Source organism: Streptomyces cinereospinus, from assembly GCF_042430725.1.
In the GTDB taxonomy this organism is placed as follows: Bacteria; Actinomycetota; Actinomycetes; order Streptomycetales; family Streptomycetaceae; genus Streptomyces; species Streptomyces cinereospinus.
Window position 1 is genome coordinate 4,541 of the sequence record NZ_JBHMCY010000001.1, and the last position, 50,486, is coordinate 55,026.

The 50,486-nt window shown below is 71.9% G+C and carries 40 protein-coding genes and 2 pseudogenes; 20 read left to right on the top strand and 22 right to left on the bottom strand.

The window, feature by feature from the left end:
- Positions 1-260: 260 nt before the first annotated feature.
- Entirely contained in the window at positions 261-1,580 is a 1,320-nt protein-coding gene (locus tag ACFF45_RS00030) for an aminotransferase-like domain-containing protein (protein ID WP_381340080.1), read from the bottom strand.
- Between the two features lie 85 nt (positions 1,581-1,665).
- Between ACFF45_RS00030 and ACFF45_RS00035 the strand changes: the two genes are divergently transcribed.
- Positions 1,666-2,448, top strand: a complete 783-nt coding sequence (locus tag ACFF45_RS00035; RefSeq protein WP_381340082.1) for an alpha/beta fold hydrolase — start codon at positions 1,666-1,668, stop codon at positions 2,446-2,448.
- Between the two features lie 83 nt (positions 2,449-2,531).
- On the top strand, positions 2,532-4,478 hold the full coding sequence (locus ACFF45_RS00040; protein ID WP_381340085.1) for an FUSC family protein: 1,947 nt from the start codon (positions 2,532-2,534) through the stop codon (positions 4,476-4,478).
- Positions 4,479-4,540: 62 nt separating this feature from the next.
- On the opposite strand, the gene ACFF45_RS00045 is transcribed toward ACFF45_RS00040, so the two are convergent.
- Positions 4,541-6,607, bottom strand: a complete 2,067-nt coding sequence (locus tag ACFF45_RS00045; protein WP_381340088.1) for a PhoX family protein — start codon at positions 6,605-6,607, stop codon at positions 4,541-4,543.
- Between the two features lie 248 nt (positions 6,608-6,855).
- On the opposite strand from ACFF45_RS00045, the gene ACFF45_RS00050 reads away from it, so the two are divergent.
- The 3 genes from ACFF45_RS00050 (at position 6,856) to ACFF45_RS00060 (ending at position 11,837) form a co-directional block, all read left to right on the top strand.
- Positions 6,856-9,546, top strand: a complete 2,691-nt coding sequence (locus tag ACFF45_RS00050) for a VWA domain-containing protein (RefSeq protein ID WP_381340091.1) — start codon at positions 6,856-6,858, stop codon at positions 9,544-9,546.
- A gap of 115 nt (positions 9,547-9,661) precedes the next feature.
- The gene (gene metG / locus ACFF45_RS00055; protein ID WP_381340094.1) at positions 9,662-11,380 is read left to right on the top strand and encodes a methionine--tRNA ligase; all 1,719 of its coding nucleotides are present in this window, start codon (positions 9,662-9,664) and stop codon (positions 11,378-11,380) included.
- A gap of 91 nt (positions 11,381-11,471) precedes the next feature.
- Entirely contained in the window at positions 11,472-11,837 is a 366-nt protein-coding gene (locus ACFF45_RS00060; RefSeq protein ID WP_381340097.1) for a PH domain-containing protein, read from the top strand.
- Between the two features lie 94 nt (positions 11,838-11,931).
- Here ACFF45_RS00060 and ACFF45_RS00065 read toward each other — a convergent pair whose 3' ends face one another.
- The 6 genes and pseudogenes from ACFF45_RS00065 to ACFF45_RS00085 form a co-directional block, all read right to left on the bottom strand.
- Positions 11,932-12,144, bottom strand: a complete 213-nt coding sequence (locus ACFF45_RS00065) for a DUF397 domain-containing protein (protein WP_381340100.1) — start codon at positions 12,142-12,144, stop codon at positions 11,932-11,934.
- A pseudogene (locus ACFF45_RS35600) lies at positions 12,141-12,270 on the bottom strand (transcriptional regulator); the annotation flags it as partial. The pseudogene ACFF45_RS35600 and the gene ACFF45_RS00065, both read right to left, overlap by 4 nt.
- Positions 12,271-12,347: 77 nt before the next feature.
- Positions 12,348-12,560: a DUF397 domain-containing protein gene (locus ACFF45_RS00070; RefSeq protein WP_381340103.1), complete on the bottom strand. Its 213-nt coding sequence runs from the start codon at positions 12,558-12,560 to the stop codon at positions 12,348-12,350.
- A pseudogene (locus ACFF45_RS00075) lies at positions 12,557-12,686 on the bottom strand (transcriptional regulator); the annotation flags it as partial. The gene ACFF45_RS00070 and the pseudogene ACFF45_RS00075, both read right to left, overlap by 4 nt.
- Before the next feature lie 78 nt (positions 12,687-12,764).
- Positions 12,765-12,977 (bottom strand): DUF397 domain-containing protein, encoded by a 213-nt coding sequence (locus tag ACFF45_RS00080; protein WP_381340105.1) that lies wholly within the window; start codon positions 12,975-12,977, stop codon positions 12,765-12,767.
- Complete coding sequence (locus ACFF45_RS00085; RefSeq protein WP_381340107.1) at positions 12,974-13,849, bottom strand: helix-turn-helix domain-containing protein; 876 nt, start codon at positions 13,847-13,849, stop codon at positions 12,974-12,976. Before ACFF45_RS00085 ends, ACFF45_RS00080 begins: the two co-directional genes overlap by 4 nt.
- A gap of 158 nt (positions 13,850-14,007) precedes the next feature.
- Here ACFF45_RS00085 and ACFF45_RS00090 point away from each other — a divergent pair, with 158 nt between their 5' ends.
- Both ACFF45_RS00090 and ACFF45_RS00095 read left to right on the top strand, forming a co-directional pair.
- Positions 14,008-14,553 carry an ATP-binding protein gene (locus tag ACFF45_RS00090; RefSeq protein ID WP_381340110.1) on the top strand — a complete coding sequence of 182 codons (546 nt, stop codon included), beginning with the start codon at positions 14,008-14,010 and terminating at the stop codon, positions 14,551-14,553.
- A 149-nt stretch (positions 14,554-14,702) separates the two neighbouring features.
- Positions 14,703-15,638 (top strand): helix-turn-helix domain-containing protein, encoded by a 936-nt coding sequence (locus ACFF45_RS00095; protein ID WP_381340113.1) that lies wholly within the window; start codon positions 14,703-14,705, stop codon positions 15,636-15,638.
- Between the two features lie 310 nt (positions 15,639-15,948).
- Here the strand turns inward: ACFF45_RS00095 and aspS are convergent, their stop codons facing one another.
- Positions 15,949-17,712 carry an aspartate--tRNA ligase gene (gene aspS / locus ACFF45_RS00100; protein ID WP_381340115.1) on the bottom strand — a complete coding sequence of 588 codons (1,764 nt, stop codon included), beginning with the start codon at positions 17,710-17,712 and terminating at the stop codon, positions 15,949-15,951.
- Between the two features lie 142 nt (positions 17,713-17,854).
- On the opposite strand from aspS, the gene ACFF45_RS00105 reads away from it, so the two are divergent.
- The gene (locus tag ACFF45_RS00105) at positions 17,855-20,035 is read left to right on the top strand and encodes a SpoIIE family protein phosphatase (protein WP_381340118.1); all 2,181 of its coding nucleotides are present in this window, start codon (positions 17,855-17,857) and stop codon (positions 20,033-20,035) included.
- A 154-nt stretch (positions 20,036-20,189) separates the two neighbouring features.
- Here ACFF45_RS00105 and ACFF45_RS00110 read toward each other — a convergent pair whose 3' ends face one another.
- Positions 20,190-21,239 carry an AI-2E family transporter gene (locus ACFF45_RS00110; RefSeq protein ID WP_381340120.1) on the bottom strand — a complete coding sequence of 350 codons (1,050 nt, stop codon included), beginning with the start codon at positions 21,237-21,239 and terminating at the stop codon, positions 20,190-20,192.
- Between the two features lie 585 nt (positions 21,240-21,824).
- On the opposite strand from ACFF45_RS00110, the gene ACFF45_RS00115 reads away from it, so the two are divergent.
- Positions 21,825-23,933, top strand: a complete 2,109-nt coding sequence (locus ACFF45_RS00115; RefSeq protein WP_381340123.1) for a bacteriocin-associated integral membrane family protein — start codon at positions 21,825-21,827, stop codon at positions 23,931-23,933.
- A 47-nt stretch (positions 23,934-23,980) separates the two neighbouring features.
- The gene (locus tag ACFF45_RS00120) at positions 23,981-24,643 is read left to right on the top strand and encodes an ATP-binding cassette domain-containing protein (RefSeq protein ID WP_381340125.1); all 663 of its coding nucleotides are present in this window, start codon (positions 23,981-23,983) and stop codon (positions 24,641-24,643) included.
- A gap of 317 nt (positions 24,644-24,960) precedes the next feature.
- Here the strand turns inward: ACFF45_RS00120 and ACFF45_RS00125 are convergent, their stop codons facing one another.
- Both ACFF45_RS00125 and ACFF45_RS00130 read right to left on the bottom strand, forming a co-directional pair.
- Entirely contained in the window at positions 24,961-25,932 is a 972-nt protein-coding gene (locus tag ACFF45_RS00125) for a pirin family protein (protein ID WP_381340127.1), read from the bottom strand.
- A gap of 844 nt (positions 25,933-26,776) precedes the next feature.
- Positions 26,777-27,247, bottom strand: a complete 471-nt coding sequence (locus ACFF45_RS00130; RefSeq protein WP_381340129.1) for an SseB family protein — start codon at positions 27,245-27,247, stop codon at positions 26,777-26,779.
- 164 nt (positions 27,248-27,411) lie between these two features.
- On the opposite strand from ACFF45_RS00130, the gene ACFF45_RS00135 reads away from it, so the two are divergent.
- The 3 genes from ACFF45_RS00135 to ACFF45_RS00145 all read left to right on the top strand — a co-directional run bounded on the left by ACFF45_RS00135 (position 27,412) and on the right by ACFF45_RS00145 (position 31,059).
- Positions 27,412-29,238 (top strand): acyl-CoA dehydrogenase, encoded by a 1,827-nt coding sequence (locus ACFF45_RS00135; protein WP_381340132.1) that lies wholly within the window; start codon positions 27,412-27,414, stop codon positions 29,236-29,238.
- A gap of 121 nt (positions 29,239-29,359) precedes the next feature.
- The gene (locus tag ACFF45_RS00140; protein ID WP_381340134.1) at positions 29,360-30,658 is read left to right on the top strand and encodes a M18 family aminopeptidase; all 1,299 of its coding nucleotides are present in this window, start codon (positions 29,360-29,362) and stop codon (positions 30,656-30,658) included.
- A gap of 152 nt (positions 30,659-30,810) precedes the next feature.
- Positions 30,811-31,059, top strand: a complete 249-nt coding sequence (locus tag ACFF45_RS00145) for a DUF6458 family protein (protein WP_381340137.1) — start codon at positions 30,811-30,813, stop codon at positions 31,057-31,059.
- A gap of 12 nt (positions 31,060-31,071) precedes the next feature.
- On the opposite strand, the gene ACFF45_RS00150 is transcribed toward ACFF45_RS00145, so the two are convergent.
- Both ACFF45_RS00150 and ACFF45_RS00155 read right to left on the bottom strand, forming a co-directional pair.
- Entirely contained in the window at positions 31,072-32,889 is a 1,818-nt protein-coding gene (locus ACFF45_RS00150) for an NHL domain-containing thioredoxin family protein (RefSeq protein WP_381340139.1), read from the bottom strand.
- Positions 32,886-33,311: a cupin domain-containing protein gene (locus ACFF45_RS00155; RefSeq protein WP_381340142.1), complete on the bottom strand. Its 426-nt coding sequence runs from the start codon at positions 33,309-33,311 to the stop codon at positions 32,886-32,888. Before ACFF45_RS00155 ends, ACFF45_RS00150 begins: the two co-directional genes overlap by 4 nt.
- Before the next feature lie 51 nt (positions 33,312-33,362).
- Here ACFF45_RS00155 and ACFF45_RS00160 point away from each other — a divergent pair, with 51 nt between their 5' ends.
- On the top strand, positions 33,363-34,358 hold the full coding sequence (locus ACFF45_RS00160) for a helix-turn-helix domain-containing protein (RefSeq protein ID WP_381340145.1): 996 nt from the start codon (positions 33,363-33,365) through the stop codon (positions 34,356-34,358).
- On the top strand, positions 34,355-34,849 hold the full coding sequence (locus ACFF45_RS00165) for an LURP-one-related/scramblase family protein (RefSeq protein WP_381340148.1): 495 nt from the start codon (positions 34,355-34,357) through the stop codon (positions 34,847-34,849). Before ACFF45_RS00160 ends, ACFF45_RS00165 begins: the two co-directional genes overlap by 4 nt.
- A gap of 33 nt (positions 34,850-34,882) precedes the next feature.
- Here ACFF45_RS00165 and ACFF45_RS00170 read toward each other — a convergent pair whose 3' ends face one another.
- Entirely contained in the window at positions 34,883-35,713 is an 831-nt protein-coding gene (locus ACFF45_RS00170) for a carbon-nitrogen family hydrolase (protein WP_381340151.1), read from the bottom strand.
- Positions 35,714-35,932: 219 nt separating this feature from the next.
- Between ACFF45_RS00170 and ACFF45_RS00175 the strand changes: the two genes are divergently transcribed.
- Positions 35,933-36,757 carry a maleylpyruvate isomerase family mycothiol-dependent enzyme gene (locus tag ACFF45_RS00175; protein WP_381340154.1) on the top strand — a complete coding sequence of 275 codons (825 nt, stop codon included), beginning with the start codon at positions 35,933-35,935 and terminating at the stop codon, positions 36,755-36,757.
- 288 nt (positions 36,758-37,045) lie between these two features.
- Here the strand turns inward: ACFF45_RS00175 and ACFF45_RS00180 are convergent, their stop codons facing one another.
- Together ACFF45_RS00180 and ACFF45_RS00185 are read right to left on the bottom strand one after the other, a co-directional pair.
- Complete coding sequence (locus ACFF45_RS00180) at positions 37,046-38,347, bottom strand: MFS transporter (protein WP_381340157.1); 1,302 nt, start codon at positions 38,345-38,347, stop codon at positions 37,046-37,048.
- A complete protein-coding gene (locus ACFF45_RS00185; protein WP_381340160.1) occupies positions 38,344-38,997 on the bottom strand; it encodes a GntR family transcriptional regulator in 654 nt (217 codons plus the stop codon). The genes ACFF45_RS00180 and ACFF45_RS00185 overlap by 4 nt, the downstream gene beginning before the upstream one ends.
- Positions 38,998-39,224: 227 nt before the next feature.
- Between ACFF45_RS00185 and ACFF45_RS00190 the strand changes: the two genes are divergently transcribed.
- Complete coding sequence (locus ACFF45_RS00190) at positions 39,225-40,124, top strand: D-alanyl-D-alanine carboxypeptidase family protein (protein WP_381340162.1); 900 nt, start codon at positions 39,225-39,227, stop codon at positions 40,122-40,124.
- Positions 40,125-40,218: 94 nt separating this feature from the next.
- On the opposite strand, the gene ACFF45_RS00195 is transcribed toward ACFF45_RS00190, so the two are convergent.
- From ACFF45_RS00195 to pdhA, 3 genes are read right to left on the bottom strand one after another with little or no spacing between them, the layout of a single operon-like run.
- On the bottom strand, positions 40,219-41,649 hold the full coding sequence (locus ACFF45_RS00195) for a dihydrolipoamide acetyltransferase family protein (RefSeq protein ID WP_381340165.1): 1,431 nt from the start codon (positions 41,647-41,649) through the stop codon (positions 40,219-40,221).
- A gap of 10 nt (positions 41,650-41,659) precedes the next feature.
- Positions 41,660-42,640 carry an alpha-ketoacid dehydrogenase subunit beta gene (locus ACFF45_RS00200; protein ID WP_381340168.1) on the bottom strand — a complete coding sequence of 327 codons (981 nt, stop codon included), beginning with the start codon at positions 42,638-42,640 and terminating at the stop codon, positions 41,660-41,662.
- A gap of 2 nt (positions 42,641-42,642) precedes the next feature.
- Positions 42,643-43,818, bottom strand: coding sequence for a pyruvate dehydrogenase (acetyl-transferring) E1 component subunit alpha (gene pdhA / locus ACFF45_RS00205; RefSeq protein ID WP_381340170.1), 1,176 nt, complete (start codon positions 43,816-43,818; stop codon positions 42,643-42,645).
- Positions 43,819-44,374: 556 nt separating this feature from the next.
- On the opposite strand from pdhA, the gene ACFF45_RS00210 reads away from it, so the two are divergent.
- On the top strand, positions 44,375-45,391 hold the full coding sequence (locus tag ACFF45_RS00210) for a phosphotransferase (RefSeq protein WP_381340172.1): 1,017 nt from the start codon (positions 44,375-44,377) through the stop codon (positions 45,389-45,391).
- Positions 45,392-45,409: 18 nt separating this feature from the next.
- Here ACFF45_RS00210 and ACFF45_RS00215 read toward each other — a convergent pair whose 3' ends face one another.
- Positions 45,410-47,086, bottom strand: a complete 1,677-nt coding sequence (locus ACFF45_RS00215; RefSeq protein WP_381340175.1) for a protein kinase domain-containing protein — start codon at positions 47,084-47,086, stop codon at positions 45,410-45,412.
- Positions 47,087-47,423: 337 nt separating this feature from the next.
- On the opposite strand from ACFF45_RS00215, the gene ACFF45_RS00220 reads away from it, so the two are divergent.
- Entirely contained in the window at positions 47,424-49,082 is a 1,659-nt protein-coding gene (locus ACFF45_RS00220; RefSeq protein ID WP_381340177.1) for a protein kinase domain-containing protein, read from the top strand.
- 80 nt (positions 49,083-49,162) lie between these two features.
- Here the strand turns inward: ACFF45_RS00220 and ACFF45_RS00225 are convergent, their stop codons facing one another.
- Positions 49,163-49,699: a bacterial proteasome activator family protein gene (locus tag ACFF45_RS00225; RefSeq protein ID WP_381340180.1), complete on the bottom strand. Its 537-nt coding sequence runs from the start codon at positions 49,697-49,699 to the stop codon at positions 49,163-49,165.
- A gap of 167 nt (positions 49,700-49,866) precedes the next feature.
- Between ACFF45_RS00225 and ACFF45_RS00230 the strand changes: the two genes are divergently transcribed.
- Complete coding sequence (locus ACFF45_RS00230) at positions 49,867-50,331, top strand: hypothetical protein (RefSeq protein WP_381340182.1); 465 nt, start codon at positions 49,867-49,869, stop codon at positions 50,329-50,331.
- Positions 50,332-50,486: the final 155 nt, after the last annotated feature.

Consider the following 50,486-nt stretch of genomic DNA (forward strand, 5'->3'; position numbering starts at 1 on the left):
AACAACAGAGCCCACCCGCAACCAGCGGCGACCACGGCCACCCAGCTCACCGGCCGACTCCACCCCACCCCGCGACAACCGCCCACACCCGCACCGCCCGCTCCAACCCCACCGCACCAACCAACCCGAGCCCAAACCCGACCGCCTCCGACACCCGGAACACCCCGACCACAAAAACGACCCCGGGCATCACGACGACACCGTGCACAACCGCAACAACAGAGCCCGCCCGCAACCAGCGGCGACCACGGCCACCCAGCTCACCGGCCGGCTCGACCCCGCCCCGCGACATCCGCCAACACCCGCACCGCCCGCTCCAGCTCCACCTCGGCAACCGACCCGAGCCCGAGCCTGACCGCGTCCGGCGTCCGGTACGCCCCGACGCCGAAGGCGGTCCCGGGCGTCACGGCGATGCCGTGCGCGGCGGCGGCCGCGGTGAAGGTGTCCGCCCGCCACGGCGCCGGCAGCTGCCACCAGGCGTAGTAGGCCCGTGGATCGCCGCGTACGGCGAACGCGCCCAGCCACCGCCCGACGATCCGCTGCCGGCGCGCCGCGTCCGCCCGCTTGGCGGCCACCAGCCGCCGGACGGTGCCGTCCCCGATCCACCCCGCCGCCGCCTCCAGCGCGAACCGCCCCGCGCTCCAGCCGCCGGACCGGATCGCCTCCGCGACCGCGTCCACCCGCCGCGGCGGCACGACGAGGAAGCCGACGGTGAGTCCGGGCGCGACCCGCTTGGACAGACCGTCCACGACGTGGGTGAGGTGCGGCGCGTGCACGGCGAGCGGCGGCTCCGGCCGCAGGAAGGACCAGATGCGGTCCTCGACGACGGGGAGTCCCAGGCCGGTGACCGCGCGCGCCACCTCGGCGCGGCGCCGCTCGCTCATCGTCACCGACGTCGGGTTGTGCAGCGTCGGCTGGACGTAGAGGGCGGACAGGGGTGCGCCGCGGTGGGCGTCCAGCAGCGACTCGGGGCGCAGTCCGTCCTCGTCCGTGGCGAGCGGGACCAGCGTGATGCCGAGCCGCGCGGCGATCTCCTTCACCAGCGGGTACGTCAGCTCCTCGACGCCGACCCGGCCGCCGGGCCGGACCAGGGAGGCGAGGGCGGCGGCGATCGCCTGGCGGGCGTTGCCGGTGAACAGCACCCGCCCGGGGTCGGGGCAGCCGAGGAGCGCGGCGGCGGCCTCGCGGGCCGGGCCGGTGCCGGTGGCGGCGGCCGGGCGGAGGGCGTCGCCGAGGGCGTCCGGGCGCAGCAGGGGCGCGAGGGCGGGGGCGAGGAGGCCGGACTGGCCGGGGGCGGTGGGGTAGTTGAGTTCGAGGTTGACCGGGGCGGTGGTCGCCGGCTCGGCGAGCGCCCGCGCCCCCGGCTCCCGGGGCGCGGCCCGGACGAACGTCCCGCGCCCGACCTCGCCCACCACCAGTCCGCGGCGCACGAGTTCGCCGTAGACCCGCCCGGCGGTGGACGCGGCGATGCCGCGCCGCCGGGCGAACGCCCGCTGCGGGGGCAGCCGTTGGCCGGGCGCGAGCCGCCCGGCGGCGATGTCGGCCGCGACGGCGTCGGCCAGCGCCCGATAGTCGTCCACGCCGCCCGCCTCCACCGGATCGCGATTGCACCGAGGGCAAAGATCTTATTGCACTGAGGAGTTGGGCGGCCCTAGGGTCGATCACATGACTCCTTTCCTCGTATACGAGGACAAAGGCGCCGATACGTCGTCCCGGCTGCCCCTCGTCCTCGTCCACGGCCACCCCTTCGACCACACGATGTGGGCGCCGCAGATCGAGGCGTTCGCCCGCGGCCGCCGGGTCGTCGCCCCCGACCTGCGGGGCTACGGCGCCTCCCCGGTCACGCCCGGCAGCACCCCGCTGGCCCGCTTCGCGCAGGACCTCGGGGACCTGCTGGACGAGCTGCGGGTGGAGTCGTACGTGCTGGCCGGCCTGTCCATGGGCGGCCAGATCGCGATGGAGTGCTACGCCCGCTTCGGCGACCGCGTGCGCGGACTGGTCCTGGCCGACACCTTCCCGGAGGCCGACACGGCCCGGGGCCGGCGCGAGCGCAACGCGGCGGCGGACCGCCTGCTGCGGGAGGGCATGGCGGGGTACGCCGACGAGGTGCTGGAGAAGATGGTCGCCCCGACCGCGTCCGCCGAGGTCAAGGCGCACGTTCACCGCATGATGACCGGCACCCCGCCCGAGGGCGCCGCCGCCGCCCTGCGCGGCCGTGCCGAACGCCCCGACTACCGCGAGCTGCTGACCCGCGTCACGGTCCCGGCGCTGGTGGTGGTCGGCGCGGACGACACGTACACACCGGTGTCCGACGCCCGGGCCATGCACGCGCTGCTGCCCGGCTCCGCCCTCCACGTGATCGAGGGCGCGGCCCACCTGCCGAACCTGGAACGCCCCGAGGACTTCAACGCGGCGCTGGAGGCGTTCCTGGCCCGGGTGGACCCGTGAGCCCGGCCCGCGCCCCGGCCGCCCGGAACAGCGGGACCGGCCGGTCCTGACCGGACGTGATCAAACCGGTGATAATGGGGTCCATGTCCCGCGAGTTCCCCGTCAGTCTCACACCGCCCGACTGGCTGGTGAGGAACCTCCGGGCGCAGCAGGCGCCGGTCAACCGGCCCGCCGCCGCCCGGGCGGCCCTCGCCCTGGCCCTGCCGCTGGCCCTGGGGCTGGCCTTCGGCCGGCCCGACTACGGTGCCCTGGCCGCCATGGGCGCCCTCAACGGAGTCATCAGCGACACGGCCGCCGCCTACTGGCTGCGGGTGCTGAACATCGCCGTGCCGCAGCTCTTCGGCGCCGTCGGCGTCACCCTCGGCACCCTGGTGTACGGCCACGGCTGGGTCGCCGTGGCCGCCGTCACCGGCGTCGCGCTGGTCTCCGGGATGATCTCGACGATCGGCGCGGTCGCCTCGGTGTCCGGCCTGCTCCTGCTGCTCAACGCCGTCGTCGGGGCGGGACTGCCGCTGCCGGGCGCGTGGTGGCTGCCGGCGCTGCTGACCGGCGGCGGCGGACTGCTCGTCCTCGTCCTCGCGCTGCTCGCCTGGCCGCTGCGCGCCGGGGTCCCCGAGCGGCTCGCGGTCGCGGACACCTACCGGGCCGTCGCCGACCTGCTCGCCGGCTGCGCGGGCGGCTCGGAGGCGGCCTACGACGACGCCCGGCACACCGTGACCGGCGCCCTGGACAACGCCTACGACCTGGTCCTGTCCCACCGCGCCCGCCACCACGGCCGCAGTCCGGAACTGACCCGGCTGATCGCCCAGTTGAACGCCGTCACCCCGATCGTGGAGGCCGCCCCCGCCGTCCACCTGGCCGGCCGCCCGCTGTCCGACCGGATCCCGGCGGCCGTGCGCGCCATCGCCGCCGCCGTCGAGACCGGCCGCACCGCACCGCTGCCGCTCCGGCTGCCGGCGCCCACCACCGGGACCGCCCGCGCGGTGGACCACGCCCTGCGGCACGCCGCCGACGTCGTCACCGCGCCGGACGTCGACCCGCGCGGCGTCGACGACCGCCTCGGCGGCCCCGCCGCGCTGCGCGTCCGCACCGCCCGGGCCGCCCGGAACGCCGTCCTGTCGGCCAACTCCTGGCGCTACGGCCTGCGCCTCGCCCTGTGCATCGGCATCGCCCAGGCCCTGGTCTCCCTCGTCCCCGTCCCGCGCTCCTACTGGGTCGCCCTGACCATCACCTTCGTCCTCAAGCCGGACTTCGGCTCGGTCTTCTCCCGGGCCCTGCTGCGGGCGCTCGGCACGGTCGCCGGGCTGGTGGTGGCGGCGGGGGTGCTCGCGGAGGTGCCGCGCGGCTGGTGGGACGTGCTGGTCCTGCTGCTGCTCGCCCCGCTGATCCCGGCGCTCACGCCCCGCGGGTACGGCTACCAGACCGCCGCGATCACCCCGGTGATCCTGCTGCTGTCCGACATCCTCAACCAGCAGGGCACCGACCTGCTGCTGCCCCGCCTGGTCGACTCCCTCATGGGCTGCGCGATCGCCCTGACCGCCGGGTACCTGCTGTGGCCGGAGAGCTGGCACACCCGGGTCGGCGCCCGCCTCGCCGACGCGGTGGCGGACACCGCCCGCTACGTCGAGACGGCCTTCGCCGACACCACCGACCCCGCGGCCCGCGCCCGGATGCGCCGCCGCCTCTACCGCGACCTGTCCGGCATCCGCACGGAGTTCCAGCGGGCCCTGACCGAGCCGCCGCCCACCGGCCGCCGCGCCGCCGCGTGGTGGCCGCTGGTGGTCGCCGTGGAACGCATCGTGGACGCGACGACGGCGGCACGGGTCCGCGTGAAACACGGATCCGCGCCGCCGTCGAAGGCGGAGATCGACCAGGTGGCCCGGCAGCTGAGGGACCTCTCCGCGGGCCTGCGCCGGGCGGTGACCCTCGTCCCCGTCCGCGCCGACCTCACCGGCCCGGCGGGCAGCGTGCTGGAGCCCCTGCGGCAGGAGGTGGCGACGGCGCGGGCGATCACGTCACCGCACGCCTAGTGCCGCGGCACCAGCGGTGTCCTACCCCCGGCCACCCCCGGGCCCACCCGGCCGGCCGCCGCTCAGACGCCGATGTCGCCGCCGTCCTTGCGCCACACGGCCACGACCGCCGGCCGGTTGATCTTGCCGGGTCCGTCGGGCCAGGCGCTCAGCGGCTTCTCGGCGGTCGCCCCGTCGAGCTCGCCCGGGTGCTGCACCGCGACCAGGACCCGGCGGTCCTGGACGAGCGGACCGCAGGTCTCCGCGCCCTTCGGCACCGTCAGGAACTGCTTCAGCTCACCGCGCCGGTCACCGCGCGTGGCGACGCCGAACAGACCGTCGTGCGAGCCGAGCTGCGCGCCGTCGGTGGAGATCCACAGGTTGCCGTGGTCGTCGAAGGCCACGTTGTCCGGGCAGGAGATCGGGCTGACGTCGTCCTTGGGGAACCCGGCGAAGTAGGTGGCCGGGTCGTTCGGGTCGCCGGCGACCAGGAACAGCGTCCAGGCGAACATCGTGCTGTCGGCCCGGTTCCAGCGCTCGGTCAGCTCCAGGACGTGGCCGTGCTTGTTGGCGTTGCGCGGGTTGGCCTCGTCCGCCTTGGCGTTCGTGCCGACACCGCGGTTGGAGTTGTTGGTGAGGGCGACGTACACCTTGCCGGTGTGCGGGTTGGGCTCGATGTCCTCGGGCCGGTCCATCTTCGTGGCGCCGACCCTGTCGCCGGCGAGCCGGGTGAAGACGAACACCTCCTCGGCGGTCATGCCCTCGACGTGCGAGACGGCACCGTCCGCGGTCGCCGTGGCCAGCGGGATCCACTCGCCGCTGCCGTCGAACTCGCCGTCGCCCGGGAGCTTGCCGGTGCCGTCGATCTCGATCGCCGGGGAGTCGCCGGTGAGCTTGGCGACGTACAGGGTGCCCTCGTCCAGCAGCGAGAGGTTGTGCTCCCGCACGGAGCGCGAGTGGCCCTTCTTCATCCGCTTGCTGCCGACGAACTTGTAGAAGTAGTCGAACCGCTCGTCGTCACCGGAGTAGACGACCGGCCGGCCGTCCTCGGTCAGCCGTACGGTCGCGCCCTCGTGCTTGAAGCGGCCGAGCGCGGTGTGCTTGCGCGGCGTGGAGTGGGGGTCGTACGGGTCGAGCTCGACGACGTACCCGAAGCGGTGCACCTCGTTCGGCTCCTGCGCGACGTCGAAGCGCTTGTCGAAACGCTCCCACTTGCGCTCGGTGGCGCCGGTGCCGATGCCGTACCGCCTGTCGGTGGCGCGGCTGCTGTTGGCGAAGTACTGGTTGAAGTTCTCCTCGCCGTGCAGCGTGGTGCCCCAGGGGGTGACGCCGCCGGCGCAGTTGTTGAGGGTGCCGAAAGCCTTGGTGCCGGTCGGGTCGGCGGAGGTCTTCAGCAGGTCCGAACCGGCGGCGGGGCCGGTGATCCGGAACTCGGTGGTGGCGGTGACACGCCGGTTGAGCGGGTGCCGGGACACGGGCGTGAGCCTGCCGGTGCGGCGCTCGCCCTCGACCACGACGGCGGACAGCCCGTGGGCGGCCCAGGCGATCTCGACCTGCTCCCGGGTCGGGTTGGCGGCGTCGTAGCCGCGGAACATCAGGATCTCGTCGGTGTACTCGTGGTTGGCGACGAGGACCTGCCGGCCCGGCTCGCCGGGCAGCGGCAGCAGCGCGAGGAAGTCGCAGTTGTAGCCGAACTGGCCGGCCTGGGCCTCGGCGGTCTGCTTCTCCGGGTCGAAGGCGGGGGCGCCGCGCAGGATGGGCTCGCCCCAGCGGATGACGACGTTCTGGCCGTAGCCCTCGGGGACGGTCACGGCGTCGTCGGTGTTCGGCGCGACCGGCGTGAAGCGCAGGCCGCGGGCGCCCTTCGTGCCGGGCTTGGTCCAGTGGCCGGCAGGCGCGGCCTGCGCCTCGGGCGCGGCGGCGACGGTCACGGCGGTACCGGCGGCGGCGGCCGCGGTGACGACGGCGGCGGCGCGCATCACGCTGCGGCGGCTCAGGGCGCCGGCGATCACGTCACCGACGTACGGGTTGGCGGTGGTATTGGGCACCTCGTGGAAACAGGCGTCACCACAGCGGAACCGGCAGGTCAGAGCGGACCGTCCGCCCGCATGCGAGTCATTGGTCCGGATGATAGGCAGCAGATTGCGCACCTTGTACTCCCCTTGCTTCCCCTTGTATCCAGCGTGACGGACGGTAGGAGCACGTTTGTGCGGGAGTGGGGCGATCGAGTGAACTCAGCGTGAATCGGAAGTATCTGTAAGGAAGTTGAGCTTGGCCCGCAGAGCGTCTTGGACCGACCCTTGACGCGAACGCCGTCGGTTCCTTCCGGACCGCTAACCTTACGTGTCCGTCCTGGCCAGGGATTGACAGGCATCACCTCAGACGAAGGGTTGCGCACATGGGCATTCTCACTCTCCTGCGGAACGCATTCGGCCGCTCCCGAAAGGGCCGCACGCCCGAGGGAGAGGGTGTCCCCACGCAGCCGGAACCGACCCCGGCGGCCGCCTCCGGCCTCTCCGAGCCGCGCGAGGAGCAGCGGCCGCGCGAGGAGCACGAACTGGTCGCGGCGGCCTTCGACAAGGTGGCGACCTCCCGCCCCACCCACCCCGTTCCAGCCGCCCCCGAAACCCCGGACAGCGACGACAAATCCCCCGAACCCACCTCCCAGGACCACCCCCCGACCACCCCGGAGCAGCCCACTCCGACGGAAACGCAGGGTGACACCGGGCCGGGGGAGGACGAGACGCGGGGTGCCGTTGAGGCCGGGACCGAGACGCCGGGTGACGTTGAGACCGGGACCGAGACGCCGGGTGACGTTGAGACCGGGACCAAGACGCCGGGTGCCATTGAGACCGGGACCAAGACGCCGGGTGCCATTGAGACCGGGACCGAGACGCCGGGTGACGTTGAGACCGGGACCAAGACGCCGGGTGCCATTGAGACCGGGACCAAGACGCCGGGTGCCATTGAGACCGGGGCTGACGCCGAGGCGGAGACCGAGACGCGGGAGGACAGCGCGACTCGGGATGCCGCCGAGGCCAACGCGGAGACCGAGGCTCAGGGTGATGTCGAGCCCCGGGACGAGATCGCGGCGGAGACCGGGACCGAGACGCGGGACGACACCGAGACCGAGACGCGGGGTGACGCCGAGACGCGGGAGGACAGCGCGACTCGGGATGACGCCGAGGCCGAGGCGGAGACCGAGACGCGGGAGGTCAGCGGAGCTCGGGACGACGCGGAGGCCGAGGCCGAGTCGCAGAGCGTGACCGAGGCACAGGCCGAGGCGCAGAGCGTGACCGAGGCACAGGCCGAGGCGGAGCCGGAGACTGACAAGGCTGACACCGAGGCGGAGCCTGAGGCTGACACCGAGGCACAGGATGACGTGCGGCCCGCTCCCGAGCCGGAGACTGACACGCAGCCCGAGCCCGAGCCTCAGCCCGAAACGAAGGACGAGGCCGAGGACGAGGACGAGGCGGAGGCGGAGCCCGCACCGGGAGCCGAAGCAGTCACCGCACCCACCCCGGAAGCGACGACCGACCCGGAGACCGAAGCGAAGGCCCCGGCGGAGCCGCAGACCACCACCGAAACCGACCCGCAGCCCGAAGCCGACGTTCAGCCCCCCTCCGAGCCGCAGACCGACGCACAGGCCGACACCCCGACTGACACTGACACCGAAGCCGACGTGCGGCCCACCCCCGAGCCGGACGCCGACGCACATGCCGAGCCCGAGCCTCAGCCCGAAACGAAGGCCGAGGCGGAGGCGGAGGCCGAGGCGGAGGTCGAGGCGGAGCCCGCACCGGAAGCCGAAGCAGTCACCGCACCCACCCCGGAAGCGACGACCGACCCGGAGACCGAAGCGAAGGTCCCAGCGGAGCCGCAGACCACCACCGAAACCGACCCGCAGCCCGAAGCCGACGTTCAGCACCCTTCCGGGCCGGACGCCGACGCACAGGCCGACACCGCGACTGACGCCGACGTACAGCCTGCCCCCGAGCAGGAGGCCGAGATCCAGGCCGAGACCGAGGCGAAGGACGAGGCCGAAACCAAGCCGGAGCCCGCGCCGCAGGCCGAAGCAGAAACCAAGCCGGAGCCCGCACCGCAGGCCGAAGCAGAAACCGCACCCGTGACCGAGCCGGAGCCGGAGCCGACGCCGGAGCCCGAAGCCACGGTCGCCCCCCAGCCGCAGCCCGAGCCCACCACAGACGAGGCCCCCACCCCGCAGCCGGCGGCCGAGCCGCAGCCCGAGGCCGACCTCGCCGAGTCGTCGCATCCGGCACCCGAGACCCCCGCCCCCGCTGACTCAGCCGAGCCCGCGGCAGCGGCCGCCGCACCCGCCGACGGCGAGAACGCCCCACAGGCGCCACCCGCACCCGGCGACGAAACCGGCACGGATGGTGCGGGTGGTGCGGGTGGGAAGAACGAGCCCTCCGTACCCCAAACCCTCCGCACGGCGTACACCGCCGCCGCCACCACCCTCGCCGCCCACGGCCTCACCCCCACCTCCACCAGCCCCACCACCCCCACCAAGGTCTACCTCGTCCTGGACCGCTCCGCCTCCATGCGCCCGTACTACAAGGACGGCTCCGCCCAGGCCCTCGCGGAGCAGACCCTCGCCCTCGCCGCGCACCTCGACCCCGAGGCCACCGTCCGCGTCACCTTCTTCTCCACCGAACTCGACGGCACCGGCGAGCTGACCCTCACCGACCACGAGGACAGGATCGACGAGCTGCACGCCGGCCTCGGCCGGATGGGCCGCACCAGTTACCACGTCGCCGTCGAGGACGTCCTCACCCACCACGACGCCACCACGCCCCCCGGCACCACGCCCGTCCCCGCCCTGGTGATCTTCCAGACCGACGGCGCCCCCGACGCCAAGACCCCCGCCACCCAGGCCCTGGCCGGCGCGGCGAAGACCCACCCCCACGTGCACTTCGCCTTCGTCGCCTTCGGTGAACACGACAACAAGGCCTTCGACTACCTCCGCAAGCTGAAGACCGGCAACACGTCCTTCTTCCACGCGGGCCCCACCCCGAAGGAGCTCACCGACACCGAGTTCTACGAGGGCGTCCTCGCGACCTGGCGCCCGTAGGGAAAGCACCACCCGGCCGCCCGCCTCCCACCCCGCGAAACGGGAGCCGGGCGGCCCACCCGTGTCGGCTACGATTTCAAGGTTCGTAGACGCAGCGACCTGGGAGCAGCCCCCGATGGCTCGACACCTCATCACCAGCGCCCTTCCGTACATCAACGGGATCAAGCACCTGGGCAACATGGTGGGGTCCATGCTCCCGGCGGACGTCTACTCCCGTTACCTGCGCCAGCGCGGCCACGACGTGCTGTACATCTGCGCGACGGACGAGCACGGCACCCCGGCGGAGCTGGCGGCCAAGGAGCAGGGCCTGCCGGTCGCGGACTTCTGCGCCCAGGCGCACGACGCCCAGAAGGCGGTCTACGACGGCTTCGCACTCGCGTTCGACTACTTCGGCCGCAGCTCCTCCGCGCAGAACGTCGAGATCACCCAGCACTTCGCCCGCAAGCTCAACGAGAACGGCTTCATCGAAGAGCGCGCCATCCGCCAGGTCTACAGCCCCACCGACGGCCGCTTCCTGCCGGACCGCTACGTCGAGGGAACCTGCCCCCACTGCGGCTACGACAAGGCCCGCGGCGACCAGTGCGAGAACTGCACCCGCGTGCTCGACCCCACCGACCTGATCGACCCCCGCTCGGCGATCTCCGGCTCCACGGACCTGGAGGTGAGGGAGACCAAGCACCTCTTCCTGCTCCAGTCCAAGCTCCAGCACGAGGTCGAGGAGTGGGTCGCCCGGCACGAGGACGACTGGCCCCAGCTGGCCTCCTCCATCGCCCGCAAGTGGCTGAACGAGGGCCTGCACGACCGTGCCATCACCCGCGACCTGGACTGGGGCGTCCCGGTCCCGGCCGACACCTGGCCGGACCTGGCCGCCGAGGGCAAGGTCTTCTACGTCTGGTTCGACGCGCCGATCGAGTACATCGGCGCGACCAAGGAGTGGTCCGACCAGGACCCGCGGAACCGGGACTGGAAGTCCTGGTGGTACGACGTCGACACCGACGTGCGCTACACCGAGTTCATGGCCAAGGACAACGTCCCCTTCCACACCGTGATGTTCCCGGCCACCGAGCTGGGCGTGCGCGAGCCGTGGAAGAAGGTCGACTTCGTCAAGGCGTTCAACTGGCTGACGTACTACGGCGGCAAGTTCTCCACCTCCCAGAAGCGCGGCGTCTTCACCGACCAGGCCCTGGAGATCCTCCCCGCGGACTACTGGCGCTACTTCCTGATCGCCAACGCCCCGGAGTCCGACGACTCGTCCTTCACCTGGGAGCACTTCACCGCCACGGTGAACAAGGACCTCGCCGACACCCTCGGCAACTTCGTCAACCGTGTGCTGTCCTTCTCCAAGAAGCGCTTCGGCGAGGAGGTCCCGGCCGGCGGCGTGCCCGGCGCGGCGGAGGCGGCGCTGGGCGAGGAGATCGCCCGCCTGCTCGCCGAGTACGAGCAGCAGATGGAGGCCCTCCAGTTCCGCAAGGCCGCCGCGGCGCTGCGCGCGCTGTGGTCGGCGGGCAACTCCTACCTGGAGGAGAAGGCCCCCTGGCTGGAGATCAAGACCGACAAGGACGGCGCCGCGCTCACCCTGCGCACCGCGATGAACCTGATCCACCTGTACGCGGTGGTCTCGGAGCCGTTCATCCCGGCGACCGCGACGGCGATGCGGCAGGCCTTCTCGCTCGCCGACGACACCGCCGCCTGGGTCCCGGCCGACGAGGCGAAGGCCCTGTCCGCCGTCCCGGCCGGTACGCCGTTCACCGTGCCGCCGGTGCTGTTCGCCAAGCTGACGGACGAGGACCTGGCCGCGTACAAGGAGCGCTTCGGCGGGGAAACAGCCGCGTAACAGCCCTTCTCGGGCCCCTCACTCACCGGGTATACCTGGCCAAGATCACATGATCCCGTTCGTGTGACGTCCGAGTGGGGGGTCCACTTCCATGGCACTTTTCGGCAACGCCCACAGCATCGACCCGGGCCAGGCCGCGCAGGACTACGCGCGGCTGCTGGGTCAGGGGGAGCAGGTGCACGCCGCGTACCTGCTGATCCGCGACACCATCCTGTTCACCGACCGCCGCCTGATCCTGGTCGACAAGCAGGGCATCACCGGCAAGAAGGTGGAGTACCACTCCGTCCCGTACCGCAGCATCACCCACTTCGCGGTCGAGACCGCCGGCACCTTCGACCTCGACGCCGAGCTGAAGATCTGGCTCTCCGGCTCTCAGCTGCCGATCCAGAAGACCTTCACCAAGGGCGTCGACATCTACGAGGTCCAGGCCATCCTGACCCAGTTCGTCACGCGGTAGCCGCCGACAGCCAACGGCGCGACGATCACCGCGATCCATGGAGCTGGATGCCCCACACCGGGCGAGAACCGGTGCGGGGCACGTCGGTGAGGGGTCAGCTCCCGGACGCGTACGTCACGAAGTCCGCCCATGCCTCCGGGGCCACCGCGAGGCGGGGACTGGCGTCCCGGTACTTGGAGTCGCGGACGTGGACGGTGCCGGGGGTGGTGGCGACCTCGACACAGGAGTTGCCGTCGCCGCTGCTGCTGTAGCTGCTCTTGAACCACGCCGGTTCGGAAGCGTCACCGGCGGGGACCTTGCGGATCATGTCTCTCCCAGCAGTTGCTCGATGAAGGCCAACGACTCCCCCGGCGGGAGAGCCTGCGCCCGGTTGCTGCCATCCCACTGCTGTCGCGTCCTCGAACTGGAGCAACTCGATCTTGCCACTCCGCCCGCTGCCCTTCGATAAGCCGTGCGACAAAGCAGTCTTACGCCCCGTGACGACCTGGTGCGGGGCACATCAGTGACGAGTCAGCTCCCCGACGCATACGTCACGAAGTCCGACCACGCCTCCGGCGCAAGGGCGAGCCGGGGGCTGGCGTCCCGGTACTTGGAGTCGCGGACGTGGACGGTGCCGGGGGAGGAGGCAATCTCGACGCAGGACTCACCGTCGTTGCCGCTGCTGTAGCTGCTCTTCAACCACGCCGGTTCGGAAGCGTCACCGGCGGGGACCTTGCACATCATGTCTCTCCCAGCAGTTGCTCGATGAAGGCCAACGACTCCCCCGGCGGGAGAGCCGGCGCCCGGATGCTGCCATCCCACTGCTGTCGCGTCCTCGAACTGGAGCAACTCGATCTTGCCACTCCGCCCGCTGCCCTTCGATAAGCCGTGCGACAAAGCAGTCTTACGCCCCGTGACGACCTGGGTGCAGGGCACGTCAGTGACGAGTCAGCTCCCCGACGCGTACGTCACGAAGTCCGACCACGCCTCCGGCGCAAGGGCGAGCCGGGGCCCCGCGTCCCGGTACTTGGAGTCGCGCACGTGGATGGCGCCGGGGGTGGTGGCGACTTCGACGCAGGAGTCGCCTTCGTTGCCGTCGCTGTAGCTGCTCTTGAACCACGCCATTTCGGAGGCATCCCCGGCGGAGGCCTTGCGGATCATGTGTCTCCCAGCAGTTGTTCGATGAAGGCCAACGACTCCCCCGGCGGGAGAGCCTGCGCCCGGATGGTGCCATACCGCAGCTCGAGAATGCGGAGCTGCCTCGGGTCGGAGATCGGCCGCCCGTTGAACGCGCCATCGGAGCGCCCCACAGCAGTGCCGTCCTCAAACTTCAGCACTTCGATCTTGCCGTCCAGGCCCGGATGGGTCTCGCGGTGTGTCGGCATCACCTGGAGGGAGACGTTACGCAACCGCCCCACCTCCAACAGACGTTCGAGCTGCTGCCGCCAGACCATTGTGCCCCCGAGCGGCCGCCGGAGCGGCGCCTCTTCCAGGACGAAGCTGAGCGCAGGAGCAGGGTCCCGATCGAAGATCGACCGCCGAGCCATGCGAGCGGCGACCATCCGCTCGACCTCTTCCTCCGAGTACGGAGGTTGCCGTGACTCGAAAGCCGCCCTCGCGTGCTCGGGTGTCTGCAACAGCCCACTGATGCTGTGGCACACGTACACCCCGATCTCGACGGCCCGCGCCTCCATCTGCGCCAGGTCCCGAATCCTCTTGGGATACCGGACTCTCGCCACATCCTCCTTCATCGCGGCGAGCAACCCACCCGCCCCCAACACCCCGTCCGCCCTGTCCAGGAACTCCGGCCGGGGAATCCGCTTCCCACCCTCGATCTTGTAGACGAGGTCCTCGCCGTACCCCACCGCCTTGCCGAACTCGCCGGCGCGCATCCCCACGGCCTCGCGCCGCAGCTTCACCTGCCGCCCCACGGTGGCGACCACGGCTACGCCCCACTCGTCGTCCGGGTCCACCTCCCACCCCGGCTCGTCAGCCTCGGTCCTCAGCCGCCGAACCTCGCCGTCCACCGACATGCGCGCGCCCCTCCGTCGTACCGCCTCGTACCAGCCACGCCCTAGTCGTACGCGCCGCCCCGACAAGCCCGGACACCACCGGACGCCGACTGGACAGTCACCGTACGCAACCATGGCGTCACTCCCCAAGGTAGGCACATCCGGCCACGCTGGGTGACGTGAATCAGAAACTCCCCCAATCCGGCAGTCCCGTCCGCGACTTCAGCGTCCTGCTGTCCCCCACCCCCCGAGGCGCCCGCCTCGCCCGTCTGCTCGCCACGGAACAACTGCGGACCTGGGGGCTGCCGTTGGACCCGGCGCGGCTCATCGTGGCCGAACTGGCGAGCAACGCCGCCACCCACGGCCGCGTTCCCGGCCGGAACTTCCAGCTGTTGCTCCACGTGGTCGGCGAGACCCTCCGCATCGAGGTCACGGACACGCGCGGTGACCGGCTTCCACAGTGCCGCCTCGCCGACCCGACCGAAGAATCCGGCCGTGGTCTCACCCTCGTGGCCGCCCTGGCCGACCGCTGGGGCGTGATCCCGGGTCTGCCACCCCGCAAGACGGTCTGGGCCGAACTCACCTTCGCCGCCCCGCGATCACCGGCATCCGAGGGCCCACGCTCCGGCCGGACCCGCGCTCCCTATGCACTGCCCACCGGGGAGAAAGAACCCCGCCAAGCCCCACCCCTCCCTCCCGCCGGGCAGGCTCACTCCCGCGAGTGAATATGCCCGACTGGGCTGGATTCCGGCCCGGTTGCCTGCCTTACGCTCAGCGCCAGCAGCACACGACAACCCCAGACATGCGACGGCCCTCGCCGGGACTGGCATCCCAGTGCGAGGGCCTGACCACCGAGGAAGACAGGCCCTTCCCGATGGACACCGAAAACCGTAGCGCGCCGACGCGCGCCCAGTCCCGTATCCCGGCGAAAAACCACCCCGACGGGCACCGCACCGCCGGCGTCGTCCACGACCACGTCCGCCACACCGAGAACTTCACGGTGATCGGCAACGACCTGGCCCAGCACCCGGAGCTGTCCCTGCTCGCCATCGGACTGGCCTGCTACATCCAGTCCGTGCGGCCGGGCACCGCCGTCGACATCAAGACCCTCGCCGCCCGCTTCCCGGAGGGCCCCACCCGGATCGCCGCCGCCCTGCGGGAACTGGAAACCCACGGCTACCTGCGCCGCAGCCGCGAGCGCACCGCCACCGGCCGGATCGTCACCCGCACGGTCTCCAGCAACAGGCCCGGTCACCGCGCCGCCCGGGAGACGGCCACCCGCAGGTCCGCCGCCCGGCGCACGTCCCCCGACGAGCCCGCACCACGCAAGCATCTCCCCGCCGTCCCCCAGCCCTCGTACCCCGCCCCCGCCCTCCTCCAGACAGCCGTCGACGTGCTCGCCGGGCTGCGCCGCCACGACCCCCGCCTGCTCCTCTCCGCCACCGACGCCGAGCACCTCGCCCCGGGCGTCGCCGCCTGGCTGGAACGCGACCTCACCCCCACCGCCGTACGCCACGCCCTGACCGCGAACCTGCCGAACGAGCCCCTGATCCGCCCGGCCGCCCTCCTCGCCCACCGCCTGGCCTCCCAGGTGCCTCCCCCGCCGCCGTTCCGGCCCCCGGCCTCACCTGTCCCCGAGCCCCGCCGTCCCCTCCAGACCTGCGACGGCTGCGACCGCGCCTTCCGGGCGCCTGAGCCGGGCCGGTGCCGCGACTGCCGATCCGACGATCTCCACCCAGAACCTGCCGCTCTACGAAAGCCGGACCGGTGGGCGGCACTGAGCGGCTGTGACCGGCGCCAGCCGGCGTGAGCGCGGGCGTGCGCTGCTCAGGGACGATTCGGTAGCCGCCGAGGCCGCCGCGCGCCTCCTCGAAGAGGCGGGCACCGAAGAACGCGGGACGGTGAGGGGGTCGAGGGTGCCTCGGTCCCGCACGGTTGACGAGCGGGGCCGTCATCGAGGTGATCCGCTCAGCAACGGCTCAGACTCGTCCGGCGCCCGGGTGAAGACCGCGACGGGCTGGGGCGGCATCGAGGCGCTGTCCTGCCACCTCTCCGGCACCCGATCCGGAAAAGCCGAAGGGCACCCGGGAAGACCCGGGCGCCCTTCGCGCTGCGGCCGCCTACTTCGGCTGCGGCTTGCGCACCGACAGGTGCAGCTCCTTCAGCCGGGCCTCCTCCAGCTCCGTCGGAGCGCCCATCATCAGGTCCTGCGCGTTGCCGTTGAGCGGGAACGCGATGGTCTCGCGGATGTTCGGCTCGTCGGCCAGCAGCATGACGATGCGGTCGACGCCGGGCGCGATACCGCCGTGCGGCGGGGCGCCGAAGCGGAAGGCGCGCAGCATGCCGGCGAACTTCTCCTCGACGGTCTCCCGGTCGTACCCGGCGATCTCGAAGGCCTTGAGCATGATCTCCGGCTCGTGGTTCCGGATCGCGCCGGAGGACAGCTCCACGCCGTTGCAGACGATGTCGTACTGCCAGCCCAGGATGGACAGCGGGTCCTGGGTCTCCAGGGCCTCCAGGCCGCCCTGCGGCATGGAGAACGGGTTGTGCGAGAAGTCGATCGCGCCGGTCTCCTCGTCCTTCTCGTACATCGGGAAGTCGACGATCCAGCAGAAGCGGAAGACGCCCTCCTCGAAGTGGCCGGCCCGCTTGGCGGCCTCGACGCGCACCGCGCCCATGATCTTGGAGACCTCGTCGAACTCGCCCGCGCCGAAGAACACCGCGTGCCCGGCGGCCAGCGACAGCCGCTTGGTCAGCTCGGCGACGTTCTCCTCGGTGAGGAACTTCGCGATCGGGCCGGACAGCGTGCCGTCCTCGCCGACCCGCACCCACGCCAGACCCTGGGCGCCCAGCGAGACGGCGTACTCGCCGAGCTGGTCGAAGAACTTCCGGGGCTGCGCGGCGACGTCCGGCACCGGCAGCGCCCGGACGTGCTTGCCCGCGAACGCCTTGAAGGCGGAGCCCTCGAAGATGTCGGTGATGTCCGCCAGCTCCAGCCGGGCGCGCAGGTCCGGCTTGTCGGAGCCGTACTTGAGCATCGCCTCGCGGAACGGGATCCGCGGGAACGGGGAGGTGACGTGGCGGCCGCCGCCGAACTCCTCGAACAGCTCGGTCATCAGCTTCTCGACCGGCTGGAAGACGTCCTCCTGCTCGACGAAGGACATCTCGATGTCGAGCTGGTAGAACTCGCCCGGCGAGCGGTCCGCGCGGGCGTCCTCGTCGCGGAAGCAGGGCGCGATCTGGAAGTAGCGGTCGAAGCCGGAGATCATCAGCAGCTGCTTGAACTGCTGCGGGGCCTGCGGGAGGGCGTAGAACTTGCCCGGGTGCAGGCGGGACGGGACGACGAAGTCGCGGGCGCCCTCTGGAGAGGTCGCGGACAGGATCGGGGTCGCCATCTCGTTGAAGCCCAGCGCCGTCATCTTGTGCCGGATCGCCGAGATGACCGCCGTGCGCAGCATGATGTTGCGGTGCATGCGCTCGCGTCGCAGGTCCAGGAAGCGGTACTCCAGGCGTCGCTCCTCGTTGACCCCGTCCTCGGTGTTGATCGTGAAGGGCAGCGGGGCGGCCGCGCCCAGCACCTCGACCTCGCCGACCTCGATCTCGATCTCGCCGGTGGGCAGGTCGGGGTTGATGTTCTCGGCGCCGCGGGAGACGACCTGGCCGTCGACGCGGACGACGGTCTCCTTGGAGAGCTTGTCCAGCGCCTCGTAGGCGGCCGTGTTCGGCCGGGCGACCAGCTGCGTGATGCCGTAGTGGTCGCGCAGATCGATGAAGAGGATGCCGCCCAGGTCGCGCCGATTGTGCAGCCAGCCACTCAGCCGGACGTCGGTGCCGACGTCAGAGGCGCGGAGCTCGCCGCAGGTGTGGGACCTGTACCGATGCATCGTCGTTCATCCAGCCTTCGCAGATCGGGGGTGTTTCACGTGAAACACCCCCAGGGTACCGGCCGCCCGGCGGGGCCTCTCCTCCATTACCGGTGCGCGGCTTCGGTGGCAGCACCCGAACACCTCTTCTTAGAGTGGGACAATGCGCACTGCTGAGCCCCTGCCCGCCGTGGGGCAGGTCCTCGCCGCCCTCGCGACCGGCCTGTGGCACTGGGACACGGCCACGAAGCTGGTCACGGTGGACGCCGAGGCAGCTCGGCTGCTCGGGCTGCCCGCCGAACAGGTGACCCTCACCGAGGCCCAGGCCAGGGCCCGGCTGCACCCCGTGGACTGGAACGAGATCGTCAGCGTGGTAGACCTCGCCGCCGCCGAGGGCACGCTCGCCGAGGTCCGGGTACGGATCATGGACGAGCGGGGCCGGGTGGTCCGTACCGTACGCAGCCGCTGCAAGCCGAGCTACGACCGCGCACGCCGGGCGTTCGAGCTGATCGGCACCCTCCAGGAGGTCACCGACCCCTCGCCGGGCACCCCCGCGGGCCGTCGCACGGTCACCGGGGACTGGCGGCGCTCCCGGGAGGCGTTCCTGCTGGACGCGGGCCGGGCCCTGGCCGAGGCCCGGTCCACCGCGGAGGTGCTGCGAGTCGCGGCCGGGCTGTCGATGCCGGGCTTCTCGCCGGACGGGCTCGCGGTCTTCGGCGTGGAGGGCGACCGGCTGACGATCATGGGCCACCACGGGCACCTGCCCAGTGACGAGAACCCGTTCGTGCACATGGCCCTGGAGACGGACTTCCCGGCGGCGGAGGTCGTGCGCACCGGCCGCGCCGTCTACCTCTCCTCGCCCGAGCAGTACAAGTCCCGCTACCCGCTCACCTGGCGCCTCGCCGAGCGGTTCGGCCGCCAGTCCTGGGCCTTCCTGCCGCTCACCGTCGCCGGGCGCACGATGGGCGCCTGGCTGGCGGCGTTCGCCCATCCGGTCAGCTTCACCCCGGACGAGCGGTCCGTGCTGACCACGGTCGCCCGGATGCTCGCACAGGCCCTCAGCCGGGCCGGCGTCGCCGAGTCGGAGCGGGAGCTGACCGACGGCTTGCAACGCTCCATGCTGCCCTCGCTGGGCCCGGAGATCCCCGGCATGAGCGTCGCCGCCCGCTACATCCCCACCGGCGGCGGGCTCCAGGTCGGCGGCGACTGGTACGACATGATCCCGCTGCCCACCGGCCGGTTCGCCCTCGTCATCGGCGACGTGCAGGGGCACGACGTGCGGGCGGCGGGCCTGATGGGCCAGCTGCGCACCGCCCTGCGGGCGTACGCCTCGGAGGGCCATCGCCCCGACGCCGTACTGTCCCGCGCCTCCCGCTTCCTGCACGGCATCGGCGCCGCCCACGAGGACCCCGGCGATCTGCGCTTCGCGACCTGCCTGTACGTCGAGGCCGACCCCGCGACCGGGGCGCTGGCCATCGCCCGCGCCGGGCACCCCGACCCGGCGATCCGGATGCCGGACGGCACGGTCATGAATCGCCCGACGGCCGGCGGGCTGCCCCTCGGCATCGACCCGGACGCCGACTACCCCACCACCGAGCTGGTCCTCCAACCGGGCGAGACCATGCTGATCTGCACCGACGGCCTGATCGAGACCGGCGGGCACGACCTGGAGACCGGCTGGGCGCGCATCCGCGCCATCCTGGAGGAGCATCGGGGCGGCCTGGAGGAGCTGGCCGACTCCCTGGTCCAGGCCGTGCACGGGCCGTCGTCCCACCACACCACCGGCCCGCTCGCCGACCGGCGCGAGGACGACATCGCCCTGCTGCTGCTGTGCCGGGAGGGCGAGGGCTGCGGCTGCGGCGACACCGCCCCCGTCCGGCCGCGGATGCGGCGCACCATACTGACGGTGGCGCAGGCCGAGCCGGAGCGCGTCGCCGTGGCCCGGCAGCAGCTGCGCGAGCTGCTGCACGACTGGGGCAGTGCCGACCAGGTCGACTCGGCGGTGCTGCTGCTGTCCGAGATGCTCACCAACGTCCTGGTGCACACCGACACCGACGCGCTGCTGGTCGCCGAGGTCGCCGGGGAGCCGGGCGCGCGGCGGATGCGGGTGGAGGTGACCGACACCGGCGACGACCTGCCGCACCGGCGCCACCCCGGGGAACTGGCGTCCTCCGGCCGAGGACTGATGCTGGTCGAGCTGCTCGCGCACGCCTGGGGGGTGGACCCGCGGGGCGAGGGCAAGAGCATCTGGTTCGAACTGCGCGAGCCGGACGGCTCGGCGGACCCGGCCGAGCCGGACGGCTCGGCCGGGTCCGCCGGCCCGGACGGACGGCCACCGGCGTAGCGGCACGGCACACCCACCCGGCCCACCCGAGCCCCGCGCCAGGAGCCAGGAGCCAGGAGCCAGGAGCACGCTACGGCCCGCCCACGGCCCGCACCGGAAGACCCCCGCGCACGCTACGGCCACCCACGCCCCGCACCGGAAGACCCCGGGCGCGCTACGGCCCGGACGGCTCCGGCGCCGCCGCCCGCCGTACCCGCAGCTCGCTCACGACCCCGAAGGCGGCGGCGGTGAGCGGGACCGCCAGCAGCATGCCCAGGATCCCGGCGACCGACGCCCCGGCGGTGATGGCGACCATCACCACCGCCGGATGCATCTGCACGGTCCGGCTCTGGATCATCGGTTGCAGCACATGCCCCTCCAGCACCTGCACGGCGAGCACCACCCCCAGCACCCACAGCGCGATCACGAACCCCCGGTCGGCGAGCGCCACCAGCACGGCCACGGCTCCGGACAGGACCGCGCCGAGATAGGGGATGTACGCGCCGACGAACACCAGCGCGCCCAGCCCGACCGCGCCCGGCACCCGCAGGACCAGCAGCCCCACCGTGATGCACACGGCGTCGATGAAGGCGATGAAGGTGGTCCCGCGCATGAACCCCTCCACGGCCCGGAAGGCCCGCCGCGCCATGGCCTCCAGGGTGTCGGCGGTGCCAAGCGGGGCGAGCGCGCGCAGGCTGCCGGAGGCGCGGTGGGAGTCCCGCAGGAAGAAGAAGACGAGCAGCAGCGCCAGTACGGCCATGGCGATGGTCTCGCCGACCACGCTGACCCCGCTGAGCACCCCGGAGGCGGCCGTCCCGCCGAACTTGCTCAGCAGGCCGCGGACGTTGGAGACGATGTCGTCCAGCGAGGTGCCGGCCGCCCCGAAGTGCACGGCGATGCCCCGCGCCGCCTGCCTCAGCGAGGCGACGATCTGGTCGCCGGAGCCGACGAGCGCGGCGACCACGATGTAGACCGCCCCGCCGACCACCGCCACCACGGCGACGCAGGTCAGCGCGGCGGCCACGGACCGGTTGACGCCGACCTTGACCAGCCGCCGGTACAGCGGCCCCAGCAGCGCGGTGCCGAGCAGCGCGAGCAGCACCGGCACGACGGCCGTGCGCAGCTCGCCGCAGAGCAGGATTCCGACCCAGCCGACTCCGGCGGCCAGGAGCACGGTCGCGCACCAGGCGGCGAACCGCCTTACGGGCAAGGGGAGCAGATCCACGTCTCCCACCCGACCACGCCGCGGCCGGGCTGTCCTGCGCGGACGGCCCGGCCGGGTGACACCGCGTCAGGACGTCAGTCCCGCGGACCGCTCCCCGTCATGCCGTGCACGGCCGGGACCGTCCCCAGGCAGGGTCGAGAACAGACCGCGAGGATCGAGCAACGCCGACGACGTCGTGAGAACAGACATTCGAGTCGCTGCCCGGGCTGACGCCCTCGCTGCTCCTCGCGGCGAGGGGCGGTACCGGCCTGGTCACAGATCACCTCCGTCTGGCTGCCGGTGTCCTGCCGTCTCAATCTTTGCGCTTAAGGGTGGCTGCGAGGTCGAGGCGCGCTGTGAACGGGTACGGCGAGACAAGGCGGTCGTCGTGCGTCAGTGGCGGCAGCTGGTCCTACGCCAGCCTCCCGTCGCACCCGGAAGAGACGGACGAGGCGTTCTGGCGCAAGTGCTGAACACCGGGCGCCAGAACAATCGCACTCACTGGTGAGTGATCCCCGTGGGGAGGCGACGGAACCGCCTCCCCACGGGGTCTCGCAGCGTATCCCACCGCGGTGGTAGGGATCCAGGTCACAAGATCGGCAGAAGATGGTTCACAAGAGCATCCGGCTGGTACACGCGGTCATCCTCGTGTTCTCTGCGTCGCTGGCATTCCTCCTCGTCATGAACATGGACGAAGTGACACCCCTCCAAGCCAACGCTTCCGTCACGGTGACGTCGTGGAACCAACGCGAGGGCGCAGGTCAACTGCGGGAAGAGATCGCCGACTTCGCCGTGAGGAACGGCATCACGGTGGCTCAGCTGATCCCGGACCTCAGAGACCACAAAGGTCGTCGGCACCTCTACCTCGTGGACGGTGATCCTTCCGTTCCCGGAGAAGCATGGCTGCGGGACGGCTATCCGGACTTCTCTCGGGCCGTCAGTACAGAAGTACACCCGTTTGGCCGGCTGACGGACCACACTCTCCTCGGCCAGTACGAAGTCTTCAGCGACCCGGACAAGGCCGTCACCCTTGCCGCCTTCCTCCAGTCCAAGGGAGCTGTCGCTGCCCCGAACGAGCGCTGGACCGTGCGCACCCTGAGCGACGGATACGGTGGCAGCGGATTCACCGACGCCTGGCTCATGACAGGTCTCCTCGTCGTCACCCTGACCGGCGCCGGAGTGCTGCTCAGCACGCGGGCCTACGGCGTGGGCCGCCTCCAGGGCCTGTCCGGTGGTCAGCTCCTGATGCGCGATCTACGGCAGACGGCCCGCTTCTGGGCGTTGACCGCCGCGGCTGTGAGTGTGACGGCAATCGTGGGTTTGACTGTCTTCAACGGACTGGCGGGCTTCGCCCGCTACGCACTTGCCGTTCTCGTGATCGCCGCGCCCCTTCTTCTCGCGACCTTGGCCGCACACGCGCTCACTCTGTGGCTCACCTTCCGCGTCGGGGTACTCGCAGCCGTAAAGGGCGAGTTGCCAGGGAGGACCGCGTCGTTCGCGGCGTACGCCATACGCGTCCCGGTGCTCGCGCTCGCGCTGATGCTCCTGAGCCAAGCAATGACCGCTGCGGCAGACCTGAACGACCGTGAGCGTTCCTATGACGCCTACGCCAAGCTCGGCCAGACATCGATCCTCACCGAGGGGAACGCATACACCGAAGAGGACCAGGAGAAGTCGGAGCGCGTCCTCGGCCCCTGGCTGCGCAAGGAAGACCGCGCCGGCCACGTCATCGTCGCTTCGCGGTCTCCATTGGCCTCCGACTCTCCCGGGGGAGCCGGCCGAGAAGTGCTGATCGTGAACGAAGCGTTCCTGGATGCTCAACACGTGCTGGACGCACAAGGGCAGCGATTCTCCGCGGGCCGTGTACGCCAAGGCTCTGCCAAGGAACCCCCGGTCCGCGTCCTCGTACCCAAGTCATTTGGCGAGGAGCGCGAGAGCATCGTCCGCAGCGTGGTGAAGATGCCCATCAGGCAGACTGACGCAGGCACCACACCACGCTTCGAGTCTGAGCTTGTAGCTGACAGCCAGAAGGTCTTCGCCTACACCCCGGAAGGCAGTGGACCGGTCACACCTGGGTCCTGGAGTCTCGAAGCGTCATTCGTCCAGAACCCGATCATCGTGGTCTTTCCTTCACGACTCGGCCTGCTGAGCGACTTGTCCTACACCGCGTTCGCCACCCAGGGCGGAGTGCTCTTCCCCGACCCCTCCCACGTCCAAGCAGCCCGCGACGCCAACCCGGCGCTCGCGCGACAGATCGTGGCCGTCACTCCTGTTGCCGAGCAGGTGGCCCAACAGATGCGCACCCTCTACGGAGAGTTTCGCCTCATGGTGTTCAGCGCGGTGGCGGGGGCCGCGGTACTGGTCATCACGGGACTCGGCGCCTGCATGACCCACGCTCGCCGCAACGCACAGAACATATTCGCCCGGCACGTCACCGGTTGGCGCTTCACGACGACCCATCGGGTGCTCCTCGGCGTGGAGACAGCGGCGGTTGCAGCTCTGCTGGCATGGGGACCCTTTCAGGTGTGGCGTGACAACCGGGAGCTCGACGAGTTCGCGCGGCTGGGGATACCTGCCCCCTTCCCACCCTCGGAGATGTCCGGAGCCGAGTGGGCCGCCGCGGGCTCACTGGCTGTGCTCTGCCTGGGCTCGGTGCTCTGGAGTCTGGCCGTCTTCCATCGACGCATCGTGAAGGAGGGCGCGAGCGAAGCATGACCGGCGTACCGACGATGCGGCCGTACTCAGAAGTCGAGGAGCACACAGTGATCGAGATCGAGGAGCTGGGGAAGTCCTACGGGACCAGGACCCTGTGGAAGGACGTCACCTTCTCCCTGAAGAGCGGGCAGCTGACAGCACTTTCCGGCCCGAGCGGTTCCGGGAAGTCCACTCTGCTCAATTGCCTAGGCCTGTTGGACAAGCCTTCAGCCGGTGCCATCCGCCACGAGGAGCGCGACATCACGCGGCTGGTGCCCGGTGCCGCACGCCGTTTCCGGCGGGATGTTCTCGGCTACCTGTTCCAGAACTACGCGCTGGTGGAGAACGCCACCATCGCCCAGAACCTGGACATCGCACTCAAGGTGCGAAAGCGCAAGGGGGCGACCGCGAAGGCGGCGATGGCTCAGGCCCTGGAACGGGTTGGGCTCGGCGGCCGAGGGCAAGATCGCGTCAGTCAACTGTCGGGCGGCGAACAGCAGCGCGTCGCACTCGCTCGCCTGCTGGTCAAAGAGCCCCAACTGGTTCTCGCGGACGAACCTACGGGAGCACTTGACCGCGACAATACCGAGATGGTCGTGGGCGTTCTCCGGCAGATGGCTGACGCAGGATGTGCCGTGGTCATAGCGACGCACGACGACTGGGTGCGCGAGCAGTGCGACCAGCTCTTCGACGTGTCGACGTCTGCTCCGGCAAGCTCCACCACCGGGTGACCTTCTCGGATCTCTCGACGGCAGCGCCGTCCCGAAGCGCGAAGGCCCCTACCGGTGAGCACCGGTAGGGGCCGGACCACGCCCCCGGACGTTCGATGCTTGATTCTCCAGCCCGACATCCCGAGTTGGCGGTACTTCCCGCTCCGCAGATCGGTGTTCGGCCGGAACCGTTCCGAGCCGTCCCGCGCCCACCGGCAGGGGAAGCCCCCCGCAGGTCACCGACCTGATTGATCACCAGGAGATCAAGAAGGCGGCAGCGAGCGCGGCGCCCCTACCCTGTCCCAGCTGTGCTCGTCCGCCTGTCGCTTCAGCGAGCCCTACAGGCCGCCCTCGGACATCCCGTGCACGGCCGGGATCGTGCCCAGCCGTCCCTTCTGGAAGTCCTCGAACGCCTGCTGAAGCTCTTCCCTGGTGTTCATCACGAACGGGCCGTAGTGGGCCATCGGCTCCCGGATGGGCCGCCCGCCGAGGAGGACGACCTCCAGGTCCGGCGTGTGGGAGTCCTGCTTCTCGTCCGCGCGGACGGTCAGCGAACCGCCGGCGCCGAAGACCGCCGTCTGGCCCAGGTGGATCGGACGACGCTCGGCACCGACCGAGCCCTTGCCCGCCAGTACGTACGCGAGCCCGTTGAAGTCCTCCCGCCACGGCAGCGTGGTCTCCGCGCCCGGCGCCACCGTCGCGTGGATCATCGTGATCGGCGTGTGCGTGATGCCGGGACCGGCGTGGCCGTCCAGCTCACCGGCGATCACGCGCAGCAGCGCGCCGCCGTCGGGCGTGGTCAGCAGCTGGACGTTGCCGCCGCGGATGTCCTGGTAGCGCGGGGCCATCATCTTGTCCTTGGCCGGCAGGTTCACCCACAGCTGGAGCCCGTGGAAGAGACCGCCGGACATGACCAGGGACTCCGGCGGGGCCTCGATGTGCAGCAGACCGGAGCCGGCCGTCATCCACTGGGTGTCGCCGTTGGTGATGGTCCCGCCGCCACCCTGGCTGTCCTGGTGGTCGAAGACACCGTCGATGATGTAGGTGACGGTCTCGAAGCCCCGGTGCGGGTGCCAGGGGGTGCCCTTGGGCTCTCCGGGCGCGTACTCCACCTCACCCATCTGGTCCATCATGATGAACGGGTCGAGGTGGCGGTAGTTGATCCCCGCGAACGCCCGGCGCACCGGGAAGCCCTCGCCCTCGAATCCGCTCGGCGCGGTCGTGACGGCGAGCACGGGACGTGCCACGGCGTCGGCCGGCGCGGCCACACGGGGCAGCGTCAGCGGGTTCTCGACGGTCACTGCGGGCATGTCGGTACCTCCTTGGGCGGCGTGTGTCCCACTTTAGTTGAGCGTTGAACTTCTTGCCACTCGAACCACGGACGCGCCGCGAACATTCCCGGAGCGTCGAACGCGAGCGGACGCGGAGCGGCGGACGCGAGCGGGAGGTGGAGCGGCGGCGGCGAGCGGGAGGTGGAGCGGCGGCGGCGAGCGGGAGGTGGAGCGGCGGCGGCGCGCAGGAGGTGGAGCGGCGGCGGCGAGCGGGAGGTGGAGATCCTTCACGGCCCCCGGGACCCGGACCGCACCGCCAAGGCCGGCCGGGGCACCGCGTGGCCGCCGCTCGGGGCGGCGCCGCCGCCGGCCCCACGGTCGGCGGCGGTCCTGGCCGGGCCGTCGACGATGGTCCGGGCGGTCGCCCCGGCGCCGCGTACGCCGCCGCGTCGGGCGCAGGCAGCGTGCTGCTCGCCGCCCAGGGCGAGGGCGCGCCCGGCGGCCGGCTCCGGGGGCTCGGCCCCCTGGCGGGGTGTTTCGGGCCGGCCTGCACGATCCACGGCTGGGCGACCGGGCGGACGTACCCGACACCGCGCCGACGCGGCACCGTCGTCAGGGGCGGCCGAAGTTCTCATTCGAGACCGGCACCCCTGCGCCGACACCGGCACCGGCACCGGCACCGGCGAGAACACATCGTGGCCACGGATATGCGGTGGCGCACCCCGCGCCGGTCCGGCGCGGCCTCTCCGGCACACAGCCGGGCCACGGAACCGGACCGGACGCTCGGGACCGGGCTCGCGGGGTCGGCAGACGTCACGCACGCACCGCAGGGAGCGCGGACGCCGGTCCGCAGGGGTTCGGGATCAGTCGCGGACGAACGGGATCAGCCGTACATCCGGCGCATCGCGAAATCGACCATCTGCTCGACGGCCTTGGCGTCGAAGACCATCCGGTGCTCGCCCTCCATGTCGAGGACGAACCCGTAGCCGGTCGGCAGCAGGTCCAGCACCTCGGCACCGGTGATCACGAAGTACTTGGACTCCTTGCCCGCGTACCGGCGCAGTTCCTTGAGCGTGGTGAACATGGGGATCACCGGCTGCTGGGTGTTGTGCAGGGCGAGGAATCCGGGGTTGTCGCCGCGCGGGCAGTAGACCTTGGACGTCGCGAAGACCTGCTGGAAGTCCTCGGCGGCCAGCTGCCCCGTGGTGAAGGCGCGCACCGCGTCCGCGAGCGACGGCGGCGACGGCTCGGGGTACAGCGGCGGCTGCTGCCCGTAGCCCCCCGCACCGGGCATCTGCTGCTGCGGCTGGGCGTACTGCTGCCCCACGCCCGCGCTCTGGTCGTAGCCGTACATGCACGCAAGAGTACTGACCGGCCGCGAGGGCTGAGTCACAGATACCGGGAACGGGGTTGCTTCTTATTACCGACGGGTAGCATCATCTCAGTTACCAGTCGGTACGGAATGTGGGCGCGAGGATCTCAGTGCCTCGCCGATCTCTCTCAACGGAGCCAGTCGCCATGGGGCACTACAAGTCAAATCTCCGCGACATCGAGTTCAACCTCTTCGAAGTGCTCGGGCGCGACAAGCTGTACGGCACCGGCCCGTTCGAGGAGATGGACGTCGACACCGCCAAGAGCGTCCTGGACGAACTGAGCCGGCTCGCGGAGCACGAGCTCGCCGAGTCGTTCGCGGACGCCGACCGCAACCCGCCGGTCTTCGACCCGGAGACCGGCACCGCGCCGGTCCCCGCGTCCTTCAGGAAGAGCTACCAGGCCTTCATGGACTCGGAGTACTGGCGCCTGGGCCTGCCGGAGGCCATCGGCGGCACGACGGCTCCGCCGTCCCTGATCTGGTCGTACGCGGAGCTCGTCCTGGGCGCCAACCCGGCCGTGTGGATGTACTCCTCCGGCCCGGCCTTCGCCGGGATCCTGTACGACGAGGGCAACGACGTCCAGAAGCGGATCGCGCAGCTCGCCGTCGAGCGGCAGTGGGGCTCCACCATGGTCCTCACCGAGCCCGACGCGGGCTCCGACGTGGGCGCCGGCCGCACCAGGGCGGTGGAGCAGGAGGACGGCTCCTGGCACATCGAGGGCGTGAAGCGGTTCATCACCTCCGGTGAGCACGACATGTCGGAGAACATCCTCCACTACGTCCTCGCCCGCCCCGAGGGCGCCGGCCCCGGCACCAAGGGCCTGTCCCTCTTCCTCGTCCCGAAGTACCTCTTCGACGTCGAGACCGGCGAGCTGGGCGAGCGCAACGGCGTCTACGCCACCAACGTCGAGCACAAGATGGGCCTGAAGGCCTCCAACACCTGCGAGATGACGTTCGGCGACAGGCACCCCGCCAAGGGCTGGCTGATCGGCGACAAGCACGACGGCATCCGCCAGATGTTCCGCATCATCGAGTTCGCCCGGATGATGGTCGGCACGAAGGCCATCTCCACCCTGTCGACGGGCTACCTCAACGCGCTGGAGTACGCCAAGGAGCGCGTCCAGGGCCCCGACCTGGCGCACTTCATGGACAAGACCGCGCCCAAGGTCACCATCACCCACCACCCCGACGTGCGCCGCTCGCTGATGACGCAGAAGGCGTACGCGGAGGGCATGCGCGCGCTCGTCCTCTACACCGCCTCCGTCCAGGACGCCATCGCCGTCAAGGAGGCCGCCGGCGAGGACGTCTCCGCCGAGCACGCGCTGAACGACCTGCTCCTGCCGGTCGTCAAGGGCTACGGCTCCGAGAAGGGCTACGAGCAGCTCGCCCAGTCGCTGCAGACCTTCGGCGGCTCCGGCTTCCTCCAGGAGTACCCGATCGAGCAGTACATCCGGGACTCCAAGATCGACACCCTGTACGAGGGCACCACCGCGATCCAGGGGCAGGACTTCTTCTTCCGGAAGATCGTCCGCAACCAGGGCGCCGCGCTGAACTCGCTCGCCGAGGACATCAAGAAGTTCCTCGCCCTCGGCACCGGCGGCGACGAGCTGTCGGCGGCCCGCGAGCAGCTCGCCAAGGCCGCCGTGGAGCTGGAGGCGATCGTCGGCCTGATGCTGACCGACCTCGCGGCCACCGAGCAGGACGTCAAGAACATCTACAAGGTGGGCCTGAACACCACCCGCCTGCTGATGGCCTCCGGTGACGTGATCGTCGGCTACCTGCTGCTCAAGGGCGCCGCCGTCGCCGCCGAGAAGCTCCGGACGGCCTCCGCCAAGGACCGGGCGTTCTACACCGGCAAGATCGCGGCGGCGAAGTTCTTCGCGGCCACCGTGCTGCCGGGCGTGACGCTGGCCCGCAAGGTCGCCCAGGGCGTCGACCTGGACCTGATGGAGCTGGACGAGGCGGCCTTCTAGGCCCCCTCCCGGCACCGCCCGCCCGTCGCCGCCGGCCGGCGGCGCGGCCCGCACCCCGCCCGGACGAGGGCCCGCTCCCGCCAGGGGGAGCGGGCCCTCGTCCGTCGTTAAGGTGAACACCATGAGCGAACCCCCCCGCTTCGACCGCGGCCACACCGACGACCTCATGACCTTCCTGGCGGCGAGCCCCTCGCCGTACCACGCCGTGGCGAACAGCGCCGCGCGGCTGGAGAAGGCGGGGTTCCGGCAGGTCGCGGAGACGGACGCCTGGGACGGGACGAGCGGCGGCAGGTACGTGCTGCGCGGCGGCGCGATCGTGGCCTGGTACGTCCCCGAGGGCGCCGCACCGCACACGCCGTTCCGGATCATCGGCGCGCACACCGACTCCCCCACCCTGCGCGTCAAGCCGCTGCCCGACACCGGGGCGCACGGCTGGCGCCAGGTGGCGGTGGAGATCTACGGCGGCCCGCTGCTGAACAGCTGGCTGGACCGCGACCTCGGCCTCGCCGGCCGGCTGACGCTGCGCGACGGCACGACCCACCTGGTCAACGTCGACCGGCCGCTGCTGCGGGTGCCGCAGCTGGCGGTCCACCTGGACCGCTCGGTCTCCTCGGAAGGCCTCAAGCTCGACAAGCAGCGGCACCTCCAGCCCGTCTGGGGCCTCGGGGGCGACGTGCGCGACGGCGACCTGATCGCCTTCCTGGAGGCCGAGGCCGGGATCGCCGCGGGCGAGGTGGCCGGCTGGGACCTGATGGTGCACTCCGTCGAACCGCCGGCGTACCTCGGCCGCGACCGCGAGCTGATGGCCGGGCCGCGCCTGGACAACCTCCTGTCCGTGCACGCGGGCCTGGCCGCGCTGACCGCCGCCGCGACCGGCGACGAGAAGCCGGCCCACATCCCGGTGCTGGCCGCCTTCGACCACGAGGAGACCGGCTCCCAGTCGGACACGGGCGCGGACGGCCCGCTGCTCGGCACCGTCCTGGAACGCTCGGTGCTCGCCCGCGGCGGCTCCTTCGAGGACCGGGCACGCGCCTTCGCGGGCACGGTCTGCCTCTCCTCCGACACCGGCCACGCCGTCCACCCCAACTACGCCGAACGCCACGACCCGACCCACCACCCCCGGGTCGACGGCGGCCCGATCCTCAAGGTGAACGTCAACAACCGGTACGCCACGGACGGTTCGGGCCGCGCCGTGTGGGTGGCGGCCTGCGAGCGGGCCGGCGTCCCCTTCCAGTCCTTCGTCTCGCACAACTCCCTGCCCTGCGGCACGACCATCGGCCCGATCACGGCGGCCCGGCACGGCATCCGCACGGTCGACGTCGGGGTGGCGATCCTGTCGATGCACAGCGCCCGGGAACTGTGCGGCGCGGCGGACCCCTACCTGCTCACGCAGGCGCTGCTGGCCTTCCTGGAAGGCTGAGCGGACCGCCGTCCCGAGGAGGCCGGGACGGCCGGGCGGCCCGCCGGGCCACGTGAGTTGACGGGCGGTGAGGACTGTATTCGGGGGGCGCGGGTACCCGAACCGAACCGGAAGCTCCGGAATCACCGGACCGGAACAGGGAGGCAACGCTCATGGGCCTCGGCGGGTGCATCATCCTCATCGCCGTGGGAGCCATCCTCACGTTCGCGACCGACTGGAACATGGAGGGCGTCAACCTCGATCTCGTCGGCGTCATCCTGATGATCGTCGGCCTCATCGGGGTCACGACGTTCAGCAGCATCGCGCGGCGGCGGCGCGTCGTGGTGCCGCCGGCCACGCCGGTCGTGGAGGAGGAACGGCACCACCGGCGCGACGGCTACAGCGACGGGTACGGGGTGTGAGGCCCTGCCCGGTCAGGCGTCCAGACCGGCCAGGACCAGGGGCAGGCGGTCCGTCCCCGCTGCGGTGAGACGGACCGGCACGCCCCAGTCCTGCTGGTGGACATGGCAGGCGGGGTACTCGTTGGCGGGGTCGTCGTCACAGGAGGCGGCCATCGCGGAGACGTGCAGGACCCCCTCCGGCACGGCGGGGTCGAGTTCCAGGGCGCGGGACAGGTCGGTTCCCGCGCCCTCGCCGTGCGCCAGCAGCCCGGGCGGCGTCGCCGAGACCAGCAGACGGGTCGAGGGGCCGTGGCGGGTGTCCAGCTTCTGGCCCGCCGGCGCCTGGAAGATCACCTCCAGCCGGAGCCGGCCCGGGGCGACTTCGGTGGCCGCGCGCCGCGTGCGGTGGGCCACCGCCTCGACGCGCACCGCCTCCTCCGGAAGCCGCAGCCGGGTCAGGCGGTGCCGGGCCGACTCCACGACCACGATGTCGTCCCCCGCGTGCACCGCGTCGCTCGGCTCCCGCAGGTCCGTGGCCAGCGTGGTGACCTCGCCGGTGGCGGGGTCGTAGCGGCGCAGCGCGTGGTTGTAGGTGTCGCTGACGGCCACCGAGCCGTCCGGGAGCGCCGTGACGCCCAGCGGGTGCTGGAACAGGGCCTGCCCGGCCGGTCCGTCGCGGTGGCCGAAGTCGAACAGCCCCGTGCCGACGGCGGTGTGCACCGTGCCGTCGAGGTCCACCCAGCGCAGGGCGCTGGTCTCCGAGTCGGCCAGCCACAGCCGCTCGGGCGTGGCCGCCAGGCCGGACGGCTGGGCGAACCAGGCCTGTGCGCCGGGGCCGTCCACCAGGCCCTCGTTGGTGGTGCCGGCCGCCACCGCGACCGTGCCGTCCGCGGGGTCGTACGCCCAGAGCTGGTGCACCCCCGCCATCGCGATCCACACCCGGCCGCCGAAGAGCGCCACGTCCCACGGCGAGGAGAGGCTCACCTCCCGGGCGGGGCCCGCCGCCGGGTCGCCCTGCATCCACTGCCGGCCGGTCCCGGCGAGCGTGCTGACCGCGCCGGAGGCCGGGTCCAGGCGGCGCAGGGCGTGGTTGACGGTGTCCGCGACCACCACCGAGCCGTCGTCGAGGAGCGCCAGCCCCTGCGGCTCGTTGAACGACGCCGCCTCGGACGGCCCGTCGGCGAACCCGCGCGCGCCGGAGCCGAACCGCCGTACGACGCTCTCCCCGTCCCCCGCCAGCTCCACCAGCTGATGCCGGGTGGTGTCGCTGACCAGGAAGGTCCCGCCGGGCAGCAGCAGCGCCTTGCCGGGGAACCGCAGCACCGTCGGCTCGGGCTCCGGCGCCACGTACGGACCGTCGCCGCGCCGCAGGGTGCCCTTCGCGGCGTGCTCCGCCGCCAGCTCCGTCACCAGCCGCTCGATGGCGTGCACATGCCCCTCACCGGCGTGCTGGGCGACGACGTACCCCTCCGGGTCGATCACCACGAGCGTCGGCCACGCGCGCACCGCGTACTGCTTCCAGGTGCCGAGCTCCGGGTCGTCGAGCACCGGGTGCTCCACCCCGTACCGCTCCACGGCGTCCACCACGGCCGCGTGCTCGGCCTCGTGCACGAACTTCGGCGAGTGCACCCCGACGACCACCACGGTGTCCCGGTGCTTCTCCTCCAGCTCCCGCAGCTCGTCCAGGACGTGCAGGCAGTTGATGCAGCAGAACGTCCAGAAGTCCAGGATCACGATGCGCCCCCGCAGGTCGGCGAGGGTGTACTGGATGCCGCCCGTGTTCAGCCAGCCGCCCTTGCCGATCAGCTCGGGGGCGCGGACGCGGGCACGGCGGGGTGCGGAGTCACTCATGGACCAAGGGTGCCACCCGGCGCCGGCGGTCGGCTCAGTGCGCGGCCGGTCGTCTCGTCCACGTGGGCGGGGACGGCTTCGTGGCGGTCGCCGACCGTGGAGGTGCCGGTGGGTTCCAGGAGCAGGATGTCCGTGGGGACGGGGGCGTAGGGCTTGTGTTCGACGCCCCGGGGGACCGTGAAGACGGAGAGCCCGGGGAGGATCACCGTGCGCTCGCCCGCCGGTTCTCGCAGCGAGATGTGGAGTTCGCCCTCCAGGACCAGGAAGAACTCGTCGGTGTTCTCGTGGACGTGCCAGAGGTGTTCGCCCTCCACGTGGGTCACGCGGACGTCGTAGTCGTTGACCGTGGTGGCGATGCGGGGGCTCCACTGCTCGGTGAAGGAGGCCAGGGCGGCGGGCAGGGAGACGGGTTCGTTGGTCATGCCGTCATCGTGCGGGTGGCCCCAGGGTGCGGCGAGTGCTAGGAATCGCACATGGCGCAACGATCGTCTCACCCGCATCGCGTGGCCGTCGTCGTCGACGAGGGCACCAATCCGTTCGAGGTGGGTGTCGCCACCGAGCTGTTCGGGCTGCCGCGGCCCGAGCTGGGGCTGCCGGGACCGCTGTACGAGGTGGTGCTGTGCACGCCCGCACCCGAGGTGCGGATAAACCACGGGTTCTTCGTCATGGCGGGTACGGCGGGTCTCGATGCCGTCGATGGCGCCGACACGCTCGTCGTGCCGGGGCGGCCCGACAACATCGCACCGCGTTCCGCGCCCGTGCTCGACGCCATCCGGCGTGCCCACGCGCGCGGGGCACGGATCCTGAGCTTCTGCACCGGCAGCTTCGCGCTCGCCGAGGCCGGGCTGCTGGACGGGCGGCGGGCCACCACGCACTGGATGTGGGCCGAGGCGTTCCGGCAGCTGCATCCGCGGGTGCGGCTGGAGCCGGACGTGCTCTTCGTCGACGACGGCGACATCCTGACCGCCGCGGGCAGCGCGGCCGCACTCGACCTCGGGCTGCACGTCCTGCGCCGGGACCACGGCGCCGAGATCGCCAACGCCGTCTCCCGGCGGCTGGTGTTCGCCGCGCACCGGGACGGCGGCCAGAAGCAGTTCGTGGAGCGGCCGGTGCCCGAGGTGCCGGACGAGTCCCTGGGCCCGCTGCTGGCGTGGGCGCAGGAGCGGCTCGGCGAGCCGCTGACCGTGGCGGAGCTGGCGGCGCGGGCCGCCGTGTCGCCCGCCACGCTCCACCGGCGCTTCCGGACCCAGCTCGGCACGACCCCGCTGGCGTGGCTGACCGGGGAGCGGGTGGCGCTGGCGTGCCGGCTGATCGAACGCGGCGAGGAGCGGCTGGACGTGGTGGCCGCGCGCAGCGGGCTGGGCACGGCGGCGAACCTGCGGGCGCGGCTGCGGCGCGCGACCGGGCTCAGCCCCTCGGCCTACCGGCGGCGTTTCGGACCGGCCGCCGGGGAACCGCTCATGGCATGAGATTCCTGGTACGCGAACGGCTCCTCGGCCTCGGTGACGACTACTGGATCGAGAACGACAGGGGCGAGAGGGTCTTCCTCGTGGACGGCAAGGCCATGCGGCTGCGGGACACCTTCGAGCTGAAGGACACCCAGGGGCGGGTGCTGGCCGACATCCGGCAGAAGATGTTCGCCCTGCGCGACACGATGCTGATCGAGCGGGACGGCGAGCCGCTGGCCCGGATCAGGCGCAAGCGGCTGTCGCTGCTGCGCAACCACTACCGGGTGAGCCTGGTCGACGGCACCGAGCTCGACGTCAGCGGCAGGATCCTCGACCGCGAGTTCGCCGTCGAGTACGACGGCGAACTGCTCGCCGTGGTCTCCCGCCGCTTCCTGCACGTGCGCGAGACGTACGGCGTGGACGTCGTCCGGGACGACGCGGACCCGGCGCTGCTGATCGCGGTGGCGGTGTGCGTGATCCATCTGGCGGACAAGGAGCGGGAGGACGACTAGTGCCGCGGCAGGCGCCCGCCAGGGGTCTCCCAGCTAGGGCCTGCCCCGGTGCGGTTCGGCCGCGCTGCGGCGCCGGGGCCGCTCCAGGCCCAGCACCCGGTCCTTCAGCACCGGGAACCGCTCCCGGACCGCCGCCACCTCGCCGGGTTCGTACTCCACCGTGAGGACCTCCTCGCCCGCGCCGGCCTCCGCCAGCACCTCGCCCCACGGGTCGACCACGATCGAGTGGCCGGACTGCGGAACTCCGGCGTGCGTCCCGGCCGTCGCGCACGCGAGGACGAAGGCCTGGTTCTCCACCGCCCGCGCCCGGGCCAGCAGCGTCCAGTGGGAGCGCCGGCGCTCCGGCCACCCGGCCGGGACCACGAAGGTCTCGGCCCCCACGTCGACGAGCCCGCGGAACAGCTCGGGGAAACGGAGGTCGTAGCAGGTCGCCAGGCCGAGCGTGGTCGCGCCCGGCATCCGGACGGTCACCAGGTCGTCGCCCGCCCCCATCAGCACGGCCTCGCCCTTGTCGAAACCGAAGCGATGGATCTTGCGGTACGCGGCGACCAGATCACCGGAGGGGGAGAAGACGAGCGAGGTGTTGTAGAGCGGCCCCTCGGGGTCGCGCTCGGGGATCGAGCCGGCGTGCAGCCACACGCCCGCGTCGCTGGCGGCCTTGGCCATGGCCTCGTACGTCGGCCCCTCGATCGGCTCGGCCTCCGGGCCGAACTCCTCGTGGGCGAAGGCTCCCGTCGTCCACAGCTCCGGCAGCACCACGAGGTCGGCGCCGACCTGCTCCCGCACCAGCGAGACCGCCCGCTGCCGACGTTCCTCGACCGATTCGCCCTCGTCTACGGCGATCTGGATCAGAGAGGCGCGCACACTACCACCGTCCTGGCATTCGATCCGTCCACACAGGCCTACGATCGTCACACGAAACCACTGCCGGGCTGCCTCACAGCAGCGTAGCTTGGGGGTCCCCCCTGTTCGAGCGCAGCCGAGAACCGGGGGAGTCCCAAGACACCCGCCGAGTGCAGCCACCTCCCACTGGCACCGCCGCCACAAACTGCCCGTGTACCGACCGCCGAGGGGTCCCGTTCCGTGAGTCTGCATCCCACCCTCCAGCCCTACGCCGACGCCTGGACCCACTCCATCGAAGCGATATCCGAGCTGGTGCAGCCCCTTGTCGAGGGCGAGTGGAACCGGCGGACCCCGTGCCCCGGCTGGTCCGTGCGGGACGTCGTCTCGCATGTGATCGGCCTGGACTGCGAGATGCTCGGCGATCCGCGCCCGATCCACGCCCTTCCGCGCGACCTGTTCCACGTCACCAACGACCACCAGCGCTACATGGAGATGCAGGTCGACGTACGCCGCCACCACACGGCGCCGGAGATGACCTCCGAGCTGGAGTACACGATCATCCGGCGCAACCGCCAGCTGCGCAACGAGTCGCGCGACCCCGGCACCAAGGTGCGCGGCCCGCTCGGCAGGGAACTGACGCTGGAGGAGTCGATGCGGGGCCACGCGTTCGACGTGTGGGCGCACGAGCAGGACCTGCGCGCCGCCCTCGGCCGCCCCGGCAACCTCGACTCCCCCGGCGCCCACGTCGCCCGGGACGTCCTGCTGGCCGCGCTCCCGGACGTCGTCGCCGCCAAGGCGAACGCGCCGCGCAGCTCGGCGGTCGTCTTCGACGTGCACGGCCCCGTCGAGTTCCTGCGCACCATCCGCGTCGACATCCAGGGACGCGGCACCCTGGAGACGGCCCCGGCCCTCGGCCCCGCCGCCACCCTCACCCTCGACTGGGAGACCTACGTCCGCCTGGCCTGCGGCCGCGTGACGCCCGAGGCGGTCGCGGACCGGGTCAAGTCGGAGGGCGACCCGGAGCTGACGGCGGCCATCCTGCGCAACTTCCCGGTGACGCAGTAGGCGGCGGGCGGTACGAGTCCGGGGGCGACAGCCCCCGGGACGCCCCCGCGGCGCCCCCACCAGCCGCCCCCCACCGCTCGCCGGACGCCCCACGGCGCCACCCACCGCCCGCTGGACACCCTCAGCGCGGCCCCACCCACCCGCCGTGCGGCGCCGCGCACCGGACCGCACCACCGGATCCCCGGCACCCGGCACCTGGCACCCGGCTCTCGACGCCCGCATCGGATCCTCGGCGCCCGCCGCTCAACGCCGCGTGCCGGACACCCCCGCCCGGCGTCCAGGCGTCGTCTAGGCGGGGACGTGCACCGTCTCCACCCGGCTGGCGACCAACCGCTCGCGTTCCCGCCGCGCCGCCCGCTTGCGCAGTCGCAGCACCTGCGAGACCCCCAGCGCCTGGAGCACGAACACGGACGAGAAGGCCACCGTGTAGTCGTCGCCGGTGGCGTCCAGCAGCGCGCCCACCGCGAACAGCGTGGTCATGGAGGCGACGAAACCGCCCATGTTGGTGATCCCGGACGCCGTCCCCTGGCGCTCCGGCGGATTGGCCGGACGGGCGAAGTCGAACCCGATCATCGAGGCCGGCCCGCACGCGCCGAGCACCGCGCACAACGCGACCAGCAGCCACGCCGGCGCCCGGTCGGCCGGGTAGAACACCGTCGCGGCCCACAGCAGCGACGTCGCCCCCACCGTCCCGAGCGCCAGCGGCAGCCGCGCCCCGTGGTGCCGGGCGACGATCTGGCCGTAGACCAGTCCGACCGCCATGTTCGACAGCACGACCAGGGTGAGCAGCTCACCGGCCGTGGCCCGGGACAGCCCCTGCGCCTCGACCAGGAAGGGCAGTCCCCACAGCAGCAGGAACACCATCGCCGGGAACTGGGTCGTGAAGTGCACCCACAGCCCCAGCCGGGTCCCCGGCTCCCGCCAGGACGCGGCGATCTGCCGTCGGACGTACGCGGCCCCCAGGTGCGGCACCGGTTCCGGCTCGTGTCCCTCGGGGTGGTCCCTCAGGAACAGCAGGAGCAGCACGAAGACCACCACGCCGGCGAGCGCGCTGCCCGCGAACGCGGCCGTCCAGCCGATGCCGTGCAGCAGCCGGGCGAGGACGAGGGTGGAGACCAGGTTGCCGGCCATGCCGGCCAGCCCGGCGAGCTGCGCGACCAGCGGGCCGCGCCGGGCCGGGAACCAGCGGGTGCCCAGCCGCAGCACGCTGATGAACGTCATCGCGTCCCCGCAGCCCAGCAGCGCCCGCGAGGCGAGCGCCGTGCCGTACGAGGGGGACAGGGCGAAGCCCAGCTGCCCGACCGTGAACAGCACGACGCCCAGCCCGAGCACCTTCTTGGTGCCGAGCCGGTCGACCAGCAGGCCGACGGGTATCTGCATCCCGGCGTAGACCAGCAGCTGGAGGATGGAGAACGTCGACAGCGCGGAGGCGCCCACGTCGAAGCGGTCGGCGGCGTCCAGGCCAGCGACCCCCAGCGAGGTGCGGAAGATGACGGCGACGAAGTAGACCGAGACGCCCACGCCCCAGACGGCGACGGCGCGCCGGCCGCCGGGCGGGTCTCCGGGCAGGGACACCGAAGCAGAGGTCATCGCACCTCACCCCGCGCCAGGTGCGAGAACCAGCCGATGTGCCGGTGGACCACGTCGACGGCCGCGTCCGGGTCCCCGGCGCGCAGGGCGTCCAGGATCTCCTGGTGCTCGCTGAGCGTCTTGGCGATCCGGTCGGGGTGGGAGTGCATCACGGCGACGCCCATCCGCAACTGCCGGTCGCGCAGCTGGTCGTAGAGCCGGGACAGGATCTCGTTGCCGCCGCTGCGCACGATCTCGGCGTGGAAGCAGCGGTCGGTGACGGCGGCGCCGGCCAGGTCCCCGGCGGCGGCCTGCTCGCGCTGCCGCTCCAGCAGCTCCTCAAGGCGCCCGATGAGCCCGGAGGACGCCGGTACGGCCTTGCGCGCGGCGTGCTCCTCCACCAGCAGGCGGGTCTCGACCACGTCCGCGATCTCCTGCGCGGAGACCGGCAGGACCAGGGCGCCCTTCTTCGGGTACAGCCTGATCAGGCCCTCGGCCTCCAGCCGCAGCAGCGCCTCGCGCACCGGTGTGCGCGAGACCCCGACGGCGTCGGCCAGCTCCCCCTCGGTGAGGAGGGTGCCGCCTTCGTAACGGCGTTCCAGGACACCTTGCTTGACATGGGTGTAGACGCGGTCGGCGGCAGGGGGTTGCCTCACGGCGGCCAGGGTCATGCCGACAGGATAGATACAACACGTACGCATAGGGGGGACGGTCCAGCATGCGGACCCCGTCCGGGGCGCGCCGGCGCCCGCCCCGCGCTTCCGCGGAAGTTTCCCGCCGTGACCCAGTCGGCGCACAACCATCCGTGCCCGTCACGTGTCACACAGGTGCGGCCTGCTGCACTCCCGTCCAACTCGGCCGCGCCACAGGGGCATTCGACGTATTCGGGGTATCTCAGTTGATAAACGGCATCAAGGGCGTCCGCATCCGCAGAGCCGTCGCCGTCACCGCGACGGCCGGCGCCGTGTTCACCACCGGAGCCCTCACCGCGGCACCCGCGCAGGCCGTCACCGCGCCGACGATCGTCGCCGCGGGCGGCTACCTCATGAACAACGCCAACGGCGCGACGCTGTACACCAAGGCGGCCGACACCAAGCGCGCCACCGGCTCCACGACGAAGATCATGACCGCCAAGGTGGTGCTGTCCCAGCCGAACCTGAACCTCGACGCCAAGGTCACGGTCCAGAAGGCGTACAGCGACTACATCGTGTCGAAGAACGCCTCCTCGGCCCGCCTGATCGTCGGCGACAAGGTCACCGTCCGCCAGCTGCTCTACGGGCTGATGCTGCCGTCCGGCTGCGACGCCGCCTACGCGCTCGCGGACAAGTTCGGCACCGGGACGACCCGGGCCGCGCGTGTGAGCTCGTTCATCGGCAAGATGAACACCACGGCCCGTCAGCTCGGCATGACCAACACGAAGTTCGACTCGTTCGACGGCATCAGCAACGGCTCGAACTACTCCACGCCGCGCGACCTGACGAAGCTCGCCAGCAACTCGATGAAGAACGCGACCTTCCGCGCGCTCGTGAAGACGAAGTCCACGAAGCAGAAGGTCACCACCGCGAACAACGGCTACCGCTACTACACCTGGACCAACACCAACACGCTGCTCAGCAACTACAGCGGCGCTATCGGCGTGAAGACCGGCTCCGGCAGCATCGCCAAGTACTGCCTCGTCTTCGCCGCCACCCGCAACGGCAAGACCGTCATCGGCACGGTCCTCACCTCCACCTCCGCGGCCCAGCGCGAGGCGGACGCGAAGAGGCTGCTCAACTACGGCTTCGCCCGCCTGGGCTGAGCGGAACCGGACATGCCGGGGGCGGGAGCCGTGCACCCCCTGCGGGGTACGCGACTCCCGCCCCCGGTCCGTCGCGCGGCGGCCGGCGGCTCCGCTACGCCCAGGTGATCAGCCGCTTCGGCTGCTCCAGGATCGCCGCCACGTCCGCCAGCACCTTGGACCCCAGCTCGCCGTCGACCAGCCGGTGGTCGAAGCTGAGCGCCAGCGTCATGACCTGGCGGGGCTTGACCTTGCCCTTGTGGACCCACGGCTGGAGCTTGATCGCGCCGACCGCGAGGATCGCGGACTCGCCGGGGTTGAGGATCGGCGTGCCGGTGTCGACGCCGAAGACCCCGACGTTGGTGATGGTGACCGTGCCGCCCTGCATCGCCCCCGGGGAGGTCCTGCCCTCGCGGGCGGTGGCGACCAGCTCGCCGAGCGACGCGGCCAGCTCCGGCAGGGTCTTGTCGTGCGCGTCCTTGATGTTCGGCACGATCAGGCCGCGCGGGGTGGCCGCCGCGATGCCCAGGTTGACGTAGTGCTTGAGCACGATCTCCTGGGCGGCCTCGTCCCAGGACGCGTTGATGTCCGGGTTGCGCCGGATCGCCACCAGCAGCGCCTTGGCGACCAGCAGCAGCGCGTTGACCCGCAGGCCCGCGAACTCCGTGTCCTCCTTCAGCTCCTCGACCAGCTTCATCGTGCGCGTCACGTCGACCGTCACGAACTCGGTGACGTGCGGCGCGGTGAAGGCCGAGCCGACCATCGCGGCGGCGGTGGCCCTGCGGACCCCCTTGACCGGCACGCGGGTCTCGCGCGCCGTGCCGTACGGGGGCACGGCGGCCGGGGCGTGGGCGGCGGGTGCCGCGACCGGCGTCGGCGCCGCCGGCTCGGGAGCCGCCGTCGGAGCCGCCGCCGCGTGCACGTCCTGGCGCGTGACGATGCCGTCCGGACCGGTCGGGGTGACCGTCGCCAGGTCGACGCCGAGGTCCTTCGCCAGCTTGCGCACCGGCGGCTTGGCGAGGGGGCGCCGCTGCGGGACCGCGGTGGCCGGGGCGTGGGCGGCGGGCGCCGGTGCGGCCGGAGCCGGGGTGCCCTGCCCGCCGTGGCCGTTCGGCTCGGGCTGGACGGCGGCGGAGGCGGGCTGGACCGGCACCTCCGGGCCCTTGCGCGGGCGGCGCTTGGTGGCGGAGGCGGACACGCCGTACCCCACCAGGACCGGCCGGCGGCCCTCCTGCTTCGGCTCCTCGGCCGGCTCGGCGGGCGCCTGCGGCGCGGCCGCCCCGCCACCGCCGACGTCCACCGCGATGATCGACGTGCCGACGTCGACCGTGGTGCCCTCGGGGAAGTGCAGCGCGTGCACCACGCCGTCGTAGGGGATCGGCAGCTCCACCGCCGCCTTCGCCGTCTCCACCTCGCAGACGACCTGGCCGTCCGTGACCGTGTCGCCGGGCCGGACGTACCACTTGAGGATCTCGGCCTCGGTCAGGCCCTCGCCCACGTCGGGCATCTTGAACTCGCGCACGGACGCTTCCGTCATCGTCGTCACGCCCCTCTCCTCAGTACGCCAGCGAGCGGTCGACGGCGTCGAGCACGCGGTCCAGGCCCGGCAGGTACTCCTCCTCCAGGCGGGCCGGCGGATAGGGGACGTGGTAGCCGCCGACCCTGAGCACCGGGGCCTCCAGGTGGTAGAAGCACCGCTCGGTGATCCGGGCGGCGATCTCCGCGCCGGAGCCGAAGAAGACCGGCGCCTCGTGGACGACGACCAGGCGGCGCGTCTTCTCGACCGACGCCTGGACGGAGTCGAAGTCCAGGGGCGAGATCGAGCGCAGGTCGAGGACCTCCAGCGACTTGCCCTCCTCGGCGGCCGCGTCCGCGGCCTCGTGGCAGAGCTTCACCATCGGGCCGTACGCGGCGAGCGTGAGGTCGGTGCCCTCGCGGGTGACCCGGGCCTTGTGCAGCGGGCCGGGGATCGCCTCCGTGCTGACCTCGCCCTTGTCCCAGTAGCGCCGCTTGGGCTCGAAGAAGATCACCGGGTCGTCGCTCTGGATCGCCTGCTGCATCATCCAGTAGGCGTCCGAGGCGTTGGACGGGGAGACGACCTTCAGACCCGCCACGTGCGCGAAGAGCGACTCGGGGGACTCCGAGTGGTGTTCGACCGCGCCGATGCCGCCGCCGTAGGGGATGCGGATGACGACCGGCAGCTTGACCGTGCCCAGCGAGCGCGCGTGCATCTTCGCGAGCTGCGTCACGATCTGGTCGTACGCCGGGAAGACGAAACCGTCGAACTGGATCTCGACGACGGGGCGGTAGCCGCGCAGGGCCAGGCCGATCGCGGTGCCGACGATGCCGGACTCGGCGAGCGGGGTGTCGATGACGCGGCTCTCGCCGAAGTCCTTCTGCAGGCCGTCGGTCACCCGGAACACACCGCCGAGCTTGCCGACGTCCTCGCCCATGATGACGACCTTGGGGTCGGTCTCCAGGGCGCGGCGCAGCGACTCGTTGATCGCCTTGGCCAGGGCCATCTTCTCCACAGCCATGTTCAGACCCCCTCTACGTCCGCGAACGACGCCTGGTAGGCGGCGAACCGGGCGCGCTCCTCGTCGACGAGCGCGTGCCCGTCCGCGTACGCGTTCTCGAAGATGGCGAAGCGGTCCGGGTCCGGCATGGCACGGACCGATTCGCGCACTCGCCTGCCCAACGCCTCGCTCTCGGCCTCCAGTTCCGCGAAGAATCCCTCGTCCGTGTGGTGTGCGGACTCCAGGTGGCGGCGCAGGCGCAGGATCGGGTCCTTGGCCTCCCAGGCGGCGCGCTCGTCGTCGTGCCGGTAGCGGGTGGGGTCGTCGGAGGTGGTGTGGGCGCCCATGCGGTACGTGTACGCCTCGACCAGCGTCGGTCCCTCGCCGCTGCGGGCCCGCTCCAGCGCCCACTTGGTCACCGCGAGGCAGGCCAGGACGTCGTTTCCGTCGACGCGGACGCCGGGGAAGCCGTAGCCCTGCGCGCGCTGGTAGAGCGGGACGCGGGTCTGCTTCTCGGTCGGCTCGGAGATCGCCCACTGGTTGTTCTGGCAGAAGAACACCACGGGGGCGTTGTAGACCGCCGAGAAGGTGAACGACTCGGCGACGTCGCCCTGGCTGGAGGCGCCGTCGCCGAAGTAGGCGACGACCGCCGAGTCCGCGCCGTCCTTGGCGACGCCCATCGCGTAGCCGGTGGCGTGCAGGGTCTGGGAGCCGATGACGATCGTGTAGAGGTGGAAGTTGTTGCCGTTCGGGTCCCAGCCGCCGTTGTTGACCCCGCGGAACATGCCGAGCAGGTTGGTCGGGTCGACGCCGCGGCACCAGGCCACGCCGTGCTCGCGGTAGGTCGGGAAGACGTAGTCGTCGTCGCGCAGGGCGCGGCCGGAGCCGATCTGGGCGGCCTCCTGGCCGAGCAGCGAGGCCCACAGGCCCAGCTCGCCCTGGCGCTGCAGTGCGGTCGCCTCGGCGTCGAAGCGACGGGTGAGCACCATGTCGCGGTAGAGGCCGCGGAGCTCTTCGGGGGTGACGTCGGCGACGTACCGCTCGTACTCGGCGTTCTTGACGCGCTCACCCTCGGGCGTCAGCAACTGGACGAGTCCGGGCTCGGTGCCCTCTGCGGTGGTGCGGGTGGTGCGCTTGGTGCCGGCTTTGCCTCCGGCGCTGCGTCGCGGCTTGCGCGCGGCAGTGCTCTCCACGGTCACGTGTGCTCCTCCGTCGGTCCGGCCCCCGGGATCGCCGGGCAGGCCAGTGCGGCTCACCTGTTCCGACCCCGGGCACGGGGTGGGTGCCACTCGGCCGGAACAGGCGTGACAGGTGCCCCGGCGAGCGCCCTGCAACAGTCACGTTACCCAGTGCTCCACATTTCTGTGAAACCCCTTCTGACCTGCGTTTTTGCTTGGAAATCCAAGTAAATCGACACGCCGGGCAGGGGCCCAGGTCACAGCCTTGCAGGGGGCCGGAACACCGGCACGTTATCCCGCTCACCCAGGTCACGGGAAGAGTCGGCGTGTGAGACCCGCCTTGTACGCGAAGACGGAAAAATCCGGGTACCGCCACCGTCCGGCGCGGGCGGGCACCGGCGTGCCCAGGCTGCCGCATTCGCGGCCCGTCTGCAGGCCGCGCATCAGTGACCACGCTTATGTCCACTCTTGTGACCGAAAGCGACCACTGACGACTTTCTGTGACAACGCCCAGCTCACCCGTCCGGCGGGGTGCCCTAGCATCTGGCGCGTGCCGCGCCCTTGTGTACCACCCGCCATGCCCCACGCGCCCCCGCTGAGCGCCCTCCTGAGCCGCTACGCCGCCGGCTCGGCCCTCACCTGCGACCCCGTCGACCAGGGCCTGCTCAACCGGGGCTACCGGCTCCGCACCACCCGCGGCCGCTACTTCCTCAAGCACCACTTCGACCCGGACACCGCCGACCCGGCCGCCATCGAGCGCCGGCACCGGGCCACCCAGCGGCTGGCCGACCTCGGCGTCCCGGTGGCCCCGCCGCTGGCCGGGCGCGACGGCCGTACGGTCACGGTGGTGGGCGGTCACGCCTACGCCCTGCACCCGTGGATCGACGGCCGGCACCGGCACGGCGGGCAGCTCAGCACCGGTCAGAGCGCGCGCCTGGGAGCCCTGCTGGGCGCGGTGCACGCGACCCTGGAGCGGGTGATGCCGCCCATGGGACGCACCCCGTCGGCCGCCGGCCCGCACCCCGTGGAGAGCGCCGACCCCGCCGACACCTTCGGCCTGATCGACGACCTCCTCGCGCGCGTACGCCGGCACCGCCCCGCCGGCTGCTTCGACGAGCTGGCCCGCCACCGCCTCCTGGAACGGCGCGCGCTGCTGGAGCGGCACGCGGACCGGCGCCCTCCGCGCGGTGGCTCGGTGGGCTGGGTGCACGGCGACTTCCACCCGTTCAACCTGCTCTACCGGGGGGACGCGCCGGCCGCGATCGTCGACTGGGACCGGCTCGGCGTGCAGCCCCGCGCGGAGGAGGCCGTACGCGCCGCCGCGATCTTCTTCGTCCGGCCCGCCGGGACCCTGGACCTGCCCAAGGTGCGCGCCTACGCGCGCGCGTACCGGCGGGCGGCGGCGGCCACGCACGCGGAGCTCGCCGCGGCGGTGCACCGGGTGTGGTGGGAGCGGCTCAACGACTTCTGGATGCTGCGCTGGCACTACGAACGCGGCGACACCCGCGCCGACCCCCAGTTCCCGGCCGCCTCGGCGCTGGCCGTGTGGTGGACGCGGGAGTACGACGCGGTGTGCGGGGCGTTCGCGGCGTGAGGCCCGCGCGGGAGCGGCTCAGAGGCCGCCGCCGCCGTCGGCGCCGCTGATGACGCCCCCGTCGGTGCCACCGGTGTCCGTGCCACCGGTGTCCGTGCCACCGGTGTCGGTCCCACCCGTGTCGGTCCCGCCGGTGTCCGTGCCGCCCGTGTCGGTCCCGCCGGTGTCCGTGCCGCCCGTGTCGGTACCGCCGGTGTCCGTGCCGCCCGTGTCGGTACCGCCCGTGTCCGTGCCGCCCGTGTCCGTGCTCCCCCCGGTCTCGCTCGGCGTGGTGTTCGTCGGCTCGTCCGTCGGCCCCTCGCTGTAGGACGGGGACGGCGTGTACGACGGCGTGTAGTCGCCCCAGCCGGAGCCGGAGTTGCCGCTGTCCTCGGTGGAGGTGTCCGTGGACTCGTCGGTCGCCTCGTCGCTCGGCGACTCGCTGGACGTCTCGTCCCCGGTGCTCCGCGAACTGGTCGGCGACGGGGTCGTCCCGCCGCCGCCACCGCCGCCGTTGTTCAGCGCGAGCGCGACACCGGCCACGATGGCGATCACCGCGAACGCGGCGAGGATCCACAGCTTGCCGCGGCCGCTGCCCCGGTTGCCGTGGCCCTCGAAACCGCCGTCGTCGCGGCCGCCGTAGCCCGAGATGATCGGCTGCGGGATCTGGGTGGTGCCCTCGACCGAGTTCGGCAGCACGGCCGTACCCGCCAGGCCCATCGCCGGGGTCCTCCCGGGGTCGTGCGCGGCGACGGGGCCGGTGTTCCAGGTGCCGGTGTGGCCGCCCTGGTCGTACAGCATCTGGAGCGCGTACTGGACCAGTCCGCGCATCTCCTCGGCGGTCTGGAAGCGGTCGTCGGGCTCCTTGGCCAGGGAGCGCATCACCAGGCCGTCCAGCTCCGGCGGGGAGTTCTCGGACATCTCGGACGGCGGGGTCGGGATGTCCTGAACGTGCTGGTAGACCACCGACAGCGGGGTCTCACCGACGAACGGCGGGCGCAGCGCGAGCAGTTCGTACAGCAGGCAGCCGGTCGCGTACAGGTCGGAGCGGTGGTCGACGGCCTTGCCGAGCGCCTGCTCCGGGGAGAGGTACTGCGGGGTGCCCATGACCATGCCGGTCTGCGTCATCGTCGTGGACGCGCCGTGCAGGGCGCGGGCGATGCCGAAGTCCATCACCTTCACGGCGCCGTTGTGCGTGATGATGACGTTGGCCGGCTTGATGTCGCGGTGCACGATGCCGTGCTGGTGCGAGTAGGCCAGCGCCTCCAGGACGCCGGAGACGATGATCAGGGCCTGCTCCGGGCCGGGCGCCTCGGCGTTGTGCAGGAGGTCGCGGATGGTGCGGCCCTCGACGATCTCCATCACGATGTACGGCACCGACTGGCCGCCCACGAAGTCCTCGCCGGAGTCGTACACGGCGACGATCGCGTGGTGGTTGAGGCCGGCCACCGACTGGGCCTCGCGCGTGAAGCGGGCCTTGGAGACCGGGTCCTCGGCGAGGTCGGCGCGCAGCAGCTTGACCGCCACGGTACGGCCGAGGCGTACGTCCTCGGCCGCGAACACCTCGGCCATGCCGCCCCGGCCGAGCCTGCGGGTCAGCCGATATCGGCCGTCCCCGACCAGCCCGCCATTACCCCACGTCTCCGGCGCATCTGACATCCCGCCGCCAGTCGCCTCGGGGTCGGACGGGCCCTGAGCGCGCTGCTGCTGTGCCATCGGTCCTCGCCGTCGTTTCTGCCCGCGGTGCGCGCGGTGTTGTCACGGTCTCCGTCGGCCACGCTACAGCCTTCACGCAAGCCACCGGTCCGGGCAGGGGACCGGGACCGGTCCGGGACGGGCGGGCCGTGGAACCGGCCATCAAACCCCCGTGCCGTCGCGTCGTGCAAATCCTGCGCACCGGCCGTACGGCCGCTGTAACGCTTCCGCGACGCTTCTTGCGCGTACGGTCACGGAACGGGCACCGAGCTTGACGTGTCAGTGCCCTGGGGCAGACTTGGCCGGTAATCGCACTGTGGATCAACGGCGCCTGACGGCTTACGGGGGATACGGGAACATGAGCCAGGACGGCGCGCAGGGCCGGTACGCGGGGCGGGCTCTCGCCGGTGGCCGCTATCAGCTGCGCGACTTGCTCGGCCAGGGCGGCATGGCCTCGGTGCACCTCGCCTACGACGCCGTGCTCGACCGTCAGGTCGCCATCAAGACCCTGCACACCGAACTGGGCCGCGAGCAGGCGTTCCGCGAGCGGTTCCGCCGCGAGGCGCAGGCCGTGGCGAAACTCACGCACACCAACATCGTCTCGGTCTTCGACACCGGCGAGGACACGCTGTCCGACGGCGGCGCCGCCGCGGGCGACGGCATGCCGACGCCGTACATCGTCATGGAGTACGTCGAGGGCCGCCCGCTCGGCTCGGTGCTCGACCAGGACGTGCGGCAGTACGGCGCGATGCCCGTCGACAAGGCGTTGAAGGTCACCGCCGATGTGCTCGCGGCGCTGGAAGTCAGCCACGAGATGGGCCTGGTCCACCGGGACATCAAGCCGGGCAACGTGATGGTGACCAAGCGTGGTGTGGTCAAGGTCATGGACTTCGGCATCGCCCGCGCCATGCAGTCCGGGGTCACCTCGATGACCCAGACTGGCATGGTCGTCGGCACCCCGCAGTACCTCTCGCCGGAGCAGGCGCTGGGCCGCGGCGTGGACGCCCGCTCCGACCTGTACTCGGTCGGCATCATGCTGTTCCAACTGGTCACCGGGCGGTTGCCGTTCGACGCGGACTCGCCGCTGGCCATCGCGTACGCGCACGTGCAGGAGGAACCGCCGGCCGCGTCCTCGATCAACCGCTCGCTGCCGCCGGCCGTGGACGCGCTGATCGCCCGTGCGCTCAAGAAGAACCCGAACGAGCGTTTCCCGACGGCCGACGCCATGCGCGGCGAGTGCCTGCGCGTGGCGGCCTCCTTCCAGGCGGCCCCGCCGAGCATCGTGCCGGGCGCGCCGGCCCAGAGCGGCGCGGGCGTCGGCTCCGCGGTGTTCCCGCCGGTCGACCAGGCCGCCCCGGCGCCGCCGCAGGGCGGCGTCCAGACGCCGTACCAGCCGCACCCGACGCCGAACCCGTACGGCACGCCGGCGCCCTCCCCGGCGTACGGCTTTCCGCAGCAGGGCGGCTACCCGACGCCGCACGCCGGGTACGGGCCGCAGCAGCCGCCGGGAACACCGCCGCCGTACACCATCTCGCCGCAGACGCAGGCGCCCCCGAGCGGGGGCGGGAACAACCGGCCGGTGGTCATCGGCTCGGTCGTCGTCGCCCTCCTCGCGGTCGGCGGCCTCGTCACGGCCCTCGCGCTGAACAACGGCGGCGACGGGGGCACCCCGGGCGGGGGCGGCGCGGCGAGCACCTCCGCCTCGTCCACCGAGATGGCGGGCTACCGCGGGCCGGACACGACCAAGACGATCGAGCAGGAGGAGTGCGCGGAGCCGGAGGAGTCGTACAACGACCCCGACAAGATCCGGATTCCGAACTTCCAGTTCAAGAACATCACGTCGGTCAAGGCGTGCCTCCAGGCCGCGGGCTGGCAGCTGAAGGTCAAGGACTACGACGAGAACACGTACGGCGACGGCACGGTGATGAACCAGTTCCCGTCCGCCGGGACGGACGTGGACCCGCAGGACATGCCGGAGATCGAGCTAGAGGTGTCCACGGGGTACCCGGCGTCGTAGGGAAGCTCTTCAGCAGTCCGCGGCAAAGCTCTTCAGTAGAGAGGGCCCGGCGTGTGCCGGGCCCTTCGTGGGTGCTTGCCTTACAGGTACGGTCCGCCCGAGCGGCCGCCCGTGCGGGGGTCGTCGCCCTCCGCGGTGAGGCCCGGCGGGAGGGCGCGGCGCATCTGCTCCAGCTGGGCCCGCGCCGCCATCTGCTGGGCGAACAGCGTGGTCTGGATCCCGTGGAAGAGCCCCTCCAGCCAGCCGACCAGCTGGGCCTGCGCGATGCGCAGTTCGGCGTCGCTGGGGGTCCCCTCGTCGGTGAACGGCAGGGAGAGCCGTTCCAGTTCCTCCACCAGCTGCGGCGCCAGGCCGTCCTCCAGCTCCTTGACCGAGCTCGCGTGGATCTCCTTGAGCCGGACCCGGCTGGCCTCGTCGAGCGGAGCCGCGCGCACCTCCTCCAGGAGCTGCTTGATCATGCTGCCGATCCGCATCACCTTGGCCGGCTGCTCGACCTGCTCGGTCAACGGGGTCTCGTGGGAGTCGTCGTCCCCGCCGCCCAGTGCCATGCCGTCCTGGCCCACGACCAGGATCCGCTGGGCGTTCTCCGGCGACCGTTCGTTGCTCGGCATCTCCATGCCGTCATTCTCTCGCACCCGTCCACCCCATCATCGAGGCGCCCCCCGTGCAGCGTGATCCGCCGATTACCACCACTTGGCCGCGTCCGGAATGCCGTGCTCCATCAGCGATGTGAGGCTTGTCCCGTCGATTGTGGCGACCTGTTTTCCGGGAGGGGGTCACTGACGTGACTCCAAGGCGGCACGTGGAGCGTGCGGCGGGGGTGGTGCTGGGGGCGACCGTGAGCACGCTCGTGCTCACGTGCGGCACCGTGGCGTCGTACGACGGGAGGGTGCCCGCGGCGAGTGGGGAGCCGTCCGGCTCCGGCTCGCCCTCCCCCTCGGCGTCGGTGGAGCCCAGCTGGGCCGGGAGCCGGGCCGGTGAGGGGCGGCTGCGGCCGGGGCGGCCGGAGGAGCCGTGGCCCGGGACCGCGACCACCCGCCGGAGCGCCGAGGAGGACGGACCGGCACCGCCGTCGGCGTCCGATCCGGGCGCGGACCCGCACGAGGACGAGTCCGTGCACCAGGTCGCGGACTCCGATGTGACCGAACCGGTGCTGCGGATCCTGCCGTTGGGCAGCGGACTGGTGCTCATCGGCCTCGGCCTCGGGCTCGCCTTCGTGGCGTTGCGGGTGCGCCGCGCGCGGGGATGAGACCGGGACGCGGGAGCCGCGTCCACGCGGGTAATGCCCGTCCATGCGCGCGAGGGGGTACGAGCCCACGCACGGGGAGCAGGCGCGCGAGGGGGTACGGGCCCACGCACGGGAAACAGGCACGCACGGGACACGAGCCCACGCACGGGAAACAG

What these genes read in the sequence shown, in the direction of transcription:
- ACFF45_RS00180 (WP_381340157.1), bottom strand. Translation starts at nt 38,347, where the DNA reads ATGACCTCTGCTTCGGTGTCCCTGCCCGGAGACCCGCCCGGCGGCCGG.
- ACFF45_RS00080 (WP_381340105.1), bottom strand. Translation starts at nt 12,977, where the DNA reads ATGATCCGCAAGGCCTCCGCCGGGGATGCCTCCGAAATGGCGTGGTTC.
- ACFF45_RS00050 (WP_381340091.1), top strand. Translation starts at nt 6,856, where the DNA reads ATGGGCATTCTCACTCTCCTGCGGAACGCATTCGGCCGCTCCCGAAAG.
- ACFF45_RS00040 (WP_381340085.1), top strand. Translation starts at nt 2,532, where the DNA reads ATGTCCCGCGAGTTCCCCGTCAGTCTCACACCGCCCGACTGGCTGGTG.
- ACFF45_RS00220 (WP_381340177.1), top strand. Translation starts at nt 47,424, where the DNA reads ATGAGCCAGGACGGCGCGCAGGGCCGGTACGCGGGGCGGGCTCTCGCC.
- ACFF45_RS00035 (WP_381340082.1), top strand. Translation starts at nt 1,666, where the DNA reads ATGACTCCTTTCCTCGTATACGAGGACAAAGGCGCCGATACGTCGTCC.
- ACFF45_RS00150 (WP_381340139.1), bottom strand. Translation starts at nt 32,889, where the DNA reads ATGAGTGACTCCGCACCCCGCCGTGCCCGCGTCCGCGCCCCCGAGCTG.
- ACFF45_RS00070 (WP_381340103.1), bottom strand. Translation starts at nt 12,560, where the DNA reads ATGATGTGCAAGGTCCCCGCCGGTGACGCTTCCGAACCGGCGTGGTTG.
- ACFF45_RS00060 (WP_381340097.1), top strand. Translation starts at nt 11,472, where the DNA reads ATGGCACTTTTCGGCAACGCCCACAGCATCGACCCGGGCCAGGCCGCG.
- ACFF45_RS00210 (WP_381340172.1), top strand. Translation starts at nt 44,375, where the DNA reads ATGCCCCACGCGCCCCCGCTGAGCGCCCTCCTGAGCCGCTACGCCGCC.
- ACFF45_RS00145 (WP_381340137.1), top strand. Translation starts at nt 30,811, where the DNA reads ATGGGCCTCGGCGGGTGCATCATCCTCATCGCCGTGGGAGCCATCCTC.
- ACFF45_RS00130 (WP_381340129.1), bottom strand. Translation starts at nt 27,247, where the DNA reads ATGTACGGCTACGACCAGAGCGCGGGCGTGGGGCAGCAGTACGCCCAG.
- ACFF45_RS00095 (WP_381340113.1), top strand. Translation starts at nt 14,703, where the DNA reads ATGGACACCGAAAACCGTAGCGCGCCGACGCGCGCCCAGTCCCGTATC.
- ACFF45_RS00165 (WP_381340148.1), top strand. Translation starts at nt 34,355, where the DNA reads ATGAGATTCCTGGTACGCGAACGGCTCCTCGGCCTCGGTGACGACTAC.
- ACFF45_RS00135 (WP_381340132.1), top strand. Translation starts at nt 27,412, where the DNA reads ATGGGGCACTACAAGTCAAATCTCCGCGACATCGAGTTCAACCTCTTC.
- ACFF45_RS00160 (WP_381340145.1), top strand. Translation starts at nt 33,363, where the DNA reads ATGGCGCAACGATCGTCTCACCCGCATCGCGTGGCCGTCGTCGTCGAC.
- ACFF45_RS00215 (WP_381340175.1), bottom strand. Translation starts at nt 47,086, where the DNA reads ATGGCACAGCAGCAGCGCGCTCAGGGCCCGTCCGACCCCGAGGCGACT.
- ACFF45_RS00140 (WP_381340134.1), top strand. Translation starts at nt 29,360, where the DNA reads ATGAGCGAACCCCCCCGCTTCGACCGCGGCCACACCGACGACCTCATG.
- ACFF45_RS00105 (WP_381340118.1), top strand. Translation starts at nt 17,855, where the DNA reads ATGCGCACTGCTGAGCCCCTGCCCGCCGTGGGGCAGGTCCTCGCCGCC.
- ACFF45_RS00065 (WP_381340100.1), bottom strand. Translation starts at nt 12,144, where the DNA reads ATGATCCGCAAGGTCCCCGCCGGTGACGCTTCCGAACCGGCGTGGTTC.
- ACFF45_RS00115 (WP_381340123.1), top strand. Translation starts at nt 21,825, where the DNA reads ATGGTTCACAAGAGCATCCGGCTGGTACACGCGGTCATCCTCGTGTTC.
- aspS (WP_381340115.1), bottom strand. Translation starts at nt 17,712, where the DNA reads ATGCATCGGTACAGGTCCCACACCTGCGGCGAGCTCCGCGCCTCTGAC.
- ACFF45_RS00200 (WP_381340168.1), bottom strand. Translation starts at nt 42,640, where the DNA reads ATGGCTGTGGAGAAGATGGCCCTGGCCAAGGCGATCAACGAGTCGCTG.
- ACFF45_RS00155 (WP_381340142.1), bottom strand. Translation starts at nt 33,311, where the DNA reads ATGACCAACGAACCCGTCTCCCTGCCCGCCGCCCTGGCCTCCTTCACC.
- ACFF45_RS00125 (WP_381340127.1), bottom strand. Translation starts at nt 25,932, where the DNA reads ATGCCCGCAGTGACCGTCGAGAACCCGCTGACGCTGCCCCGTGTGGCC.
- ACFF45_RS00225 (WP_381340180.1), bottom strand. Translation starts at nt 49,699, where the DNA reads ATGGAGATGCCGAGCAACGAACGGTCGCCGGAGAACGCCCAGCGGATC.
- metG (WP_381340094.1), top strand. Translation starts at nt 9,662, where the DNA reads ATGGCTCGACACCTCATCACCAGCGCCCTTCCGTACATCAACGGGATC.
- ACFF45_RS00085 (WP_381340107.1), bottom strand. Translation starts at nt 13,849, where the DNA reads ATGTCGGTGGACGGCGAGGTTCGGCGGCTGAGGACCGAGGCTGACGAG.
- ACFF45_RS00185 (WP_381340160.1), bottom strand. Translation starts at nt 38,997, where the DNA reads ATGACCCTGGCCGCCGTGAGGCAACCCCCTGCCGCCGACCGCGTCTAC.